Origin of the sequence: Bacillus sp. CH140a_4T (genome assembly GCF_008923725.1) — a bacterium.
In the GTDB taxonomy this organism is placed as follows: domain Bacteria; phylum Bacillota; class Bacilli; order Bacillales; family Bacillaceae_G; genus Bacillus_A.
The window spans coordinates 1-48,671 of sequence record NZ_WBPF01000009.1 but is presented as its reverse complement, the minus strand read 5'-3'; the positions used below and the strand labels follow the sequence as shown (position 1 = coordinate 48,671).

50 protein-coding genes, 2 tRNA genes and 1 rRNA gene are annotated in these 48,671 nt (G+C 36.4%); 1 reads left to right on the top strand and 52 read right to left on the bottom strand.

Annotated features, from left to right (window positions below):
• From F8162_RS08075 to metG, 43 genes are all read right to left on the bottom strand, one after another.
• Positions 1 to 234: ribosomal RNA gene (locus tag F8162_RS08075) — 16S ribosomal RNA — on the bottom strand; the annotation flags it as partial.
• A 373-nt stretch (positions 235 to 607) separates the two neighbouring features.
• Complete coding sequence (lysS, locus tag F8162_RS08070) at positions 608 to 2,107, bottom strand: lysine--tRNA ligase (protein ID WP_000369672.1); 1,500 nt, start codon at positions 2,105 to 2,107, stop codon at positions 608 to 610.
• A 159-nt stretch (positions 2,108 to 2,266) separates the two neighbouring features.
• The gene (dusB, locus tag F8162_RS08065; RefSeq protein WP_141555706.1) at positions 2,267 to 3,265 is read right to left on the bottom strand and encodes a tRNA dihydrouridine synthase DusB; all 999 of its coding nucleotides are present in this window, start codon (positions 3,263 to 3,265) and stop codon (positions 2,267 to 2,269) included.
• 23 nt (positions 3,266 to 3,288) lie between these two features.
• Positions 3,289 to 3,492: a helix-turn-helix domain-containing protein gene (locus F8162_RS08060; RefSeq protein ID WP_000387027.1), complete on the bottom strand. Its 204-nt coding sequence runs from the start codon at positions 3,490 to 3,492 to the stop codon at positions 3,289 to 3,291.
• Complete coding sequence (gene folK / locus F8162_RS08055) at positions 3,444 to 3,959, bottom strand: 2-amino-4-hydroxy-6-hydroxymethyldihydropteridine diphosphokinase (RefSeq protein ID WP_151631962.1); 516 nt, start codon at positions 3,957 to 3,959, stop codon at positions 3,444 to 3,446. The genes F8162_RS08060 and folK overlap by 49 nt, the downstream gene beginning before the upstream one ends.
• Positions 3,956 to 4,318 carry a dihydroneopterin aldolase gene (gene folB / locus F8162_RS08050; RefSeq protein ID WP_000358059.1) on the bottom strand — a complete coding sequence of 121 codons (363 nt, stop codon included), beginning with the start codon at positions 4,316 to 4,318 and terminating at the stop codon, positions 3,956 to 3,958. The genes folK and folB overlap by 4 nt, the downstream gene beginning before the upstream one ends.
• Positions 4,319 to 5,179, bottom strand: coding sequence for a dihydropteroate synthase (gene folP, locus F8162_RS08045; protein WP_140392304.1), 861 nt, complete (start codon positions 5,177 to 5,179; stop codon positions 4,319 to 4,321).
• Positions 5,169 to 6,026, bottom strand: coding sequence for an aminodeoxychorismate lyase (gene pabC / locus F8162_RS08040; protein WP_151631960.1), 858 nt, complete (start codon positions 6,024 to 6,026; stop codon positions 5,169 to 5,171). Before pabC ends, folP begins: the two co-directional genes overlap by 11 nt.
• A complete protein-coding gene (pabA, locus tag F8162_RS08035) occupies positions 6,020 to 6,607 on the bottom strand; it encodes an aminodeoxychorismate/anthranilate synthase component II (protein WP_151631958.1) in 588 nt (195 codons plus the stop codon). The genes pabC and pabA overlap by 7 nt, the downstream gene beginning before the upstream one ends.
• 5 nt (positions 6,608 to 6,612) lie before the next feature.
• Positions 6,613 to 8,010 (bottom strand): aminodeoxychorismate synthase component I, encoded by a 1,398-nt coding sequence (gene pabB / locus F8162_RS08030; RefSeq protein ID WP_151631956.1) that lies wholly within the window; start codon positions 8,008 to 8,010, stop codon positions 6,613 to 6,615.
• 220 nt (positions 8,011 to 8,230) lie between these two features.
• Complete coding sequence (cysK, locus tag F8162_RS08025) at positions 8,231 to 9,154, bottom strand: cysteine synthase A (RefSeq protein ID WP_001261726.1); 924 nt, start codon at positions 9,152 to 9,154, stop codon at positions 8,231 to 8,233.
• 113 nt (positions 9,155 to 9,267) lie between these two features.
• Complete coding sequence (gene hslO / locus F8162_RS08020) at positions 9,268 to 10,143, bottom strand: redox-regulated molecular chaperone HslO (protein ID WP_151631954.1); 876 nt, start codon at positions 10,141 to 10,143, stop codon at positions 9,268 to 9,270.
• A gap of 6 nt (positions 10,144 to 10,149) precedes the next feature.
• Positions 10,150 to 10,938 (bottom strand): type III pantothenate kinase, encoded by a 789-nt coding sequence (locus F8162_RS08015; RefSeq protein WP_000578367.1) that lies wholly within the window; start codon positions 10,936 to 10,938, stop codon positions 10,150 to 10,152.
• A 224-nt stretch (positions 10,939 to 11,162) separates the two neighbouring features.
• A complete protein-coding gene (gene ftsH / locus F8162_RS08010) occupies positions 11,163 to 13,064 on the bottom strand; it encodes an ATP-dependent zinc metalloprotease FtsH (protein ID WP_016085296.1) in 1,902 nt (633 codons plus the stop codon).
• 85 nt (positions 13,065 to 13,149) lie between these two features.
• Positions 13,150 to 13,692 (bottom strand): hypoxanthine phosphoribosyltransferase, encoded by a 543-nt coding sequence (hpt, locus tag F8162_RS08005; RefSeq protein WP_000981838.1) that lies wholly within the window; start codon positions 13,690 to 13,692, stop codon positions 13,150 to 13,152.
• Positions 13,689 to 15,119, bottom strand: coding sequence for a tRNA lysidine(34) synthetase TilS (tilS, locus tag F8162_RS08000; protein ID WP_151631952.1), 1,431 nt, complete (start codon positions 15,117 to 15,119; stop codon positions 13,689 to 13,691). The genes hpt and tilS overlap by 4 nt, the downstream gene beginning before the upstream one ends.
• A 233-nt stretch (positions 15,120 to 15,352) precedes the next feature.
• The gene (spoIIE, locus tag F8162_RS07995; protein WP_120341466.1) at positions 15,353 to 17,824 is read right to left on the bottom strand and encodes a stage II sporulation protein E; all 2,472 of its coding nucleotides are present in this window, start codon (positions 17,822 to 17,824) and stop codon (positions 15,353 to 15,355) included.
• 260 nt (positions 17,825 to 18,084) lie between these two features.
• A tRNA-Glu gene (locus F8162_RS07990) sits at positions 18,085 to 18,156 on the bottom strand.
• Positions 18,157 to 18,169: 13 nt separating this feature from the next.
• Positions 18,170 to 18,243: transfer RNA gene (locus tag F8162_RS07985), tRNA-Met, on the bottom strand.
• A 160-nt stretch (positions 18,244 to 18,403) separates the two neighbouring features.
• Entirely contained in the window at positions 18,404 to 18,892 is a 489-nt protein-coding gene (locus F8162_RS07980) for a S1 domain-containing RNA-binding protein (RefSeq protein ID WP_000021454.1), read from the bottom strand.
• Between the two features lie 87 nt (positions 18,893 to 18,979).
• Positions 18,980 to 19,339 carry a cell division protein DivIC gene (gene divIC, locus F8162_RS07975; RefSeq protein ID WP_001208737.1) on the bottom strand — a complete coding sequence of 120 codons (360 nt, stop codon included), beginning with the start codon at positions 19,337 to 19,339 and terminating at the stop codon, positions 18,980 to 18,982.
• Positions 19,336 to 19,989, bottom strand: coding sequence for a spore cortex biosynthesis protein YabQ (yabQ, locus tag F8162_RS07970; protein ID WP_076542792.1), 654 nt, complete (start codon positions 19,987 to 19,989; stop codon positions 19,336 to 19,338). The genes divIC and yabQ overlap by 4 nt, the downstream gene beginning before the upstream one ends.
• Positions 19,986 to 20,294, bottom strand: a complete 309-nt coding sequence (yabP, locus tag F8162_RS07965; RefSeq protein WP_001059101.1) for a sporulation protein YabP — start codon at positions 20,292 to 20,294, stop codon at positions 19,986 to 19,988. Before yabP ends, yabQ begins: the two co-directional genes overlap by 4 nt.
• 58 nt (positions 20,295 to 20,352) lie before the next feature.
• Complete coding sequence (locus tag F8162_RS07960) at positions 20,353 to 20,628, bottom strand: RNA-binding S4 domain-containing protein (RefSeq protein ID WP_001234876.1); 276 nt, start codon at positions 20,626 to 20,628, stop codon at positions 20,353 to 20,355.
• A gap of 14 nt (positions 20,629 to 20,642) precedes the next feature.
• A complete protein-coding gene (gene mazG, locus F8162_RS07955) occupies positions 20,643 to 22,103 on the bottom strand; it encodes a nucleoside triphosphate pyrophosphohydrolase (protein WP_151631950.1) in 1,461 nt (486 codons plus the stop codon).
• 12 nt (positions 22,104 to 22,115) lie between these two features.
• Entirely contained in the window at positions 22,116 to 23,717 is a 1,602-nt protein-coding gene (locus tag F8162_RS07950; protein ID WP_151631948.1) for an oligosaccharide flippase family protein, read from the bottom strand.
• Between the two features lie 232 nt (positions 23,718 to 23,949).
• Positions 23,950 to 24,486 carry a stage V sporulation protein T gene (gene spoVT, locus F8162_RS07945; protein WP_151631946.1) on the bottom strand — a complete coding sequence of 179 codons (537 nt, stop codon included), beginning with the start codon at positions 24,484 to 24,486 and terminating at the stop codon, positions 23,950 to 23,952.
• Between the two features lie 135 nt (positions 24,487 to 24,621).
• A complete protein-coding gene (gene mfd, locus F8162_RS07940) occupies positions 24,622 to 28,152 on the bottom strand; it encodes a transcription-repair coupling factor (protein ID WP_151631944.1) in 3,531 nt (1,176 codons plus the stop codon).
• Between the two features lie 105 nt (positions 28,153 to 28,257).
• Complete coding sequence (locus tag F8162_RS07935; RefSeq protein ID WP_151631942.1) at positions 28,258 to 28,482, bottom strand: anti-sigma-F factor Fin; 225 nt, start codon at positions 28,480 to 28,482, stop codon at positions 28,258 to 28,260.
• 70 nt (positions 28,483 to 28,552) lie between these two features.
• Positions 28,553 to 29,113 carry an aminoacyl-tRNA hydrolase gene (pth, locus tag F8162_RS07930; RefSeq protein ID WP_318826074.1) on the bottom strand — a complete coding sequence of 187 codons (561 nt, stop codon included), beginning with the start codon at positions 29,111 to 29,113 and terminating at the stop codon, positions 28,553 to 28,555.
• Between the two features lie 72 nt (positions 29,114 to 29,185).
• On the bottom strand, positions 29,186 to 30,139 hold the full coding sequence (locus F8162_RS07925; RefSeq protein WP_000107420.1) for a ribose-phosphate diphosphokinase: 954 nt from the start codon (positions 30,137 to 30,139) through the stop codon (positions 29,186 to 29,188).
• Between the two features lie 18 nt (positions 30,140 to 30,157).
• Positions 30,158 to 31,537 carry a bifunctional UDP-N-acetylglucosamine diphosphorylase/glucosamine-1-phosphate N-acetyltransferase GlmU gene (glmU, locus tag F8162_RS07920; protein WP_000071045.1) on the bottom strand — a complete coding sequence of 460 codons (1,380 nt, stop codon included), beginning with the start codon at positions 31,535 to 31,537 and terminating at the stop codon, positions 30,158 to 30,160.
• A gap of 324 nt (positions 31,538 to 31,861) precedes the next feature.
• Entirely contained in the window at positions 31,862 to 32,155 is a 294-nt protein-coding gene (gene spoVG / locus F8162_RS07915; protein ID WP_000454042.1) for a septation regulator SpoVG, read from the bottom strand.
• A gap of 152 nt (positions 32,156 to 32,307) precedes the next feature.
• Positions 32,308 to 32,682 carry a RidA family protein gene (locus tag F8162_RS07910; protein WP_097905083.1) on the bottom strand — a complete coding sequence of 125 codons (375 nt, stop codon included), beginning with the start codon at positions 32,680 to 32,682 and terminating at the stop codon, positions 32,308 to 32,310.
• A 123-nt stretch (positions 32,683 to 32,805) separates the two neighbouring features.
• A complete protein-coding gene (purR, locus tag F8162_RS07905) occupies positions 32,806 to 33,654 on the bottom strand; it encodes a pur operon repressor (RefSeq protein ID WP_151631938.1) in 849 nt (282 codons plus the stop codon).
• A 54-nt stretch (positions 33,655 to 33,708) separates the two neighbouring features.
• Positions 33,709 to 34,578, bottom strand: coding sequence for a 4-(cytidine 5'-diphospho)-2-C-methyl-D-erythritol kinase (gene ispE / locus F8162_RS07900; RefSeq protein ID WP_000772099.1), 870 nt, complete (start codon positions 34,576 to 34,578; stop codon positions 33,709 to 33,711).
• A gap of 196 nt (positions 34,579 to 34,774) precedes the next feature.
• The gene (gene sspF, locus F8162_RS07895; protein ID WP_001985066.1) at positions 34,775 to 34,954 is read right to left on the bottom strand and encodes an acid-soluble spore protein SspF; all 180 of its coding nucleotides are present in this window, start codon (positions 34,952 to 34,954) and stop codon (positions 34,775 to 34,777) included.
• Between the two features lie 91 nt (positions 34,955 to 35,045).
• The gene (gene veg, locus F8162_RS07890; protein ID WP_000044349.1) at positions 35,046 to 35,306 is read right to left on the bottom strand and encodes a biofilm formation stimulator Veg; all 261 of its coding nucleotides are present in this window, start codon (positions 35,304 to 35,306) and stop codon (positions 35,046 to 35,048) included.
• A gap of 238 nt (positions 35,307 to 35,544) precedes the next feature.
• Entirely contained in the window at positions 35,545 to 36,408 is an 864-nt protein-coding gene (gene yabG, locus F8162_RS07885) for a sporulation peptidase YabG (RefSeq protein ID WP_001173738.1), read from the bottom strand.
• Positions 36,409 to 36,518: 110 nt separating this feature from the next.
• Positions 36,519 to 37,397, bottom strand: coding sequence for a 16S rRNA (adenine(1518)-N(6)/adenine(1519)-N(6))-dimethyltransferase RsmA (gene rsmA / locus F8162_RS07880; protein WP_151631936.1), 879 nt, complete (start codon positions 37,395 to 37,397; stop codon positions 36,519 to 36,521).
• Positions 37,394 to 37,951, bottom strand: a complete 558-nt coding sequence (rnmV, locus tag F8162_RS07875; RefSeq protein ID WP_048562636.1) for a ribonuclease M5 — start codon at positions 37,949 to 37,951, stop codon at positions 37,394 to 37,396. Before rnmV ends, rsmA begins: the two co-directional genes overlap by 4 nt.
• A gap of 215 nt (positions 37,952 to 38,166) precedes the next feature.
• Positions 38,167 to 38,934 (bottom strand): TatD family hydrolase, encoded by a 768-nt coding sequence (locus F8162_RS07870; RefSeq protein WP_151631964.1) that lies wholly within the window; start codon positions 38,932 to 38,934, stop codon positions 38,167 to 38,169.
• Between the two features lie 165 nt (positions 38,935 to 39,099).
• Complete coding sequence (gene metG, locus F8162_RS07865) at positions 39,100 to 41,082, bottom strand: methionine--tRNA ligase (protein WP_151631934.1); 1,983 nt, start codon at positions 41,080 to 41,082, stop codon at positions 39,100 to 39,102.
• Between the two features lie 521 nt (positions 41,083 to 41,603).
• On the opposite strand from metG, the gene F8162_RS07860 reads away from it, so the two are divergent.
• The gene (locus tag F8162_RS07860) at positions 41,604 to 41,888 is read left to right on the top strand and encodes an AbrB/MazE/SpoVT family DNA-binding domain-containing protein (protein WP_000843036.1); all 285 of its coding nucleotides are present in this window, start codon (positions 41,604 to 41,606) and stop codon (positions 41,886 to 41,888) included.
• A 20-nt stretch (positions 41,889 to 41,908) separates the two neighbouring features.
• Here the strand turns inward: F8162_RS07860 and rsmI are convergent, their stop codons facing one another.
• From rsmI to F8162_RS07815, 9 genes are all read right to left on the bottom strand, one after another.
• Positions 41,909 to 42,784 (bottom strand): 16S rRNA (cytidine(1402)-2'-O)-methyltransferase, encoded by an 876-nt coding sequence (gene rsmI / locus F8162_RS07855; RefSeq protein WP_151631932.1) that lies wholly within the window; start codon positions 42,782 to 42,784, stop codon positions 41,909 to 41,911.
• Entirely contained in the window at positions 42,753 to 43,043 is a 291-nt protein-coding gene (locus F8162_RS07850; protein WP_000414343.1) for a GIY-YIG nuclease family protein, read from the bottom strand. The genes rsmI and F8162_RS07850 overlap by 32 nt, the downstream gene beginning before the upstream one ends.
• Positions 43,030 to 43,770 (bottom strand): tRNA1(Val) (adenine(37)-N6)-methyltransferase, encoded by a 741-nt coding sequence (locus F8162_RS07845; RefSeq protein ID WP_151631930.1) that lies wholly within the window; start codon positions 43,768 to 43,770, stop codon positions 43,030 to 43,032. Before F8162_RS07845 ends, F8162_RS07850 begins: the two co-directional genes overlap by 14 nt.
• 120 nt (positions 43,771 to 43,890) lie before the next feature.
• A complete protein-coding gene (yabA, locus tag F8162_RS07840; protein WP_151631928.1) occupies positions 43,891 to 44,244 on the bottom strand; it encodes a DNA replication initiation control protein YabA in 354 nt (117 codons plus the stop codon).
• 14 nt (positions 44,245 to 44,258) lie between these two features.
• Positions 44,259 to 45,086, bottom strand: a complete 828-nt coding sequence (locus F8162_RS07835; RefSeq protein WP_076542773.1) for a stage 0 sporulation family protein — start codon at positions 45,084 to 45,086, stop codon at positions 44,259 to 44,261.
• Between the two features lie 5 nt (positions 45,087 to 45,091).
• A complete protein-coding gene (gene holB / locus F8162_RS07830) occupies positions 45,092 to 46,075 on the bottom strand; it encodes a DNA polymerase III subunit delta' (protein ID WP_151631926.1) in 984 nt (327 codons plus the stop codon).
• Positions 46,076 to 46,110: 35 nt separating this feature from the next.
• Positions 46,111 to 46,737 (bottom strand): dTMP kinase, encoded by a 627-nt coding sequence (gene tmk, locus F8162_RS07825; RefSeq protein ID WP_151631924.1) that lies wholly within the window; start codon positions 46,735 to 46,737, stop codon positions 46,111 to 46,113.
• Position 46,738: 1 nt separating this feature from the next.
• The gene (locus F8162_RS07820) at positions 46,739 to 48,160 is read right to left on the bottom strand and encodes an aminotransferase class I/II-fold pyridoxal phosphate-dependent enzyme (RefSeq protein ID WP_151631922.1); all 1,422 of its coding nucleotides are present in this window, start codon (positions 48,158 to 48,160) and stop codon (positions 46,739 to 46,741) included.
• Positions 48,161 to 48,232: 72 nt separating this feature from the next.
• Positions 48,233 to 48,412, bottom strand: a complete 180-nt coding sequence (locus tag F8162_RS07815; RefSeq protein WP_151631920.1) for a sigma factor G inhibitor Gin — start codon at positions 48,410 to 48,412, stop codon at positions 48,233 to 48,235.
• Positions 48,413 to 48,671: the final 259 nt, after the last annotated feature.

Genomic DNA, 48,671 nt, shown 5'->3' with positions numbered 1-48,671 from the left:
CATAAGTGACAGCCGAAGCCGCCTTTCAATTTCGAACCATGCAGTTCAAAATATTATCCGGTATTAGCCCCGGTTTCCCGGAGTTATCCCAGTCTTATAGGTAGGTTACCCACGTGTTACTCACCCGTCCGCCGCTAACTTCTTGAGAGCAAGCTCTCAATCCATTCGCTCGACTTGCATGTATTAGGCACGCCGCCAGCGTTCATCCTGAGCCAGGATCAAACTCTCCAATAAAGTTAGTTTGTCTAGCATCTAAAAATAAAAATTGACGTTTCACGTTGTTTGTTTCGTTCAGTTTTCAAAGAACTTGTCTGCCGCTCAGAAGCGACTTTATCAATATAACATTTCGTTATATTTTCGTCAACAACTTTTTTCAATAAGTTGTTTTTCGTTTGTTTTGCTTGTTACCTTTCGTGGCAACGAATATAAATATACCAGTTTGATTATTAAAATGCAATAGTTTTTCTAATAAAATTTTTAACTTAGTAAAAAAGTATAAAAACAGCACATTTCTTCTATATAAATATAATTTCTCGCACCATCAAGAGCTACTATCCCCACGTAGCTCTTACTCAAATAAAAAAAGCTTTGGAGAAATCTCCAAAGCTTAGTCTTGTTTATGACGCATAGCAGGGAATAATAATACATCACGAATAGATGGTGCATTCGTTAATAACATAACAAGACGATCAATACCAATTCCTAGTCCACCTGTAGGAGGCATACCGTACTCAAGAGCTTCAATATAATCATCATCCATCATGTGAGCTTCATCATTACCTTGTTCGCGCTCTTTTAATTGCGCTTCAAAACGTTCTTTTTGATCAATCGGATCATTTAGCTCAGTGAATGCATTTGCATGTTCACGTGCAACGATAAATAATTCGAAACGATCTGTGAATCGTGGATCTTCGTCATTCTTTTTCGCAAGTGGCGAAATTTCTACCGGATGACCGTAAATAAATGTTGGTTGGATTAATTTATCTTCTACTTTTTGTTCGAAGAATTCATTTATAATATGACCAACTTCCATCGTATCCTTAATACCTACATTATGTTCTTTTGCAAGTTCACGCGCTTCTTCTACACTCATTGGATTCCAGAAATCTGCTCCAGAATGTTCCTTGATTGCATCTACCATATGAAGACGTGTCCATTCTGGTTCTAGATTAATTTCATAATCACCATATTGGATTGTTGTTGTGCCTAGTACTTGCTTCGCAATATGAGCAACCATATTTTCTGTTAGTTTCATAATATCTTTATAATCAGCATACGCTTCATATAATTCAATCATTGTAAACTCTGGATTATGACGAGTTGATACACCCTCATTACGGAATACACGACCGATTTCATAAACTTTTTCTAATCCACCCACAATAAGGCGTTTTAAATGAAGTTCAATTGCGATACGCATGTATAATTCCATATCTAACGCATTATGGTGCGTAATGAAAGGACGCGCAGAGGCTCCACCTGCAATTGCATGCATCATAGGTGTTTCCACTTCAAGATAACCATTGTCATCTAAGTATCTTCTCATTTCACGAATGATTTTACTGCGAGTAACGAATGTTTCACGGCTTTCCATACTTGTGATTAAGTCTAGGTAACGTTGACGGTAGCGTTGTTCAACATCTTTTAATCCATGATATTTATCCGGTAATGGACGAAGAGATTTCGTTAATAGTGTAAAGCCCGTTGCTTTCACTGAAAGTTCCCCAACGTTCGTTTTGAACACTTTACCTTCAATACCTACTAAGTCACCTAAGTCTGCTGTTTTAAATAATTCATACTCTTCATCTCCAACAGCATCTTTACGAACATAAATTTGAACTTGTCCATGTAAATCTTGAATATGTGCAAATCCAGCTTTTCCTTTACCGCGTTTCGTCATAATACGACCAGCGATAGAAACAGAGATTTCTTTCTCTTCTAATTCTTCTTTAGAGAACTCTCCATATAAGCTTAATAAGTCATTTGTTGCATTTGTACGTTCAAATCGTTTACCGAACGGATCGATCCCTTGCTCACGTAAGTTATGTAACTTTTCACGACGAACAAGCAATTGGTCGTTTAATTCTTCGTGGTTCATGTTATCCATGGTATTGATATCACTCCAGCTCTATTAATTTTTACAATATATACAGTATAGCATTTTCTACTCAACTAGAAAAACTGCCAGCAACTAGCTGGCAGTTCTTCTTTCTTTCACGTAATTATAGGAAGTGTATAGAAGAATGTCAATCTTCTATATCTATTATTAACCAACGTGAATTGTTTGTTGTTTCGCTTCTACTTCTTCTACAAACGCACCTAATACATTCGCAAGGTCCTCACGCGTATTACAAGCATTGATACCATTACGTACAGTTGCATTACCACGAACACCCTTTAAATACCAAGCTGCATGCTTCCTCATCTCTCTTACAGCGACATTTTCGTTCTTTAAATCGATAAGACGATCTAGGTGCAACATACATACGTCAATTTTCTCACGCACTGTCGGTTCCGGCATTAATTCACCTGTTTCCAAATACTTTACCGTACGATAAATCATCCACGGGTCCCCAAGGGCAGCGCGACCAATCATAACACCGTCTACACCAATTTCATCAAGCATACGCTTTGCATCTTGTGGCGTTTCGACATCACCATTTCCGATAACCGGGATATTTACAGCTTGCTTTACTTGTTTAATAACATCCCAATCCGCTTTCCCTTCATACATTTGTACTCGTGTACGCCCATGAACTGCTACCGCTTGTCCACCAGCACGCTCAACAGCTTTTGCATTCTCAATTGCAAAAATATGGTCTGCATCCCAACCAATACGCATCTTAACTGTAACTGGCTTTTCAACAGCATCTACAACTGCCGCTACCATTTCATATATTTTATTTGGGTCTAAAAGCCACTTTGCTCCCGCATCACACTTAATGATTTTCGGTACTGGGCAACCCATATTAATATCAATAATGTCTGCTGTCGTATATTTATCTACGTATTTCGCAGCATCTACAAGAGTTTCTTTCTCTCCACCAAAAATTTGTAAACTTAATGGCTTTTCTCTTTCATCAATATATAACATATCTAACGTTCTTTTGTTATTAAGTAATATTGCTTTATCACTTACCATCTCAGCACAAACTAAGCCTGCACCAAATTCTTTTACTGTCAAACGGAATGCAGAGTTACACACTCCTGCCATCGGTGCTAACACAACCGGGTTTTTCATCTCAATATTTGCGATTTTTAACACTCGACTTACTCCTTCCTTCATAGTTACTTTGGCATTAACTCATCTATGGAGACCTTTAATGCTTTAGCAACTTCTACTACAAAATCTTGGGAAGGCGATCGATTCCCTCTCTCAACTTCACCTAAAACAGATACAGATACCCCTAATTCTTTTGCAAAACCTTCTTGTGTATAACCTTTTAGCTTTCGAAAAGCACGAATGCGTCTTCCCCATTTTTCTGCTTCCATACCGTTACTCCCTCTCGCCTTTTCATTTCTTCTACTTGTGAACGTGAAATGTTTTGTTTTATATCTTGATTAATCTCTAACAACGGAACGATAACAAAAGCTCTTTCGAACATCCGCGGATGCGGAACAATAAGATTCTCTGCTTCAATATTTTCTTGATTATATAGTAAAATGTCAAGGTCGATGGTCCTCGGACCCCACCTAATTTCCCTTTTTCTTCCTAGATCATTTTCTACTCTTTGCGTTACTTTCAATAACTCTTGCGGTGAGAAATTGGTAGAAATTTTTATAACTAAATTTAAAAAGCAACTTTGGTCAGTATAGCCAACTGGTTCCGTTTCATATACAGACGAAACATCCTCAACTTGGATATAGGGATTTTTATTTAGAAACTGAATCGCTTCAGTTAAATACGTATAACGCTCTCCAATATTTGAACCTAATGCAATGTACGCTATATTATTCATGGACGTTCTCTCGTAATTTCCACTGCTACAGCACGATAGTGTCCCGGTATCGGCGGATCCGGTTTAATTACCTTTATTGTACATCTTGAAATACTCTCATATTGTTTCAATATATCTGTAGCGATATTTTCAGCAATGCTCTCTACAAGCTTATACGTTCTATCTTCAACAACTTTCCTACATAATTCGAAAAGCTCTCCATAATTGACGGAATGCTCTAAGTCATCACTTTCCCCTGCCTGTTTCAAATCCAATTCCACTGTTAAGTCTACTTTAAATCTCTGTCCCAATTTATTTTCCTCTGGGAATACACCATGATAACCGTAAAACTCCATATCATGAATATAAATTTTATCCAATTACTTTACCCCCTTACCAATCATCGCATCCATCATCTTAGCCATACGCGCCATTTCCTTCACATCATGAACACGAACAAACTCACAGCCCTTTTCAATGCCAAGACAAACGGTAGCTCCCGTTCCCTCAAGACGTTCCTCTACCGGTAAATCTAACACATGTCCAATAAAGGACTTTCTTGAAGTACCTAAGAGAACTGGATAACCTAGTACGTTTAACTGCTCTAAATTACGCATCGCTTCTAAATTTTGTTCGGGTGTTTTAGCAAAACCAATGCCTGGGTCTAAAATGATATTCTCATCTCGCACACCAGCATCTTTAGCAATTTTAATACTGTCATATAAATCAGCAATCATATCAGCCATTAAATTGCGGTAATTCATGTTATCGCGATTATGCATCAAGATAATAGGTACATCGTAATGAGCTGCAACTTCAGCGATTTTCGGTTCCGCCTTCGCTCCCCAAACATCATTAATAATATGAGCGCCCGCTTCGATTGCTTGTTTTGCAACTTCAGCTTTATACGTGTCGATAGAAATAGGCAATTTCACTTCTTTTGAAACAGCCTGAATCATCGGAACAACTCGCTTTATTTCTTCTTCCACTGATACTTTAGCAAAACCCGGGCGAGTAGATTCGCCGCCGATATCAATAATATGAGCACCTTCATCTCGCATTTCTTTTGCATGGCGCACCGCAGCCTCTACCTCGTTGTAACTCCCACCATCGGAAAACGAATCTGGTGTTACATTTAAAATTCCCATAATTAAAGTTTTTTCATTTAAGTTCAATGTATATTCGCCGCAGCGCAAATCATAATCCCACTTCAAACTACACATCTCCTCTTCACAATTCATTTCTGCTCCACAATCTCTCTCTCTGCATTACAAAAAGATTTATAAATCTTTTTGTAACCATACCTACTTTACCCGGGAAATCTCGTCCCTCTATATGATAAAGTGGAACAATTTCTTGAATCGAGTTTGTTACGAAAACTTCATCAGCTGAAAGTAATGTATCTTTTGTAAAGAAACCTTCCTTTACTTCTATACCCAGCTCTTCAGCAACCTTTATAATAAACGCACGAGTGATACCATTTAAAATCCCTGTTTTTAACGAAGGTGTATACAAAATATCACCTTTCACGAAAAAGAGATTCGAAACAATCCCCTCTGCAACATAACCTGCTTCAGTAAGGAAGATACCTTCCTTATTCACAACATTTCCAATTTCACGTTTTCCTAAAATGTTATTTAAATAATGATGAGACTTTAAGCGAGACGCACCCTCTGGTGTATTTCGCACTTGTTTTAAAACAACCCCTTCTTTTTCCACTACATCTCCCGGGGCTGCTAAAGGTTTTATAAAAACAATAACAGACGGCTCTTCATACATTTCCGTTTGCAATCCAATTTCATCTATACCCGCTGATACATTAAAACGTACATATGCATGCTCTAATTCATTCTTAACGAGTAAATTCTTCAAAATAAGCAGCACTTCATCTTTCGTCATTGTCCATTTAATTTGCAATATATCCAGCGCATCCATTAAACGGTCATAATGATCATCCAACAAGAAAGGATGACCATTATAAATACGAAATGTCTCAAAAACTCCAAGACCATATAAATAACCATGATCATAAGGAGAAATTCTCGCTTCACTTGCTTCTACATACTCACCATTTACGTAAATTAACACGATGTCACACTTCGACTGTATTTACGAATGAAATTCTGCAACAACTCTTTCCCGTGGGAAGTCATAATTGATTCCGGATGGAACTGTACACCTTCAATCGGTAATGTTGTATGACGGAGCGCCATAATTTCCCCTTCTTCTGTCCAAGATGTTACCTCTAAGCATTCAGGTAACGTCTCTTTCTTAACGATAAGGGAATGATAACGTGTCGCAGTAAACGGATTAGGAATATCCGAAAAAATCGTCTTTCCGTCATGATGCATAAGCGACGTTTTCCCATGCATTAAGCGCTCCGCACGAACAACCTCTCCACCAAACACTTGTGCAATGGATTGATGCCCAAGACAAACCCCAAAAATCGGAATCTTTCCAGCAAAGTATTGAATAACCTCCATACTAATACCCGCTTCATTAGGACTACAAGGACCTGGCGAAATCATTAAAAAGTCTGGTTTCATATTCTCAATATCTGAAATAGTCACTTCATCGTTACGTTTAACAACAAGCTCTTGTCCAAGTTCTCCAAGAAACTGCACTAAATTAAATGTAAAAGAATCATAATTATCAATCATTAATATCATTTCTCTCACCTAACCGTTTCTTCGCTACGTTCTTTTGCACGCCATAAAGCAATCGCCTTTTTTAACGACTCTTTATATTCATTTTCCGGATTCGAATCAATTACAATTCCCGCTCCTGCTTGTACATGCGCTTTTCCATCTTTAGCAAGAAGTGTTCTAATTACAATATTCAATTCTGTATCTCCAGAATAACCGATCCAACCGATTGAACCTGTATAAATCCCTCTGCGAACAGGTTCTAATTCTTCAATAATTTCCATCGTACGTATTTTCGGGGCACCAGTAATTGTTCCCCCAGGGAATACAGCCTTCACTAAATCAAAAGCATCTTTATCTTCATCCACCTCACCACGCACATTAGAAACAATATGCATAACATGTGAGTATTTCTCTATTACCATAAATTCATCTACTTCTACAGTGCCATACTTACAAACACGCCCTAAATCATTTCGTTCTAAATCCACAAGCATGACGTGCTCTGCTCTTTCTTTTTCGTTCTCAATTAATTCTTTTGCTAATTCTTCATCCTCTTGCTCATTCGCCCCTCTAGATCTCGTTCCAGCAATTGGTCTTGTACTTACCTCGGTTCCTTTTTTCTTAATTAGCAACTCTGGCGATCCACTAACAATTTGAAAATCCCCGAGCTCCAAGTAACCCATATATGGAGATGGATTAATTTCACGAAGACTTGTATAAATTTCTAGCGGGTGTGTTTGTAACGTTCTTTCTTGCCTTGTCGACAAGTTTACTTGGAACACATCACCAGCACCAATATATTCTTGAATACATTCAACCGCCTTCATAAAGCTTTCTTCTGTAAAAGCAACTGCTTCACTTTTCTCTTCACGGCATGCAAACGGTATGTTCACTTCTGGCGCTTCTGTCGCCCAAAGAATCTTCCATTCATTTAATCGCTCTTTTGCCTCTTCATGCTTATCTACATAATGTGTAATAAGCCATAATACTTTTTCTTTTTGATCGTACACAAACACATCATCAAATAACAAAAAGAATATATCAGGTATATTAATGTCATCCTCCGCATGGGAAGGGAGTTTTTCAATATAACGGATGCAATCATAACTAAAGTAACCAATTGCACCACCTTGAAATGGCGGGTATTCCGGATTATAGTCCATCTTCCATCGCTCCATATATTCCTGCATTAAATCTAATGGGTTTCCTTGTTTTATTGTTTCCTTACCACTTTCGCTTATATGTAACGTTTCACCCTTCCCTCGGATTACCGCTACTGGGTTCAACCCCACAATGTTATAACGACCGCCACGTCCACTCTCTAACAAAATATGTTGCGGTTTATCCTTAGAAAGAAATTTGTACTGCTTAAAGAAATCTAACTGATATGGAATAGAAAGCGCTAAAGATTTTCTTCGTTGCATATCAACACCCCGTCTTCTTTTATTCCACCCTCTTAGATTAACCACCTCAAACTACATTCGTTATGTATATAGAGTGGTTATACTCGAAGGCTAGTGAAAATAAATTAATTATACTACCTCTTATTTTACATGAAGTTTTCTAGTCATTCACTCTTTTCCTATTTCCAATCCAAAAAGAAAAAGCATCCTTTTTCAAGGATGCTTTTTCCATCACAAATAATTAAGACTCAAATTGATAAAGCGGTGTACTTAAATAACGTTCACCGTTACTTGGGATAATAACAAGCACCTTTTTCCCTTTACCTAACTTTTTCGCAATTTCTGTTGCTGCATAAATAACTGCTCCAGAAGAGATACCCACTAAAATACCTTCCTCTTTAGCCACTCTTCTTGCATATTCAAATGCTTGCTCTGCTTTTACTTGAACAATTTCATCATATACCTCTACATCCAATGTCTCTGGGATAAATCCCGCCCCAATTCCTTGGATTTTATGTGGACCCGGTTTCCCACCAGATAGTACTGGTGAATCCGCAGGTTCTACTGCATAAATTTTAATATCTTTATACGCTTCCTTCAGTACTTCACCGGCACCAGTAATCGTTCCACCTGTACCAATACCTGCAATAAACGCATCTAATTGGTCGCCCATTTGTTCAACAATTTCTGGCCCTGTTGTTAAACGATGAATTTCTGGATTCGATTGGTTTTTGAACTGTTGTGGTATAAAGTAGCCATGCTCTTTTGCTAATTCAGTCGCTTGACGAATCGCTCCACCCATTCCTTCAGGCCCTGGAGTCAATACTAATTCTGCACCGTAAGCACGTAATAAATTACGACGCTCAATACTCATTGTTTCTGGCATTACTAAAATTGCCTTATATCCTTTAGCGGCCGCTACCATCGCTAAACCAATTCCTGTGTTACCACTTGTCGGCTCAATAATTGTATCGCCTTCTTTTAATAATCCTTTTTTTTCAGCATCTTCAATCATAGCTAATGCAATACGATCTTTAACACTGCTCCCTGGATTCATAAATTCTAATTTTAAGTATATATCTGCGCTGTTTGATTCTACGATGCGGTTCAACTTAACGATCGGCGTTTTCCCGATTAATTCTGAAACTGATTGTGCCACTCGCATTCCTGTCACTCCTAACACCGAGTATTTTTATTGGTTTTATCTATATTTAGATTTTGTCAGAAAATTCCCTGTTTGTCAATCTATTTAGAGGATGGATTTCCTCACTTCCCTTATTACAAAGTCTCAATTAAATTTGTAATATCTTCTTTAGAGAACTTGTATCGCTCATTACAGAAATGACAATGAACTTCTGTCTCTTCTTCTTCTTCGCGAATTTGCTCTAACTCTGTTTCACCCAAACTAATTAACACACTCTCAATACGTTCGCGTGAGCATGTGCAATTAAATTGAACATCCATCACTTCTAATACTTTTACTTTATCTTCTCCAAGAACTGCATACAGTAACTCTTCTGGAGAAAGCCCTTGTTCGATTAATGTTGATACAGGAGGAATCTTCTGCAAACGATCTTCGATGAATGAAATTGTTTCTTCCTGTGCACCTGGCATAATTTGAAGGATAAATCCACCTGCCGCTAATACGCTGTCATCTCCATTTACAAGAACGCCGACTCCTACAGAAGAAGGTGTTTGCTCAGAAACTGCAAAATAATACGTGAAGTCTTCCCCTAATTCTCCTGAAACAATTGGAGATTGACCAATAAACGGCTCACGCATACCAATATCTTTAATTACTGTTACAAATCCTTCAGTACCCACCGCTTGATATACACGTAATTTCCCTTGTTCCGTTCCTTCAAAATCAACATGTGGATTCGTTACATAACCACGTACATCCCCATTCGCATGAGCATCTACTAAGATGGGACCAATCGGACCATTACCTTCTACCTTAATCGTTAACTTTTGGTCACCTTTTAACATCGCGCCCATCATTGTACCTGCAGTTAAAGAACGACCAAGTGCCGCTGAAGCTGTTCTCCATGTATCATGACGTCTTTGCGCCTCACTTACTGTGTTTGTAGTACGTACACTATATGCACGCACTTCTCCATCAAACGCTAACGCTTTTACTAAATAATCTTTCATACTCATTTATTCACCTTTCTCATGCTGTAAATTTGCATTACGCTCGTATAACATATATAAACCTTTTAATGTTAAAAATGGATCTACAACATCAATTACATTCGATTCTTCTGAAATTAATTTCGCCAATCCACCTGTTGCAATAACTTTCGGTTCTTGTTTAGCTTCCTCTTTCATACGCTTAACAATACCTTCCACTTGTCCAACATAACCATAAAGAATACCAGATTGCATCGCACTTACTGTATTCTTTCCAACAACACTGCTTGGTTTTGTAATTTCAATACGTGGAAGTTTTGCCGCTCTACTATATAAAGCCTCTGCTGAAATCATGATTCCCGGCGTAATAACTCCACCCATATAATGCTTTTCTTCGTTAATATAACAATATGTAGTAGCCGTACCGAAATCGACAATAATAAGCGGACTTCCATATAAGTGAATTCCTGCTACTGCATTTACAATTCGGTCCGCGCCTACTTCACGTGGATTTTCATATTTAATATTTAGCCCCGTTTTTATTCCAGGACCTACTACAAGCGGTTTAATTTTAAAATACTTTTCACACATGCGCTCTAATGCAAACATAATTGGTGGTACGACTGAAGACACGATAATACCTTTCACATCTTCAAACGAAAGACCCTCATGCTCAAGCAGCTGCTTTACAAGCATTCCATATTCATCTTCTGTCTTATGACGATCTGTTTCCATGCGCCAGTGTTGACGAAGTTCCCCCTCTTCAAACACGCCTAGTACAGCATTTGTGTTCCCTACATCCAATACAAAAATCATATTCTCACCACTTATCTTATTTAATCTATATTTGTGCAGTATGTATAAAACTTATAAAAACATCATATCACACATACTTATATAATCAGCTTTTCTACCCTCATCATTTTACAAAAAGATTACGCTCTATTTCAATTTTTAATACCAGATTTATTTAAATTCTTTTTCTACTTCATTTCGTTCCACAAATAAAAAAGGAGTGACCATCGTCACTCCTTCATCTCTTACTTATCTTCTGATTCTTCATCGTCCTTCTTCATATTGATGTTTACTTTTACATCATCTGAAGATGTTGGACGCTCTGGCAATCTGCCGTAATCATATAAATGATTGATTTGCTCTGCATCTAACGTTTCTACTTCAAGTAACGTTTTCGCAATAATATCTAGCTTATCACGTTTTTCAGTAAGAATTTGGTGCGCGCGAGCATAACATTCTTTTATAATAGTTTGCATTTCCACATCGATTTCATGTGCAATTGCATCACTGTAGTTTTGTTCTGAATGGAAGTCTCTTCCTAAGAACACTTGACCACCTTGCGAGCTACCGAATTGCATCGGTCCAAGCTTATCACTCATACCGAATTCCGTAACCATACGTCTTGCAATACCAGTCGCACGTTGGAAGTCGTTGTGAGCACCTGTACTTGCTTCACCGAACACAATCTCTTCAGCTACTCGACCACCAAGTAAACCAGTGATTTTATCAAGTAACTCTGGTTTTGTCATGAAGTAACGATCTTCTTTCGGAAGCATTACTGCATATCCACCAGCTTGACCACGAGGGACAATTGTTACTTTATGAACGATATCTGCTTCATCAAGGACAACACCAATTACAGTATGGCCAGCTTCATGGAATGCAACGATATTACGTTCTTTTTCAGAGATAACACGACTTTTCTTAGCTGGACCTGCAATAACACGATCCGTTGCTTCATCAATGTCACTCATATCAATTTTCTTCTTATCTTGACGCGCAGCTACTAAAGCAGCTTCGTTTAATAAGTTTTCAAGATCAGCACCAGAGAATCCTGGTGTACGAGTTGCAATTGCTCTTAAGTTGATATGATCATCAAGCGGTTTATTACGAGCATGTACTTTCAGTACAGCTTCACGGCCATTTACATCTGGACGATCTACTGTAATTTGACGGTCAAAACGACCTGGACGTAATAACGCTGGATCAAGAATATCAGGACGGTTTGTTGCAGCGATGATAATAATACCTTCGTTTGCACCGAATCCATCCATTTCAACAAGTAATTGGTTCAGCGTTTGCTCACGCTCATCATGGCCACCACCAAGACCTGCGCCACGTTGACGTCCTACTGCATCAATTTCATCAATGAAAATGATACAAGGAGCATTTTTCTTTGCATTTTCGAATAAATCACGTACACGTGATGCACCGACACCGACAAACATCTCTACGAAATCAGAACCACTGATAGAGAAGAACGGAACGCCAGCTTCACCTGCAACAGCACGTGCTAATAAAGTTTTACCTGTACCTGGAGGTCCCACTAACAGAACACCCTTAGGAATACGGGCACCAACTTCAGCAAACTTACGAGGATCTTTCAAGAATTCAACTACCTCAACAAGCTCTTGTTTCTCTTCATCCGCTCCAGCAACATCTCTGAAACGAACTTTTTTCTTTTCGTCATTATATAACTTCGCCTTACTTTTCCCGAAGTTCATAACACGGCTACCGCCGCCCTGAGCTTGGTTTAATAAGAAGAAGAATAAAATGAAGATAATGACAAACGGAATGATAGAAGTAAAGAAGGTTACCCAAGCACTTGTTTCTTCTGCTGGTTGATACTTAACTTCAGCACCTTGCGCTTTATCATTAATTTTCTTTTGTAATTCCTCAGTATTTGGTGCATAAGTAACAAATTGTTCTCCTTGGCTAGAGTTGTTAAATTGTCCTTTTACCTCAAATACACCATTTTTCGGTTGAAGTTGCACATTACGCACTTCACCTTTTTCTAGTTTAGTAATGAATTTATCGTAGCTAACTGATGTCGTTTTTTGTGTCGAACCATTAAAATAGCTCACGATTCCAATTACTACTAGGAATATCAGTAAATAAAAGATGGTATTACGGAAGATACGATTCATTCCTAACCTCCTCTCACGGCATAAACACTATTGTAAATCGTAACATAGAAAAACTTTCCTATACAATTGTAACGCCTGTATTTAATTAATTTGAGTAAACGCTTGGTTTTAATACTCCTACATAAGGAAGATTACGGTACTGCTCTTTATAATCTAATCCATATCCTACAACAAATTCATGCGGAACAGTAAATCCAACATAATCCGCTTTCAAATCTACCTTGCGGCCTGTCGGCTTATCTAATAACGTAACAATTTTTACAGACTTCGCTTTACGATATTTAAATAGGTCTACTAAGTAACTTAGCGTAAGACCGCTATCAATAATATCTTCAACGATTAAAATATCGCGACCTTCTACAGAAGTATCAAGGTCTTTTAAAATTTTCACTTCGCCTGTTGAAACGGTAGAGTGACCATAACTAGATACAGCCATAAAATCCATTTCAAGATATGTATCTGTTCTCTTTAATAAATCTGCCATAAATGGCATTGCGCCCTTTAATACGCCAATCGCAAGAGGTACTGTATTTTTATAATCCTCTGCAATAATTGCGCCTAATTCGAGCACCTTTTCTTGTATTTGTTCTTCAGAAATTAATACTTTTTCGATATCTTGATTCATCATTTCATTATCCTCCCGGAAGACTCCTTGCTTTTGTAGTGAATAATCATATATTTATCCTTCTTTGCCGTCTCTTTCGAGATAGCAAATGCAGATCGCTTCAACAAGGGTACCCAAATAATATTCCCACTTGCATCACAAACGACCGGCCATTCTTCTCTTTTTTCTCTTGGTACTTTCGCTTCGATAAAGATAGCTTTTATCTTTTTTGTGCCATTCATACCTTGTATTGACATGCGATCTCCATTTTCTCTAGAACGAATACGAAGTGGATAGGATATATCATTATACTTAGCAACAAATACTGTTTCATTCATGTTACTTGGTATATCTTCGCTCACCTCTGTTACAAGCCTATCCCCGTTCGATAGCGTAATTGTCCCGGGAACTGATAAATCTTGTAAAAAAGGAGAAACAATTCCTTGTTTAAATCCAAAGCTGCACTCCTCGTATGCGCGAACAATTTTTAAATCACCTGGAAAATCAAGTGAACCTGAAGGTTGTGTCCGCTTAAAAAACTCAATCACTTTGTCAATATGTATAGAGGAAAGAGAAGATGGAATCTTATATTCATAAAGATAGTTTAATATTAGTTGAATCCCTCTTCTTTGTAAAGACATAGACATGGATTCAAAGGCAGGAATTGATAAGCTAATTTGTTTATCAATTTTTTTTGTAATTACTTTATTCATTTTCTCAAAAGCTAATTCCTGCAAATACGCCTCATCCTCTTGCATTTGCATGCTAAATTTTTGGAATTTCTCATGCACTTGTGAATTTTCTTCTTTCAAATGAGGAAGAACATATTTACGTAATCGATTCCTTGTATATACTTCCTTTTTATTACTTGGATCTATACGTGGAATTATTTTTAGCTTATTACAGTAATCAACAATTTCTTCCTTCGTTACTCCAAGTAACGGCCTAATTAAATACCCATTATGAAAAGGACGCTTCACCGCAATTCCTGCATACCCTTTCGGAGTACTCCCTCGTACAAGGCGCATTAAAATCGTCTCTACTTGATCATCACCATGATGTCCAAGCGCTACATATCTCGCATCATATTTCTTCATTATTGTTTCCAAAAATGCATATCTGCATTCTCTAGCAGCAACCTGTGCATTCATTCCGTATTGCTGTTGATATTGCGACACATTAATCCTTATCGTTTCGCAAATAACTCCCAGCCCTTTACAAAGGTCCTGCACAAACTGTAGGTCCTCATGAGATTCATCACCTCTAAACATATGATCTACATGTGCCACTACAATTTCAAACTGTTTTGCTGCTCTTTTTTCTAACAAATAATATAGAAGAGCCAAAGAGTCAGGACCACCAGAAACCCCTACAACAATTGTTGAACGTTCCTTTAATACATCATGCTGCTTTACAAAGTCATCTACCTTTTCAACAAATGTATCTTTCAACTTCGTAATCACCTTTCATTAAACAAGAACAGCAACGTTAGTTACCTTGTTTATAATGGTACAACTTTTACAAACATTGTGCAAAAAAAAGATATACAAAAATTACATTTTTATCTTACATCATCCGTACATATTCACAAAAATAATAACATTATCTTTTAAAGTAAAAAAACCTAGGCATCCACCTAGGTTTTTAGAAAGAAACAGCGATAGAGAAACATCCAACTTAAAATTTATTGCGCCTGCATTCCTACAATTGGAATCGTAGCCCATTTCGGCATATTTTTCTTCACTTTCGCCACAACAATAGTCATATCGTCATTTATATAACCGTCACAGGAACGAATCACCTCTTCCATAATGATATCAGCAATTTCTTGTGGATCTTCGGTTTGTAATTCTTTAATTTTTCGTTTCATCCATAGTTCATGATTCTCCACATGTTGCGCTCCCTCGAAAATCCCATCGCTCATCATAATAAGGATATCACCCGTTTTTAATTGTTCACCTACTACATCAACTTCAACATCCTCGATAATCCCCATCGGCAAATTACTTGCCTCAATTTTCAAAATATTATTTGCGCGTTTAACAAAACTCGGCGTCGATCCAATCTTTAAAAATTTCGCACTCGCATCCCGCAAATCTACCATAGCTAAATCTAACGTCGTAAACATCTCTTCTGTTGTTCTTAAAGAAAGAATAGAATTGATAGATTTAATCGCTATTTCCTCATCAATGCCTGATTGAAGTATTTTTTGTAATAATTTTACCGTTTCTTTACTCTCCATATGAGCTCTTTGCCCATTTCCCATACCATCACTAATTGCAAGCGCATATTTACCAACGCTTAAATCCATCATCGCATAAGAGTCACCAGAAACAAATCCACCGCCTTTTGCAGCTGTAGCCAGCCCAGTATCAAGAGAATACGTTTTTGCTGAACCAAACGATATTAAACTGTGGCCATTCGGATAAGAAGATTTTTCTTCGTGTTTAACAACAATATTTTCCTTTAGAATATCAGAAAGCATCGGCGCAACTAACTTTTCACATTCTCCATGTTCATTAGATGCAACTGGAATTAACATTTCAATATCAATACTTCCTCTATCTAAACAATATATATCAACATGCTCTACTTCTACGCCAAAATCACGAAACGCTTGCATAATCTGTTCTTCCTGCACTTGATGATTTTCTCGTTCCCTTTGGATCTCCTTAGCAAAATCCTCCATAACTTTTGATACACCTAATAGTTGCTCCGCTACTATTCTACGGTTTTCTTTCATTTGTTTTCTTAATTTTTGTCCTTCATAGAAGTGATCTAATTCACCCGCTACTAAATCCGTCACTTTCTTCCCTCTCACACAATGCTTGTCCCATTCACGAACTAATTTCCGATTATGCTGCAACGTCCCCTCTTCCGTTTCACTCATTATTTGTTTCATATAATCGTACGTTTTGTCGAAATTAACTACCCAGCATTGGTCCTTTTTAAAGCATGTTTGACATGTTTTTGCAGTAATTGTACTTAAAAACAAATCTGCTTCTGTCTCTTTATCTTCCTCCTCCACATATCCATATACAGAAAAGCTATTTGATAAAGCAGCAAATACATTGGCAAATTGATTAATTTTATTCGCTGTAACATCACGCATCCTTCTTAAATACTGCTGTTGATCTTGCGAATGTTCCTGTGTGCCTGGCATGAATTTAGCAATACGATCCATAACAAGTTTCGGTGTTAATAAAAAGAACGCAATCGCCACACCGGATTCAATTAAAGTTGTCACAATGTTTGTTTGCTTGTCTACATATAACGTAATCAAGCTCGTCCCAATTAATAAACCTAAACTAACACCTAAACGCTTTCCTTCTTTTAACAAACCACCAAGCAACCCAGAAAAAGCAAGTAAACTAAGTTGAGACAAACTGGAGACATTCGCTAAACTTAATATTAATCCAGTGACGACCCCCACTGTAGATCCTGTAGCAGCCCCCGCGATAAATGCAAACACGAGCACTAAATACCTAGTAAAAATATGTTGAATAGAAGCGTCATATACAAACCAATCTGTTGTACCTGTTAAAACAGATGCTAGTAATATAATTAAACAAACAATTTCTTCTGTCTCTAGTGCTTGTTGTTTACCTTTTCGTTCTACTAAAAGCGGAACACTTTGTAAAAATATCATAGTTAATACAAAGCTAAGCCCTGCCTCAATTGTACTAACAAGTAAATCGTACATGGTGACTGTTTGTTGTGCGAAATATACGACAACTAAATGTGCGGTTAATGCGGAGATAAATACTTGGAATGGAACAAGTCCAACAGTTTTACGTGTAAACCGACTAAAGAAGATATTATAAATGAAGAACGTAAAAATAGATGCAAAGGTAAAGAATAAATTATCTATCGAAACTGAAAGCGCGCCCCCCATTAGAGCCAAGAACGCGAGCGGCATTTTATCCCGCTTCATAACATAAACAGCAGCAAAAAACGGTAGTGCAAACGGTAAAATGTTTGTTAATATATATGCTCGTCCCAAAAGAAAACCAATAACAACAATAATAAATCCCCATCTAAAGAAAACTTGTTCAAACTTCATTCGCAACTTACTCGTCCACTTTACTGCTCCAAGCTGACTCTCATTCATTGCCAATGCACTTGTATTCATAGTATTCCTTCCTGCTTTAGGCATATTTTTAACACCACCTGCATAGTTTAATTACTGTCATTATAAAAGATGATTATTGGGATTTTTGTCAAAACAACAGTTTTCACTTTTATAATCGTTCGACTTTTTATTCGAAATAACTCTACATATATACACGGTATGTAATTTATTCTCAATATTTTAATTGAACATTCAGAAAATATAGGGTGATTTTGTAGAAGTGTTGTATGTCTTAATTTATTTAACAAAAAAAGATCATGCAAATTTGCATGATCTTTTTAGGATGACCCGTACGGGATTCGAACCCGTGTTACCGCCGTGAAAGGGCGGTGTCTTAACCACTTGACCAACGGGCCGTTAAATTAAATATAGCGGCGGAGGGGATCGAACCCCCGACCTCACGGGTATGAACCGTACGCTCTAGCCAGCTGAGCTACACCGCCATGTCGTCTTATTTAACGGACAATTAGTATCTTACCTCAGATATAATTTAAAGTCAACACATCTTGAAAACTTTTTTAAAAATATATTTTCACATATAAAAAAGCACCCCGAGCAATCGCCCTGGGTACCTCTCTATATGCTAAGAATTAAAAGTTCTTATTATCCGCGACGTGCGCCACGGCCACCACGTTTAGATTCTGTGTTACGCTTTAAAGAAGTTAAACGATCTTCGCTATCCTTTAAGAAACGTGCCATCTTTTGCTCGAATGTTTCTTTTGGAGCTCGTTCGTTACCGCCGCCACGGTTATCTCTGTTGAAAGAACGATTACGTTGTGGACGTCCAGAACGTTGTTGATCGCCACCGCCACCGCGTTGGTATTCACCACGTGGACGATCTCCTTCTGTTTTTTCACGCTCTTTCGCTTTTTTAATAGATAAACCGATCTTACCATCTTTTTCAACGTTAATAACTTTTACTTCTACTTGGTCGCCCACTTTTAAGTGATCGTTAATATCTTTCACATAATTATCAGCAACTTCACTAATATGAACAAGACCCGTTAAGCCTTCTGGCAGCTCCACAAAAGCCCCAAAATTTGTAATACCTGTTACTTTACCCTGTAACTTGCTGCCTACCTCGATTGACATAAAAAAAATGCTCCTCCTTAGTGGTTAAAAAGTCAAATTTTACTTTATTATATATAATCCTAAAATATAGTGTCAATAAGACATACTCTACTTAGAAACAGGAAAAATTATCTCCCCTTTTCCAGAGAAGAAATAATCCCTTCTAGCAATCTTTAATACGTACTCTTCATCATTTAACTTTTGAACTTCGTCTTTTAGACTCTTTTCTTTATTCGTTAATGAATCCAGTTCTTTTTTCATGTCCTTAACTTTTGCTTCTTTTGCTCTAATGGAACTGTTTTGTTGATAAAACGTTACACTAATACTCGCAATAATTGTAAAAGCAAAGACAAGAAAAACCGCTAAACGGCGATAAAGTCGCTTCCTGTTCTCATCCGTTTGTATTATATGCTCTTTAACAGGATTTGGACTCTGTTTTTCGATTGTTCTTTGTCTCAGTTCCCTCATTTCCGAGGTCCCCCTAACTTCTTTTTTATACGCTCCCATAATTGGAAGATGTGTCCCTTCAATTTTGCTATATATTGCAGGAACCCTACATGTTTCATTATAAAAAGTTTAACACGATTAGGGAGAAGTTTCCATATGAGCGAAGCAATAAATCGAACAGGCCAGAAAAAAACTTTCCATATGAAAAGTAATATCCAAATCACCATTTTCCATAACACATGTCCAATTGAAAGCAGTATACGAAATAAGAATAATATAAATGCAATAAATAGCTGCGCTATAATAATAACAGGTTTTATCATGAGTAGCTTTATAATTTGAACAAAAAAATGTGTTGTTTGCATAAAAATATAGATGAGAAAATTTAACAGTTTCATGTATAGTGCTTTCAATAAGCTTTGATACGCCGCAAAACCACATAATAATGCCAAAAATACATATATACGTAGTTCGGCTTCATTTACAAGAAGCAATACGTAAAAAACGAATAATGCTTGGACAATCCAAAATAGTATATCATGTATAAATACAAGCCAACGTTTACGTTCCTGACGATTTAAAAATCGTTGGTATGTATCTAAAGATGCCCCAATCCAAGCACCCATTCCAATCATTGAGAGCATCGTATACAACTGAATTGTTAGACTCATTTAAACAACTTACTAAAGAAACCTTTAGTTTTCTCCCCTTGATTCTCATCAATATACAGCATCTCATGAACTTTCCCTTTAATCGATACAACACCTTTTTCTACATCTAAATTTTTCATTTGCAAATTTTGACCACGAATTGTTAAAAAGCCCATTACGGTCTCAAGTAAAAACTCCTCGCTATCAAAACTCTCTACCTGCTTTACACCAGTAATATCAATCACACGCCTGCCACGCATAATAATATCATGCTCTACCGAAACATTTTGTTGATTAGAAGACATAGGTGAGTAACCATTATTCACGTAAATCCCCCCATAGATTTATACTAGCTAATAGTAATGTATGAAGGGATAATTGATTTTAGAACAAGCCTTCTTCAGCCTTTACTTTTTCTTCGCGAACTAAACTATACATATTTGCTGCATCTTCTTTTTTAGTCGTTTCTTTCAATTCGTTTATTTTTACAGTTACTATTTTTTGACCAAAACGAATTGTTAATTCATCAGCTACTTTTACATCTGAACTCGCTTTTGCCACTTGACCATTAATTGATATTCTTCCTTGATCAGCTACTTCTTTCGCTAATGTTCTTCTTTTAATTAAACGTGATACTTTTAAAAACTTATCTAGACGCATATCAAATCCCCCTATTAACGCTCTGTTTGTTTTGCCTCTTCCCATAAAACATCTAACTGCTCTAATGATAAATCTTGCATCTCTTTATTCATTTCAGCTACCTTTGCTTCCATGTATAAGAAACGACCGACGAATTTTTCATTCGTTGAACGTAACGCCTCTTCGGGATCTATTTTATAATGACGAGCTATATTCACAAATGCAAATAGTAAATCGCCAAATTCACCTAACATCTTCGCCTCATCCATATTTGTAACTTCTTGTTGGAACTCTTGCCATTCTTCTAAGGCTTTCTCTATCATCGGTTGTACATCAACCCAATCGAAACCAACTTTGCCAGCTTTTTTCTGGATTTCATAGGCGCGTAGTAACTGTGGCAAACTTTTTGGAACACCATTTAAAACAGATTCTTTCACGAATCCTTTTTCTTGTTTTTTAATTTCTTCCCAATTGGCAATTACTTCATCGGCATTATTTACATCTGTATTCCCAAATACATGCGGATGGCGGCGAACCATTTTCTCAGATAAAGTTCGAATAATATCATCTATAGAGAACCAACCTTCGTCCTCTCCGATTTGGGCATGCAACATAACTTGTAATAATATATCACCTAGTTCTTCTACTAAGTGATCATCATCCTCTTCATCAATTGCTTCCAACACTTCATAAGCTTCCTCGATTAAATACTTCTTTAAAGATTGATGTGTTTGCTTTTTATCCCACGGACAACCATTCGGTCCACGAAGTTCTGCAATAACTTCTCTAAGCACATCAAACTGTTGATACAAGGACGCACGTTCTTTCACTGGTGGTACATATACACTCGTTAAATTATTCAACTCTGTTTCATGATCTAACATGTACAACGGCACCTTTTTAACTTGTTCAAATGAAGTCCCTGCAGCTGTTACGATATACACTTCATAATCGTCTGGTAGCATCTCCATTAATGTTAATTTCACATCAGATGCAACGAATGCGTCATATACTTGGCAAAAGATTAAATGTTGACGTAATTCTAATTGTCCTCTTTCAAATGATGTGGCGTCAATTAATTGGAATCCTTCAATCGGATCAATCTTTAAACTTGCAAACATAGGATCAAGGAAACTTTGTCCACCTTCAATTCGCACCTCAACATTCGCTATTTCACCTTTTTCCAACAGTAGCTGAACCGTTCTTTCCGCTACAAGCGGATGCCCTGGTACGGCATAGATGATTTCTGTGCCTTCAGCTTGTTCTAACAATGTATTCGCAATTGTTTCATATACAATTTCAAATGTATCATGTGCTTCATATACACTGTCAAAGGCTGTATAGTGTATACCTTCTTTCTCCAACTCTTCTATAACGGGATGTTCCTTCGTTCTAACAAACATGTGATCTGCTTCTTTTATTTTTCGATATACACCCATCGTTAACTGATCTAACTCACCAGCACCTAATCCTAAAATAGTAATGATTCCACTCACAACCTGCCACCTCTATCCACTCTTCTTCAATGAACCTTCTTTTTTCTCTTTTTTCATAACGGTTCCTATTTCCTCTTTTGTAAATACACGTAATTTTAAAATTAAAAACACATATGTTAATCCACCGATAACTACACCTAACAATGCCTCCAGTGTTGCAATTCCTCTATGCCTTGTATCAATTACTAATCCAGACATTTGCATCACACGTATAAACATTATTAATACAAACCCCATACCGATACCACTAATAACTACACCTAACATATTACGCTTATCAATAAGCGATTCGGATACAGCTTGCATAAGTAATGCACTATTTAGCACAGAAATTACAATTAATGCAACTAGTGTTGCAATTGCAGCTCCTTTCACACCAAAATACGGCATTAATGTATAATTTAAAGCTAACTTTAAACAACCCCCAAATATAACGAATATTGCTGGTTTTAATGTTTGTCCTAACCCTTGCAAAATAGAAGCAGTTGTAATTGACAATGAACTAAATAAAATAGATAAAGATAAAATGGATAAAACATCTGACCCATCGCTATTTTCAAACAACATAATATTCGTAGGCTGAATAATACAAGATAACCCAATCGCCGCTGCAAATCCAATAACAAATGTTATTTTCATTGCTAACTTTACCTTTTCTTGAATAAAGGTAAGATCTCCTCTTTCCTTCGCCGCTGTAATAATTGGAATAAGCGACAACGAGAAAGAAGTTGTCACGACAGTACCTAATTGCATAAGCGGGATACTTCTATCGTAAACACCTTTTAATACCTTTGCACTTTCAGCTTGCTCTCCTGCCCCAATAAGTAAGGAATAGAAGGAAATAGAATCAGCCATTTGTATAAAAATAAGTACTAAGTTACTAATACAAATCGCCAATCCTTGCCAAAACAGAATTTTAACGACCCTCTTCTTCCCCTTAATTCTCTTTACACTCTTGAAAAATATAGAACGAAAGTCATGACGCATATAAAGTACAAGTACGATAATCCCAATCAGTCCGCCTGCGATCGAACCTAACATAGCACCTGCACCGACGGTATATAAATCAAATCCGCGAGCAATTAGAAATAGAGATAAAAATACAATAATAGAAACACGAATCGTTTGTTCTATCACTTGCGAAACAGCTGTTGGCATCATATTATTGAACCCCTGAAAATATCCTCTTGCTACAGATAAAAACGGCATCAATATGAATGAAAATGAAATAACACGTAATAACTTATCTAAGTGTATATCGCCCATGGCTATTGCAATTGCTTCGGCACCAAAAAACAATGTAAAAAAGCCTATGAAACCAATCCCCAATAAAAACCAAAAAGATACACAAATAATTTCTTCTGCTTCTTGTTGTTTCCCTCGCTCTAATCGTTCCGCAACCATTTTTGAAATTATAATGGGGAACCCATAAGTAGCTAAAATTAAACAAAATCCATAAAACGGATAAATTTGTTGGTAAATATAAAAACCAATATCACCCGCTATATTTTGATATGGAATACGGTAAAAAGCGCTTAATACCTTTGTAACAAAACTTGCGATTGTTAATATAATAGCCCCACGCCAAAAGGCTTGATACTTCTTCGATTCCATACAAGAAAACTCCTTTTTCTATTCTCACCCCTCGTATTATATCATAAAGAAAAGGACAAGCTTCCTTGCCTACACGAGTACTAATACGTTCGTGCAACGCTAGAAATGTTCAACGAAAAAAGGTAGCAAAGCGCTACCTTCATTCAATATACATATATCTCCAAATATTTGATTTCTCAAGAAGAAATATCATAATTAGGAAAGATTGCTACTTCTAAAATTCAATATGGCCTTACTGCTCCATTTGTTTCGCTAAAAAGCTTGCAGCTGTATTTACTGACTTATGCTCTACTTCACTTATAATAGCCTCTTTAGAGAAGATAATAACAGCTCCAATTGGATCCCCATTCGCAACAATCGGGCCAATTGTATAAGAACTAACTTTTTCTGTTACGCCATCAATAATTGAAATTTCGCTTTCATCTGTCATAATTACAGACTTACGCTCTTCCATTGTCTTCTCAATTAAATCGCCAACGCTTTTATTTAAGTATTCTTTTTTAGATACGCCCGCTACTGCGATAATAGAATCACGATCGCATACAAGCACATTATGTCCTAAGCTATCGTATAAAGCTTCCGTATATTCTTTTGCAAAATCACCTAGTTCACTAATTGGAGAATATTTCTTCAAAATTACTTCTCCATCGCGATCAACAAATATTTCTAGTGGGTCTCCTTCCCGAATACGTAAAGTTCTACGAATTTCCTTCGGGATTACTACCCTACCTAAATCATCAATTCGACGTACGATTCCAGTTGCTTTCATTCTAATGCTGCCTCACTTTCTACTGATGATCAAAGTGGTGAATTTACCTGTTCATGTAAAAATCACCAACTGTTAGACATAGTATTTTACACATTAGTTCTTCTATGCACGCCGAATTGTATTTTTTATCTTATATTAGGCATTTATGACTTCTTTTTTTACATCTGGTAGGCCTTTTAATAAATTTTCAGCAATTGTTAACCACTTCGATGTCTCTAAACCATTTGTTTTCATAACGATTTTCAATTGTGACCCTTCCATTCCTAGACCGATCATACGTCCAAAACTATTTCCAAGCATGAATAATTTTCCGCCATCAATATTTTGACTTGCTTGTTCTGAAAACAGAATTGTTACTTCAAATTTATTTTGCTTAATTAACTCAATTTGTTCTTTCATTGCCAATACTTTAATATTTGCAATTTGCAATAAGTAACCAACTTCTTGCGGGTAATCACCAAATCTATCTATCATCTCTTCCTGCAACTCTTCAATATCCTCAATTGCAGAAACACCTCTAAACTGTTTATACATCATAATTTTTTGTTTACTATCTGAAATATAAGCATCTGGTAAATATGCATCTACTTCTAAATCAATTTCAACATTAACTGTATTTTCAACCCCATCTGTTCCTCTACGCTGTTCAATTGCATCTTTTAACATTTGAGAATATAGATCAAATCCGACAGAATCAATAAACCCATGCTGTTCGGCTCCTAACAGGTTACCTGCACCACGAATGGATAAGTCTCTCATCGCAATTTTGAAACCTGATCCAAGCTCTGTGAACTCTTTAATGGCTTGCAGACGCTTCTCTGCAACTTCTGATAACACTTTATCTCGTTTGTATGCAAAGTATGCATATGCCACACGATTAGAACGTCCAACACGACCACGAAGCTGGTACAGCTGCGATAATCCCATACGATCTGCATCAAATACAATTAACGTATTTACATTCGGAATATCTACACCCGTCTCAATAATTGTTGTACTTACAAGAACATCATGCTGCCCTTCTAAAAACGATAGCATAACAGATTCTAATTCACCTTCGTTCATTTTCCCATGTGCATACGTTACACGTGCGTCTGGAACTAACATCGAAATTTCATCTGCTTTTCTTTCGATATCCTCCACCCGATTATATAAGAAGTAAATTTGCCCACCTCTCGCAAGCTCTCGTTCTATCGCTTCTCGCATTAACGCTGGATTATACTCTACTACATACGTTTGGACCGGGAAACGATTTTCTGGTGGTGTCTCAATAACAGATAAGTCACGCACACCCAGCATAGACATATGAAGTGTACGCGGAATCGGAGTTGCCGTTAATGTTAATACATCAACATTTGCTTTTAATTGTTTAATTTTTTCTTTATGCGTTACACCAAATCTTTGTTCTTCATCAATAATAAGAAGACCTAAATCTTTATAAGTAACATCTTTAGATAAAATACGATGCGTTCCGATGACGATATCTACCGTGCCATCCTTTAAGCCTTTAATTGTTTCATTTTGCTGTTTTCTCGTACGGAATCTACTTAATAATCCTATGTTGATTGGATAATCTTGAAAACGCTCTCGAATTGTTTCATAGTGTTGTTGTGCAAGAATTGTTGTCGGCACTAAAATCGCAACCTGTTTTTCATCCATAATTGCTTTAAATGCCGCACGAATAGCTACTTCAGTCTTTCCGTACCCTACGTCACCACAAAGAAGTCTATCCATCGGACGTCCACGTTCCATATCTTTCTTAATCTCTTCAATAGAACGTAATTGATCCTCTGTCTCTTGATATGGGAAAGAAGATTCAAATTCTTGTTGTTCTGCCGTATCTGGTGTATATGCATAACCCTTTGAGGCTTCGCGCTCAGCATATAGTTTAATTAGGTCATCCGCAATGTCTTGTACAGATTTTTCAACTTTCGTCTTAACCTTTTTCCAATCATTTCCGCCCAATTTATAAACTTTTGGATCCTTACCTTCAGATCCTACATATTTCTGCACTTGGTCAATTTGTTCAATTGGAACGTATAACTTATCATTGCCTTGATATTTAATATTCAAGTAATCTTTATGAACACCATTAATCTCTAGTGTCTCGATACCTAAGAATTTACCTATACCATGATTTACATGAACTACATAATCTCCAACTTTTAATTCCGAATAACTTTTAATGCGTTCAGCATTAGATAACTTTTGCTTACGTTGTGATTTTTTAACTTTCTTATGAAAAAGCTCTTTTTCAGTAATTACAACAAGCTTTTGCATCGGCATTTCAAACCCTGCATGTAAATCACCTACAGCAATTTGTAACCTTCCAGGCAATAGTATATCCGTGCCCTCTACGATATCTGCCTCAATATCATAATCACTTAAAATATGTTGTAGTTTTTTTACACGTTCATCATCTGTGCCGAGCACAACAGTCGTAAAATGCCCTTCGTTCCATCTATCAATTTCAGTTTTCAACAACTGCATCTGCCCATGGAAATCTTGCATTGTTTTACATGTCACATTCACAATGTTTTGCGGATGTGTATGTGCTATATGACGTAAGAATAACGTTAAATATACAAAACTTCTTTTTTTATGATGAAGAAATTCCTCAAACGAGTGTGAGAAAGATAAATCTTGAATAATTGTTCCCTCACCAAGAAGTGATATATACCACTCTGCCTCTTCCGTTTCAAGATTTGATGCTGTTTCTTGAATACGTGAAATCTCATCTAAAACCACAATACCATCTTCTGGTAAATAATCTATCAGACTAGCAGGTTCGTTATAGAAAATAGATAAATATTTAAACATCTGTTCTATACTTTGCCCGTTTTTTAACATCTCAATTTCATGGCTTACCGTCTCAAGCACTGTAGTCTTCAATTTATCATCAGAAAGTTTTTGCATCGTCTTAGTCAAGCCTTCCTCAAGATGCTTAATTCCCGACTTCAATTCTTCCTGTGAAAATAAAAACTCTGTTGCTGGACCAAATCTAACACTTTCTTTTTTATCTTGAGAGCGCTGTTCATCCACATCAAATAATCGAATAGAATCAACTTCTGTGTCGAAAAATTCAATACGAAATGGTAACTCTTCAGTTAATGGATAAATATCTAATATTCCCCCGCGCAAACTGAATTCCCCAGGAGCTTCTACCATCGACTTACGCTCATAACCAATATGATGTAAAGTATGCAAGAATGTATCTAAATCAATCTCTTGCCCTAGATTGATTTCGATTTGCCTTTGCTTCCACAATTCTTTCATTGGTAAAAATCTGCGTAGTCCTGCAACTGGCGCTACAATAATCCCATTCTCTCCTGCAGCTAAACGATTCAATACTTCAATACGTTGTGCCTTCAATTCTGGGCTTGCAACACCAATTTCTGATGCTATCAATTCATTTACTGGGTATAACCACACATCTTTTTCACCAAGTAACGCCACTAAATCTTCATGCACTTTTTGTGCTTGATATAAATTATGCGTCACAATAAGTTGTGATTTTTTTGTTTTTTTATATAAGGCCGCCATTAATAACGAACGAGAAGAGGTTGCCATACCTGATACAAGTTGTTCTTTTAACCCATCTTCTAGTCCATTAATAACCGATTGGATCTCTTCATTTTTATAAAATTGCTCTAATAAACCTATCATTTTCAAAACCCCTCTCAACATAAAGAGCAAGCCACTATATTTTATGCAAATATTTTGGAAAAAGAAAACAGAAAAATGCTTTGGACATGCCAAAGCGACAACATTTTATTGCAGAAATTTTTCATATTCATAATACTCAGGATAAGATGCGAGCGTTTCTTGACACGATTCACAAATCGTTTTTATATATATATTTCCATTCTCATGAAAATGAATCATCTCTACTACTTCTTGCTCTGTTAGTTGAAGTAAAACGTCGCTATACACTTTTTCTGCAGTAACGGAGCCTACATTACTCCCGCAATGTCTGCAATAATAATACCCTTCCATACTAGCCTCCTAAAAATCCAATTACTACTAGTATGGGTAAAAACAAGACAAAATATTCCCAATCATACCTTTAACTATTGAAGGTATTCATGATTTGAAGAAAAGGTTTATTTAACCATTCTTCACATGCATCCGCTGCTTTTTCAATAGAATGACTCACATCAGGAATTTCTTCCGATGTAAAACGTCCTAATACATAATCTACTACCTTCATGCCATTTTTCGGACGATCAATTCCCATGCGGATACGTTGAAACTCTTGTGTTCCTAAATGTGAAATTGTTGATTTCACACCATTATGTCCACCAGCACTACCTTTCATACGAAGGCGTAATTTACCTACAGGGATGTCTAAATCATCATACAGAACAACAAAGTCATCGACATCAATTTTATAGTAATCCATGAGTGGTCGAATACTTTCCCCAGATAAATTCATATATGTAAGTGGCTTTAATAAGATTACTTTTTCTCCATTAACAAATCCTGCACCAAATACTCCTTTAAATTTTTGTTCATTCAAAGAAATGTTCCAACGCTTTGCAAGTTCATCAATCGCCATAAATCCAATATTATGCCTTGTTAATTCATATTCTCTACCTGGGTTCCCAAGTCCTACTATCAATTTCATTCTTGTACCACTACTTTCTTTTTTCGATACGAAAAGACGTAACCAATCTTGGTTACGTCTCATTCTATCCAATTAATTGAATAATACACTTACAGATTCTTCTTCGTATACACGAATGATTGCTTCTCCGATTAGTGGAGCAACTGAAAGTTCATGTACTTTGTCGATTTTCTTCTCTTCTGGTAATACGATAGAGTTCGTTACAACTAACTCTTTAATATTTGAGTTTTGGATACGCTCAATTGCTGGACCAGATAATACTGGGTGTGTACAGCAAGCATATACTTCAGAAGCACCGTTCTCAACAAGAGCGTTTGCTGCTAATGTAATTGTACCAGCTGTATCAATGATGTCATCAATTAAAATTGCTGTTTTACCTTCAATATTACCGATAATGTTCATTACCTCTGATACGTTCGGACGAGGACGACGCTTATCAATAATAGCGATTGGTGCTTTTAGACGGTCTGCCATTTTTCTAGCACGAGTTACCCCACCGTGGTCAGGTGACACGATTACGATATCTTTAAGACCCTTTGTTTCAAAGTAATCTGAAAGAATCGGTACACCCATTAGGTGGTCGATTGGGATATCAAAGAACCCTTGAATTTGTGGAGCATGTAAATCTAGAGTGATTACACGAGTTGCACCTGCTGTTTCAAGCAAGTTTGCTACAAGTTTCGATGTAATTGGTTCACGAGAACGCGCTTTACGGTCTTGACGCGCATAACCATAATAAGGAATAACAATATTAATTGTTTTTGCAGATGCACGCTTTAATGCATCGATCATAATAAGTAATTCCATGATATGTTCGTTTACTGGGAAGCTTGTAGATTGAATAATGAATACATCGCAACCACGGATACTTTCTTCAATGTTAATTTGAACTTCTCCATCACTAAAACGATCAACAGAACATTTTCCTAGTCCTACTCCAATGTGCTTTGCAATTTGCTCAGCAAGTTCCTTATTAGAGTTTAAAGAGAATACTTTCAAATTAGAATTTAGATATTGAGTCGACATCTAGATTAACCCTCCACATTATGATTTTTTCTTATTCAGCAATTGATCAACATAGTCTTCTTTGTTAACTTGACGTGCACGTGCTACAGATAATGCTTTTGATGGAACATTCTCTGTAATTGTAGAGCCTGCTGCCACATAAGCACCATCTTCAACTGTTACAGGAGCAACAAGGTTTGAATTACATCCAATAAATACCCCGTTACCAATCACAGTTTTGAATTTATTCTTACCGTCATAGTTCACCGTAATTGAACCACAACCAAGATTCACGTCTTCTCCAACTTGCGCATCCCCGATATAACTTAAGTGTGAAGCTTTACTTCTATTACCAAAAACAGTTTTTTTGATTTCCACGAAGTTTCCAACGCGTACTTCATCTCCAATAACTGAATCTGGGCGAATATGTGCAAATGGACCAACCGATACTTCTGTACCAAGTTTACTATCATGTACAGTAGATTGACGAATTGTCGTACGATCTCCAATTTCACTATCGCGAATTACTGTATGCGGTCCAATTTCACAATCAGAACCAATTACAGTATTCCCCTCAATAATTGTTCCCGGATGAAGAACTGTATCACTACCGATAATTGCATCAGCAGAAATATACGTGTTACTTGGATCGATAATTGTAACACCATTTACCATGTTCTTTCGGTTGATACGGTTTTTCATAATAATTTCCGCTTGCGATAGAGCGACTCTGTCGTTAACACCTAACGTTTCATCGAAGTGCTCTGTTTGATAAGCTGATACGATATGACCTTCATTTTTTAAAATCTCAATAACATCTGGCAGGTAATATTCACCTTGTACGTTATCATTTGAAACTTTAGAAAGTGAGGCGAATAAAGCTTTATTATCAAAACAATACGTACCTGTATTGATTTCCTTAATAGCTAATTCTTTCTCATTTGCATCCTTATGCTCAACAATCTTTTCAACATGACCATTCTCATTACGAACGATACGACCATATCCAGCAGGCTCTTCTATGTAAGCTGTTAGCACCGTTGCCATTGCCCCTGCCTCTTTATGTTGCTGAAGCAATGCTTCCATCGTTTCAGCAGTTATTAGCGGCGTATCTCCACAAATAACTAAAGTTGTTCCTTCTTCGTTTGCAAGTACACTTGCAGCTTGATCTACAGCATGTGCTGTACCAAGTTGTTCTGCTTGTAATGCAAACTCACTTACGTTTCCTAGCTGTTCTTGTACCATTTCAGCACCATGTCCTACGACTGTTACAAGTTTCTGCAATCCTAATTGAGTTACTTGATCGACAACATGTTGTACCATAGGTTTTCCACATACAGGATGAAGCACTTTGTATAGCTTAGACTTCATACGTGTGCCTTTGCCTGCAGCTAGAATCACTGCAAATCTGTTTGACATATAGACCCTCCATCGCAACCTATTTATCCATTAACGATATTATCCTAAATCATCATATATTTCAAGAAACACATTTTAACTATTAAATTTTACCATAATTCTTATACGATGTTTTACTCTTTAGTATCTTTTTTAAGAAATAAGCTATACTATTTAAAATGATTTTGAAAAAATTAGAAGTTTTTCTCTTCACTTTAATAAATTCTGAATTTTCCGTTCGTAAAATATATAAAACCACAAAAAAAAACAAACCCCTGTAAATGCTTACAGGAGTTTGTTGCAAAATTATAGGGCTTTCTTTAAAAAGCCCTTTTCATTCGAATTTTACGAAGCACCCGCTTCTTCAAACTCAACCTCTTCTAACTCGCCTAAACGATGATACTCTGTTAAAACCGCATCTTGAATTTTAGAGCGTGTATTAGAATTAATTGGATGTGCAATGTCACGGAATTCTCCATCTGGAGTACGTTTACTTGGCATTGCTACAAATAATCCATTATTACCATCAATTACACGAATATCATGAACAACAAATTCATGGTCTAGAGTAATAGAGGCAATTGCTCTCATGCGGCCTTCTGTGTTTACGCGGCGTAATCTTACGTCAGTCACTTCCATCTTGTGTTCACCACCCTTTTCTAAATAAGCGATATATTTGTATAAATTCCACAAAATTTCTATTTTCCCTTTAATTTTTTAAAAATTTTTAAGATAAAAATTTTTAATGTAATTGAATATAGAGATTAGTGGAGGTTATCGCTTACAAAGAATTACTTAACTAGGGCAATTACTTCGATTTCAACTGAAACATCTTTCGGTAATTTTGCTACTTGTACACAAGAACGAGCTGGCTTATGAGTAGAGAAATAAGAGCCGTATACTTCATTAACAGCATTAAAATCATCCATATCTTTTAAGAATACTGTTGTTTTTACTACTGTATCAAATGAAGCACCCGCTTCTTCTAATACTGCTTGTAAATTTTGAAATACTTGCTCTGTTTGTACTGTCACGTCTCCCGCTACAAGCTCTCCACTTGCAGTTAACGGAATTTGTCCTGAACTGTAAAACATATTATTTACAATAATCCCTTGTGAATAGGGTCCAATTGCTTGTGGCGCATTGCTTGTTTGAACAACTTTCATATTTTTCACCCTTTTATTATTTATTTTTACTCTTTAAAAATAGTGCACGGAAAGCAGTTTGTCCATCTATTTTATAATTTATAAATAGAATAAAAAAAAGATAAAGCGATCTGCTTTACCTTTTTACTCAGCCTCTACAAGCCCTTCATCAAATGGTGCCAGTGAATAATTTCCCTTTTCCACTTGAATCGCTTTTTCTTTCACATCAACTTCTGATAAACGAATTAATGATACAAAATTATTAATTAGTCGTTCTTCAATATCCGTGGATTCTACTAGTACACCAATACCAACAACATTAGCCTTAAACTCTTCTAACATACTCATCATACCTTGAATTGTCCCGCCAGCTTTCATGAAGTCATCAATAATTAAAACATTTGATCCTTCTGGAAGGCTACGCTTTGCTAACGTCATTGTTTGAATTCGCTTAGAAGAACCTGATACATAGTTAATACTAACAGTTGGGCCTTCTGTTACCTTATTATCTTTCCTTGCAATTACTACCGGTACATCTAAGTAATTTGCCACTGCATAAGCAAGTGGAATACCCTTCGTTGCCACCGTCATAACCGCATCAATTGGTTGCCTAGCAAAAACAGAAGCAAACAAACGACCTGCGCCATTAATATGACGAGGATTACTTAAAAGATCTGTCATATATAAGTAACCACCAGGTAAAATACGACCTGGATTTTCAAATAGGCTACAAAGCTCTCCAATAATTAGCTCTGCCTCTTCCGCACTTATATATGGTATATATTTCACTCCTCCTGCTGCTCCTGGTATCGTTTGCAATGTGCCGACCCCTTGTTGTTCAAACGTTTGCTTAATAATAACTAAATCTTCACTAATGGAAGACTTAGCTGATTGATACCTTTCAGCAAAAAAAGTGAGAGAAACTAGCTGACGAGGATTTTGTAACAAGTAATACGTCATATCGACTAATCTTGTACTTCGTCTAATTTTCATACTCTCACCTCAAATCACGAATATTCTAAACAAATCATACCGTATTATACGTCTTTATTCAAGCGTTTCTCGCTCTCCCAATAAACGTACTGCGTATACTTGTTCACAAAATCCTTTCAATCCGTTATATATACGATGCATTCGTGAATCATGATGTACAAGACCAAATACAGTTGGGCCACTTCCGCTCATTAATACGGCATCCGCCCCAAACCGCTTCATCTGTGCCTTAATACGTGCAACTTCAGGATGCATCGCAAACGTTACATCTTCTAAAACGTTACCAACAGTATCACAAATCCCTTTGTAGTCCCCAGCATTTATGACATCAACCATTTTATCTACATTTGGATGTGTAACTCGATTTAACTTTAAATTTCCATACACATCAGCAGTAGATACACCAATATGCGGTTTTGCTAAAATAACCCAACAAGAAGGCGGAGTTTTTATATGCTCAATTTGCTCTCCTCTTCCAGTGGCAATTGCTGTCCCACCATATACGCAAAACGATACATCTGACCCAATTTCTGCGCCAAGCTCTGCTAACTGGTCAATTGTAAGCCCTAAATTCCATAATTTATTAAGGCCACGTAATGTCGCTGCTGCATCACTACTTCCACCTGCTAATCCAGCTGCTACTGGAATCGTTTTTTCAATAGTAATAGATACGCCTTTTTTCACATTAAACTTCTCTTTTAATAATCTCGCTGCTTGATAAGCTAAATTTCTTTGGTCGTCTGGGACATACCGATTATGGGATAAAATTTCAATACGGTCTTCTGCTAATTCCATTAGTTCTAAACGATCCGCTAAATCAATTGTTGTCATAATCATTTTCACTTCATGATATCCGTCTTGTCTTTTTCCCAGTACATCTAACGACAGATTAATCTTTGCTGGTGCTTTCACTAGTAGCTTCAATCTATTCACCCACTCTATGTACTCAATCTTTTATCGTTTATTTTACCATAAATTTATAGTAAGACGATGACACTTCCCTAATTATAACGAAAAGCATTCAGAATGAAACTACTTATGTAAAATGATGGCACCTTTTAGAGTACAAAAAGCCGAGGAATCACTCCTCGGCTACCGTAGCATAGAAAGTATCTTACAACTACTGGTTTTGTTTCATTAATTGCTGTTCTGCAATTTCTATAGCACGTTTCACCATGTTACCAGCATCTTTCGCACGAATTCCGCCCCATCCTTCTTTCTGAACAACATCATAAAAGCCTAGCTCTTTCGCAAGCTCTTCTTTAAATTGATTTGACATGACACCTCTTCGTCTACTCAATGCAGAGTCCCTCCTTATTTTGCTACGGTATAATTAGTATGCAAAATAATATAGCTTTTCATTTGTGGGAATATATGTAACTATACATCAATTATAAAATTACTTCATTATGAGGTTCACCATAAAATGTTAACTCTACTGTCTCTGTTAAAACATCCGCATAGCTATACGATACACGTTGCAACGCATCTTCTTGCTGGTCCAATTGTACAACAAAAACAGAACGGTACGTTTCTGCAAGTACACCTGATTGTTCTACTGTTTTTCTTCTCCCACTATTTGCCTTTAACATCAGTCTCTGTCCAAGATGGTGATCTAATTCGCTTTTAATTTCATCTAAACGTTTTGACATATACTTCGTTACACCTCGCTGTAATTTAGATTGAACACTTAAAACACGATATATCTATCCCAATTATTAACCGCAACTCACAGACAATATCATTATAAAAGCATCCTGCGTTCGAATAGATAGAAGAAATACTATATTGTAAAAGTATCATTACATAGTCTGTTCGTTCTTGTCTCTTTTTATCCAAGCTGATTTAAATCCTTTCCAGACAAAAAAGCAAGATACATATGTACCTTGCTTATTCTTCATAATGTTGAAAGGGTAATCCAGTTCGTAAAATTCCCCTCGTCTCAATCCCGCCAAGTCCCTTTTCGCCGGTAATCGTATTACGTACAACATCCCATACATTTACTCTCTCCATAAATGACGTAAAACTAATTTTACCAACCACATATACAGGATCTAGTGCGTGAATATTAATTCTAGATGGTGAACTAGCAAAATTAGCACCTGCTCGAATTAATGCTTCAAAGTGTGATTGGCATGCCCCAGCAAAAATAACGAGTTGATCCAATGATGGATATTTTTTTCTCACTTCTCGAACAGCCTGTACAAAATGCCTTGAATGCCTATATGCTGCTAAATCTCCCTTTACCCCTTTTGATTTTGTATATGCATCGTGCCCTGTAATAACTAAAATGTCCGGACGAAAATGATCTATTAAATCTACTACCTTTTCATGCATCTCTGTTTCTTTACAATGAATACCTTGTACAGGAACACCAATTTTATTATATAAGTCTAAGCACTTGCGCAAATATAACGGGTCTCCATCTATATGCAATACACGTCCTGGCATTTGAAAATAATTCACCTCACTTGTATATCCACCAGTTGAAGTGTGTTCATGCCTTTGTTTCATTAATACATAATCTTGTTGAAACAAACGATACGTACGCTCCATCGTTTCTTTCTCACGCTTCGCTCTTTTTTTATGTTCTCGTTGATCTATACTAATTAAATCTTCAAGTGGCGCATCCGCCACCAGTCTAATTTCCTCTCCAAATAATATAGCTATCTCGCCTTTTATTTCTATAATACGAAAAAGGATATCCCTATTATGAGAATATCGTTCCACTAATTCTCCAACATGTAAAGCCATTCTCCTACCTCCAAACTCGTTAGGCCATCTTACCTGTTTTTAAAGTATGAATGTAGGAAAGGAAAGGTGACAAAAGGGACAATTCAAATTGAACTGTCCCTTTTCTATTCTTATGACAATTTATGAAGAACTAATGCATTACTTAATGTTGCAAACTCCTCGATAGATAGCGTTTCGCCTCTTCGTTTTGGATCAATTCCTACTTCTGTTAAAATTCGATCCAACAGCTCTTTATCTTTCGGGAAACCATTTAAATTATTTGATAAATTATTCATTAAAGTTTTACGACGTTGTGCAAAACTTGCTCGTACTACTTCAAAGAAGAATGTCTCATCTGTTACTTCTACAACTGGTTTCGGGCGCTTTAGGAGACGAATAATCGCAGAATCAACATTTGGTTGTGGCACAAACACTGTACGCGGTACAGTCATAACTGTTTCTACCTCTGTATAATACTGAATGGCAATGGATAAAGAACCATACTCTTTCGTTCCAGGTTTAGCAGCTAAACGATCTCCAACTTCTTTTTGCATCATAACAACAAATCCACGAACCGGTAATTTCTCTTCCAGCAATTTAAATAAAATTGGCGTTGTAATATAGTACGGTAAGTTCGCTACTACCATTACATCTTGCTCTTCCTCAAATTGCTCACTAAACACCTCATGTACATCTGCCTTTAGTACATCTTTATTTATAACTGTAACGTTGCTATATGGAGCTAGCGTCTCATCTAAAATTGGTAATAACCTCTGATCAATTTCAAAAGCCACTACTTTTTTAGCACGCTTCGCTAATTGTTCTGTTAACGCACCGATACCTGGCCCAATTTCAATTGCACCACTTTCTGAACCAATTTCAGCGTGATCAACGATACGATTTAATACATTCGTATCAATTAAAAAATTTTGTCCTAAACTTTTTTTGAATGAAAATCCGTACTTTTCAACAATGTCTTTCGTACGATTTGGCGTTGCGATATCCTTCATTTTCTTTCCTCCTGTATGACTTGCTTATAAGCTTCTGCAAATGCTTCTTTTGAAACTTGAAACATTTGTAATCGTTTATGTAACTGTTTTGCGTTTGTATAACCAATCTTTAATAGCTTACCCATTCTTTCTCTGCGACTCTTTGCCATTTCTCCGCCCACTAAGCCTGCATCGACTAGATCGCTCCAACTAATTTCACTTGTGTAAGCTTCCATTTCTTCATGTATATTCTCTAAAGCACGGCGAATTGATTCATTAGAAGCATGTTCAATTCCGACACCCTTTTTCCTTTTAGCAAGTGCTTCTTCCTTCGGTAAAAAAGCATGTTTACATCCCGGCACCTTATCAGAAATAATTTTTCTAATACGCTCTCCAGGATAATCCGGATCTGTAAAAATAATAACGCCTCTTTTTTGCAGCGCTAATTTAACTTGCTCAATAACATGATCACCGATTGCTGAGCCGTTCGTTTCAATTGTATCCGCATCAACAGCACGCTTTATCGCAACTGTATCATCTTTACCTTCTACAACGATAATCTCTTTAATTTTCATGCTTGCCTCCACACTCGTTTCGTCTCTACTTAGTAAAACAAAAAAATGACGACTTTTCCATTATTATTTTCCCCATTCTTACATTTTAAAAAATAGAATGTCCAAAAATTTGTTCTCTCTCCTTATTGTAACACTTCCTTATTTGCCCGTATTTTCTCTATCACTCCTGCTACTTTTTATAAAAATAAAAAAAGAATGGGTTCTCCCACTCCTTTTTATTCAACACCAAATAAAGCTTTTGCATTTTTTGTTGTTACTGCTGCTACTTCCTCATAAGAAATCCCTTTTAAGTTCGCAATTTCTTCTGCTACGAGTTTTACATAACTCGGTTCATTTCGTTTCCCTCGAAATGGATGCGGTGTTAAATACGGACAATCCGTCTCTATTAACAATTTCTCTAATGGAATCTCCGTAGCAACTTCTTTCGGTTTCTTAGCGTTTTTAAATGTAACTGGTCCGCCTAACGAAATTAAAAAGTTCATATCAACACATCGCTCTGCCACTTCTACGCTGCCGCTAAAGCAATGCATAATACCTCCTACTTCAGCTGCATTCTCTTCTTCTAGAATATCAACAATATCTTGAGTTGCATCACGATTATGTATAATAATCGGCAATTTCACCTTTTTCGCTAATGCAATTTGTTTACGGAATACTTCTTTCTGTATTTCTTTTGGGGACTTATCCCAGTGATAATCTAGGCCCATTTCTCCAAGTGCAACGACTTTAGGATGAGAAGCAAGTTCTTCTAACCATGCTAAATGTTCTTCTGTCATGTCGATTGCATCAACTGGATGCCATCCAACCGCAGCGTAAATAAAATCATAAGTTTCAGCTAATTCAATTGCCTTTTTGATCGTTACTTCATCAAAACCAACAACAACTGTATAAGTAACTCCCGCTTCTTTCATTCGGGCAATAACTTCTTGCAAATCTTCTTCAAATTGCTCTGCATTCAAATGTGAATGTGTATCAAACAACATCATACATAACTCCTTTTATATTGAAATCAAGTTTATTCTAAATAATAAGCTCTTTACTAACTTAACGATAACAATACTATAATTTAAATGCAAAAATAGAGAGTGTAAAAAGAAAAAAGACGCTTCACACATGTTACACGTGAAACATCTCTTTTCTTGTCTTAATTACTTGATTTTTGTACCGTTTGGTAGATTTTGATCGATTGATGCTAATGACAATACGCCATTCTCTTCACCCGCTAAAATCATACCTTGTGATAATTCACCGCGTAATTTTACAGGTTTTAAGTTTGTTACACAAATAACTTTTTTACCTTTTAGGTCTTCCGGCGAATAGAATTTTGCAATTCCCGAAACAACTTGACGCTTTTCTGTACCTAAATCTAGCTGAATTTTTAACAACTTATCTGCTTTTTTCACAGGTTCAGCTGATAGTACTTCAGCTACGCGTAATTCTACTTTAAAGAAATCATCAATTGTAATTTCTTCTGCTTTCGGTTCTTCTTCTTTTTTCTCTTCTACTTTAGGAGCAGAGCTTTTCATTTGTTCTTTAATGTACCCTACTTCTACTTCCATTTCTAAACGAGGGAAAATCGGGTTTCCTTTTTCTACTTTTGTTCCAGCTGGAATACAGCCAATTGTAGATAGGCTTTCCCAAGATTTATGCGCCTCTTCAGTAAGTCCAAGTTGAGCAAACATCTTACTTGGTGCCACTGTTAAGAACGGCATAAGCATAATACCTGTTTGACGAAGCACCTCTGCTAAGTGAGCCATTACAGAAGCTAACTTTTCACGATCATTCTCATCTTTCGCTAATACCCATGGTTGTGTTTCATCAATATATTTATTTGCACGGCTAACCAATTGCCAAATTGAGCTTAGCGCTACAGAGAATTCCATATTCTCCATTGCCTCTTCTACTTTTTTCAACGTATCTTTTGCAAACGTTACTAACGTTTCATCGAATTCCGTTACATTTGCTTTAAATGCAGGGATTTCTCCGTTAAAGTACTTATCAATCATAGCTACTGTACGGTTTAATAAGTTACCTAAGTCATTTGCTAAATCGAAATTAATACGCTCTACAAATCCTTCTGGTGTGAATACGCCGTCAGATCCGAATGGAACCTCACGAAGTAAGTAATAACGTAATGCATCTAATCCGTAACGATCGATTAATGTAACTGGATCTACTACGTTCCCTTTTGACTTACTCATCTTTCCATCCTTCATTAAAATCCAACCATGAGCAAAGATTTTTTTCGGAAGAGGTAAATCTAATGCCATTAAAATGATTGGCCAATAAATTGTATGGAAACGAACGATTTCTTTTCCAACTAAATGTACATCTGCCGGCCAGAACTTCTTATACATCTCTTCATTTTCTGTTCCATAACCTAATGCTGTAATGTAATTAGATAATGCGTCAACCCATACGTAAATAACGTGTTTCGGATTACCTGGAACACGAACTCCCCAGTCAAATGAAGTACGAGACACAGCTAAATCTTCTAAGCCTGGTTTAATAAAGTTATTAATCATCTCATTCTTACGAGACTCTGGCTGAATGAAATGTGGGTTATCTTCATAGAATTTTAATAGTCTATCGACATATTTACCCATTCTAAAGAAATAAGATTCTTCACGAACAAGTTCTACCTCATGACCACTATCTGGGCTTTTTCCTCCAACTACTTTGTCACCTTCCATAATTGGATCTACTAATTGATGCTCTGTATAGAATGTCTCATCTTGTACAGAATACCAACCTTCATATTCATCAAGATAAATATCACCTTGATCTACTAGTTGCTTGAAGATTTTTTCAACAACATCTTTATGACGATCTTCAGTTGTACGAATAAAATCATCATAAGAGATATCCATCTTCTCCCAAAGTTCTTTAATTCCTGCAACGATGTTATCCACATATGCTTGTGGTGTAACATTTAATTCTTCTGCTTTCTTTTGGATCTTCTGTCCATGCTCATCAGTTCCTGTTAAATAATGAACATTATATCCTTGCATACGCTTATATCGTGCCATCGCATCTCCTGCTACGGTTGTATAAGCATGTCCAATGTGTAATTTTCCACTTGGATAATAAATTGGGGTAGTAATATAAAAGGACTTATTTTCCTCTGTCATTGTTTTGGACCTCCCGGATAACCTCATATGTATTTATAAACAGTATATCAAAAACTTATATATAAAGTGAAACTTTAATCTGTGGGGGGGTTTGTTCACTCCCGCGGATTATTAACCAGCACCAATCGGGCTTTTACGAGTAGCCAAGCGCAAACTTAACTTCTTTGCTCCAGCCAAATTTTGAAGCGGAAATCTTCCTGCTTGTTAATGCAGGATAAAAAACGAATTAATGCCTGGTATCTTTATCATCTATTACTCATATTTCAAGAAAATATACAATCCTCTTTTATAATTTATAAATTTTTCAGAAAATAAAGTGAAATAATGGTAGAAATTACTCCCATTCTATTATATATAAGAAGTAAGAAATCTATAAATCTTTTTAAAAAATATAGAATTAAAGAATTGACGGAAATGTAAATGATTGGTATCATATGTCCATAGGGTATTTTGTCGAAAAATGACGAATCTAGAAAATAGACTCGAAACTTATAAACTATTTCTTTAGGAGGAAAAGAATTATGAAATCTACTGGTATCGTTCGTAAAGTTGATGAATTAGGTCGTGTAGTAATTCCAATCGAATTACGCCGTACTTTAGGTATTGCAGAAAAGGATGCTCTTGAAATCTACGTTGATGACGAGAAAATCATCTTAAAAAAATATAAGCCAAACATGACTTGCCAAGTAACTGGTGAAGTATCTGATGGTAATCTATCTTTAGCTGAAGGTAAAATTATCTTAAGCAAAGAGGGCGCTGAGCAAATCTTAAACGAACTTCAAGATTATATCGAAACAGCAAAATAAGCTTCTCAATTATGAGAAGCTTATTTTTTATCGACATGATAGATTTGATATACATCGCGTTTCGACAAATCTCGATCTTTAGCGACTGTTTTTATCGCCTCTTTTGAATTCATACCTTTTTCGTTTATATAATGTTCAATATGATCATATACCGAAATAGATTCCCACCATTGTTCTTCTGGAGCAGGTTCTTCAGTTGAACCAGCTACTAAAATACAAAACTCGCCACGAACTTCATTTTGTTTCGTCCACTCAATTGCTTCTTCGACTGTTCCTCGAATAAATTCCTCGAATTTTTTCGTTAACTCTCGACATAATACAATTTCTCTATTTCCCAACACTTCTTGCATCGAGATTAAAGTATCATCTAAACGATGAGGCGCTTCATAAAACATCATTGTAGTTTGTACATAGCGAAGCTTCTCTAACTCCAGTTTTCTTTCTTTTTTATTTCTTTGTAAAAATCCATAGAAATAAAACTGTTTTGTTTCAAGGCCTGATGCAATTAATGCTGTAAGCGCCGCATTTGCCCCAGGAAGCGGAATAACATGATACTGTTCTGCTACAGCCTCTACAACAATATCGTAACCTGGATCGGAAATACAAGGCATACCAGCATCACTAACAAGTGCTACAGTCTTTCCTTCGTCTAACTTCCCTAATATTTTCTTCCCACTTACTTCCTTATTATGCTCATGGTAACTCATAACAGGGGTTTCAATTTCGAAATAATTACAAAGTTTTTTCGTTTGTCTCGTATCTTCAGCAGCAATTAAATCAGCTTCTTTTAAAATTCGGATTGCACGAAATGTCATATCTTCTAAATTTCCAATAGGAGTTGGTACTAAATATAAAACTCCCTTTTCATTTTGTTGAAAGCTTTTTTGTTGCCACATAACGTTCTCCTTTTTGCATATATTCTTCTTTTTGTTTTCTATTTAACTGCTTAAAATAATACTCTGCTTGCATAGCTGTACGCTTATCTTCATGAAATTCTATGTATTTTAAAACAACAGGAAGTCTAGCACGCGTATACCTAGCCCCTTTTCCACTATTATGGGTCTGAATCCGCTTCTCTATATGATTTGTATATCCAGCATAATAACTTCCGTCAGAGCACTCTACTACATAAAAACAATGCTTATTCTTCTCCATATAAAATTGAACGAATCTCCTTTGTATATTCATTATTTTCTTCATATACAAAAAGGGGGGGCAATATTTTCAAATCTGCGTTTCCGTCCTTAATTCCTTCAATTAACAATGTATTCGCTTCTTTCCCTGCCTTAGGATAAACAAATCGTACACGCTTTGGTTCAATTTTGTATTTACGCATTAATGTAACAATATCTAGTAAACGACCTGGACGATGTACAAATGCTACTTTCCCGCCTTGCTTTACTAACTGACTACTTGCAGATACAACATCCTCTAATGTACACATAATTTCATGACGGGCTATCGCTAAATGTTCATTCATATTTTTCTCAGAAGTTGCAGGTGTTTGAAAATAAGGCGGATTACATGTGACAACATCATATTGATGACGTCCAAGTTTCCCTGGCATATCTTTCAGATCCCCATGTATTAAGTGAATTCTTTCTTCTAACTTATTGTATTGAACGCTTCTGATTCCCATATCATATAAACGTTCTTGAATTTCCACACCTGTGATGTTTCCCTTTGTTCTTGTACTTAATAAAAGGGGGACAACTGCGTTACCTGTACACAGATCAAGTACATTACCTTTTTGAATTGGCACCCAAGCAAAGTCTGCAAGTAAAACAGCATCTAACGAGAAATTAAATACCGATGGGCTTTGTACAATCTTCATATCTTGCGCTAATAAGTAATCTAAACGTTCATCTTCATATAAATTCATATGTTACTCCTTTTCTTACACTTAACCTACCCTATTTCATCTTCTACTAATAAAAAACATATTTCATTCTACTCTCATGTATAAAAAATTACCTTTCCAATTATCATTGGAAAGGTAATTTCACTTTTTATTTAAAAATGACAGGCAGAATAAACAATCTCCCTCTTTACGCACACTTCCATAATGCAGATTACAAATATGAAAACCTTCTTGATATAGTCTAGCTAAATTATCGTAACCTTCGCCAATATCAGTTGTCTTCGGCTTCACTTCTTTACGTTTTTGAGTTTTTTGTTTTTCCTTACTCTGCACTTCTTCAAAGCGGTGTCGCAAATTTTCATTTTCCATTTTTATATGTTGGTTCTCTTCTAACAACTCTGCAAGATGTTGTTTTAATTCTCCCAACTGTTTGTATAAATGTCCAATTTGCTCTTCCATACTAGAAACCGATGCAAAAATATCTTTTTTCTCCACAAGCACCCACCTCATTAATCTGTGGTTTGACTCGAAACGACCCCTTTATTCACTAACTCATCTAACGTATATTCTACAATCCGTTCCTTGTCTACTAGTTCCACTTGAATTAATCTTTCTAAAATATTTAATCCGATAACACGGCCAGTACCATGCGGGGTTTGTATACGTTGATCTAAATCAGGAAGTTGTTCCTTTGCTGCCTCATATTCATCATTCTCATATTTTAAGCAACACATTAAGCGACCACATAAACCAGAGATTTTTGCAGGATTTAATGATAAATTTTGATCCTTTGCCATCTTAATGGACACAGGTTCAAAATCTCCTAAAAAAGTAGAACAACAAAGCATACGACCACACGGACCAATACCACCAAGCATCTTCGCTTCATCACGAACACCAATTTGTCTTAGTTCAATTCTTGTCCTAAAAATTGCCGCTAAGTCCTTCACTAGTTCGCGGAAATCAATCCGACCATCCGCAGTAAAGTAGAAAATAATCTTATTGCGATCGAACGTATACTCTACATCTACAAGTTTCATATCAAGATTATGCTCTACTACCTTTTGCTGACAAACTTGATATGCTTCTTTCGCAGCATGTTTGTTCTCTTCAACAAGGGTACGATCATTTTCATTTGCAATACGAATAACCTTTTTTAGCGGTAATACAACGTCGTTTTCATCAACTTGCTTTTTGGTAATAACTACTTTTCCGTACTCAATACCTCTTACTGTTTCTACAATTACAAACTCATTTTCAGAGATATCGAACTGATTCGGATCGAAGTAATACACCTTTCCGGCCTTCTTAAAGCGAACACCTACTACATCATACAAAACGGTCATCCCTCCTGCAACCGCAACACTAACTGTTCGAACACAAGCTGCGCATTTACATTAGCGTTGATTCTATTTTTTGCCTCTAATATATTAAAGAGAGCTGATACAATGCGCTTCTGAGCATAGGAGAAAGATTCAAACATCTCTTTCTGCTCATGAAAAACAAGACGATCTTCTTCTCCAAGTTGAACATATAATAAATCCTTATAAATAAGGAGCAACATATCTAAACCTTGCTGTAATTGTTCTTTCTCTCCAAAGTGTTTTCCCCATTTTTCTTGTACAAAAAAAATAGAGGCTTTATCCTTTTCGAGCGCTTCACATAATTTTATCACTAAAGCTCGTGCTTGTGCAAACCATTCATCACTACATAAAGCTAAAGCTTCATCAAAACTATTCGTGAGTTGCGCAGCAAGTGTCGATAAAGACGCCGTAATCCCTTCATCCTGTAATCTTCTAATTAAAGATTCCGTAGGTAACGGTCTAAATGTAACAACTTGACAGCGGGATAAAATCGTATTTAAAATTTGATGACTTTGTTCAGTAAGTAAAATAGCTGTTGTATCACTACTTGGTTCTTCTAAAAATTTCAAAAGTGTATTCGCTGCATTTGCTGTCATACGATCTGCGTGCTCAATAATATATACTTTTTTATTTGCTTCTAATCCTGTTTTTGAAAACTCTTCTTGTAAATCGTGAATTTGCTGCTTCTTAATAGATAATCCGTCTGGTTTTACAATATGTAAGTTAGGGTGGTTACCTGAATCAATTCGCTTACAATTTGTACATATATGACAAGGCTCTACCCCATTCCGCCCAGAACAGAGGAAACTCTTTGCCATTTGAATTGCCGTTGCAAACTTTCCAGTCCCTTTCCCTCCCTCTAACAAGTAAGCGTGGGATATACGCTCTTTTGCAATGCTATTCATCAACATTTTTACACCGATGGGTTGTATAGCAGAAAGCTGCTCCCACGTCTTCGTCATAATGCATACCTCACTTATTTCATTCTTTCCTTCTATTATAACAATTTATCTTCTATAATCTGAACAACTTCTTCTATAAGTTTTTCCATTGGTTGATCAGCATTTACCAATACAATGCGATCTGAGAAGCGTTCTACAACTTGTAAATATCCTTCACGCACAAGTTTATGGAAAGAGATATCTTCCATATCTAATCGATTCACTTCACGTCCTGCATCTTTTTCAATGCGAGCTAAACCAATCTCTGGTTCAATGTCTAAGTAAATCGTTAAACTGGGCATACAGTCCTCTGTTGCGAAACGATTGATTTCAAATACTTTATCCATACCTAATCCTCTTGCATATCCTTGATACGCTAAAGAGCTATCTATAAAACGATCACATAATACAAGATAGTCCTCGTTAAGTGCCGGCATAACCTTTTCCACCAAATGTTGTCTACGTGCAGCAGCATACAGAAGCGCCTCTGTACGTGCTTCCATCATCGTATATTCTTGTTTATGTAAAATTGTTCTAATATCCTCAGAAATTGCAATACCACCTGGCTCTCTCGTCGCCATTACCTTTTGTTCTTTTTGTTCAAAGTACGGCAATAAACTTTTAATTAACGTCGTTTTACCCGAACCTTCTGGACCTTCAATTGTTACAAATAATCCCTTCATTCTAAAACCTACTTTCTATATCATACACTTTCATATATTTCGTGCTACCTTGAAAACGAGCGCCTGCTTTCTCTAAATACATAATTTGCTCTGTATGTTCTGAAGTAATTCTTTCCCCATACATAATCAATGGAATCCCGGGTGGGTACGGAATTACCATTTCCGCCGCTATCATCCCAACTGCTTCGTCTACGGATACTACTTTTGTTTCATATCCTTCCAGTTGTTTATATGTATACGGCAAAGGAGAAAATTCTCCCTTATAAGTATAACGAATAGATTCCTTCTTGTCTTTCACCTCATAATATTGCAATGCCCCTCGGATCATCTCTATAGCCTTCATATACTCCTTATTTACTTGCAAGGGCAAAATAAATAGGACATTATATGGATCCGCCATTTCCGTATATATACCGACCTTTTCAAATACAGACTGTAATTCGTATCCTGATAACTGACAACGTGTCTGTACAGTAACCTTTAACTCGTCTTGTAATGGATATTGTAAAATAGCTATTTGTGGAATAGAACACAATTCGTCTTTAAATCCCCGTAAAAACTCGATAATTTCATCATGTCCCTTTTCTTTTATACGTGCCATTGTAAAGCGTGCAATATCAAGAGAAGTCATAATTGGATATGATGGACTACTAGATTGTAGCATACTTAAATAAGTAGAAACTTTTTCTTCTTTCACTAAGCGACTATTTATATGTAAATAGGATCCCATTGTCATTGCGGGTAATGTTTTATGTGCAGAATGAACTACAATATCTGCACCATATGCTAATGCTGACTTGGGAAATGCCCCTCCTAAACAAAAATGGGCTCCATGTGCTTCGTCTACTAAAACAGGGATTTTATGTGCATGTGCATAAGCGATGCTTGCCTCTAGATCCATCCCCATACCATAATAATTAGGATGCGTTAAAATGAGTGCTTTAGCATTTGGATATTTTTTAATTGCTTCCTTAATAATTTCATCATGAATTCCCACTGGTACATTATAAGCTTCATCAATCCACGGATCTAAAAAAATTGGATTTGCTCCCGCTAATTTCAAACCATTAATAATTGATTTATGACAATTTCTTTGTACAAGAACAATATCATGTTCCCCGCAACAAGACAAAATCATTGCTAGGTTCCCTACCGTTGAACCATTAATTAAAAAATAACTTTTTTTCACTCCATATACATCAGCTAATAATTGTTGTGCCTCATCTATACATTCAAACGGACTATGTAAATCATCTAACCCTGACAACTCAGTTACATCGATAGATAGTATATCTTTAAACTCCCCTAGAGCTTCCTGAGGGAAGTTTAAACCATTTTTATGTCCTGGGACATGAAAGGACAACGGCCCTCTTTCTTTAAACTCTATTAATGCCTCATATAAAGGTATGCGATTTTGATTCATCTATATCTCTTCCTTATCATTTCATTCTTTATCTATTATACAGAACAAAAAAAATAATAGGCATATGCCTATTTAAAAATATGATACTTCTAATTTCCGAAGTTGTTTTAAATAATATATATACTTCGGATCATTTGTATCCGTATTCACCATATCCTTTTCACATTCATAACATATCAAATTATTATAAACATATATCCCTTCTTTTCTTTCTGTCTCACAAACAATACAAACTTCATTTTGTGATTTCATAACCTTCCCTCCCTATTTAAATGGACATATTTTATACTTCTATTCCTTAACAATTTACAGAAAAATATACATCCATCTCTTATATAATATGATTAATCCTTGGGCAACGTGTTTGTATTACCATGACTTCTTTTTACGTACTGTTTGAAAACACGAAAAAGCACGAGTCAAATGACTCGTGCTTAGTTGCTTGGCGACGTCCTACTCTCACAGGGACAAGGTCCCAACTACCATCGGCGCTAGAGAGCTTAACTTCCGT

Coding starts and splice junctions, on each gene's coding strand:
- lysS (WP_000369672.1), bottom strand. CDS start 2,107: ATGGATAACATGAACCACGAAGAATTAAACGACCAATTGCTTGTTCGT.
- F8162_RS08060 (WP_000387027.1), bottom strand. CDS start 3,492: ATGGAAGCAGAAAAATGGGGAAGACGCATTCGTGCTTTTCGAAAGCTA.
- folK (WP_151631962.1), bottom strand. CDS start 3,959: ATGAATAATATAGCGTACATTGCATTAGGTTCAAATATTGGAGAGCGT.
- folP (WP_140392304.1), bottom strand. CDS start 5,179: ATGAATTGTGAAGAGGAGATGTGTAGTTTGAAGTGGGATTATGATTTG.
- pabA (WP_151631958.1), bottom strand. CDS start 6,607: ATGATATTAATGATTGATAATTATGATTCTTTTACATTTAATTTAGTG.
- pabB (WP_151631956.1), bottom strand. CDS start 8,010: ATGCAACGAAGAAAATCTTTAGCGCTTTCTATTCCATATCAGTTAGAT.
- cysK (WP_001261726.1), bottom strand. CDS start 9,154: ATGCGAGTGGCACAATCAGTTTCAGAATTAATCGGGAAAACGCCGATC.
- hslO (WP_151631954.1), bottom strand. CDS start 10,143: ATGAAAGATTATTTAGTAAAAGCGTTAGCGTTTGATGGAGAAGTGCGT.
- F8162_RS08015 (WP_000578367.1), bottom strand. CDS start 10,938: ATGATTTTTGTATTGGATGTAGGGAACACAAATGCTGTACTAGGCGTG.
- ftsH (WP_016085296.1), bottom strand. CDS start 13,064: ATGAATCGTATCTTCCGTAATACCATCTTTTATTTACTGATATTCCTA.
- hpt (WP_000981838.1), bottom strand. CDS start 13,692: ATGATGAATCAAGATATCGAAAAAGTATTAATTTCTGAAGAACAAATA.
- spoIIE (WP_120341466.1), bottom strand. CDS start 17,824: ATGCCTAAAGCAGGAAGGAATACTATGAATACAAGTGCATTGGCAATG.
- F8162_RS07980 (WP_000021454.1), bottom strand. CDS start 18,892: ATGTCAATCGAGGTAGGCAGCAAGTTACAGGGTAAAGTAACAGGTATT.
- divIC (WP_001208737.1), bottom strand. CDS start 19,339: ATGAGGGAACTGAGACAAAGAACAATCGAAAAACAGAGTCCAAATCCT.
- yabQ (WP_076542792.1), bottom strand. CDS start 19,989: ATGAGTCTAACAATTCAGTTGTATACGATGCTCTCAATGATTGGAATG.
- F8162_RS07960 (WP_001234876.1), bottom strand. CDS start 20,628: ATGCGTCTAGATAAGTTTTTAAAAGTATCACGTTTAATTAAAAGAAGA.
- F8162_RS07950 (WP_151631948.1), bottom strand. CDS start 23,717: ATGGAATCGAAGAAGTATCAAGCCTTTTGGCGTGGGGCTATTATATTA.
- spoVT (WP_151631946.1), bottom strand. CDS start 24,486: ATGAAAGCAACTGGAATCGTACGTCGAATTGATGATTTAGGTAGGGTA.
- mfd (WP_151631944.1), bottom strand. CDS start 28,152: ATGATAGGTTTATTAGAGCAATTTTATAAAAATGAAGAGATCCAATCG.
- F8162_RS07935 (WP_151631942.1), bottom strand. CDS start 28,482: ATGGAAGGGTATTATTATTGCAGACATTGCGGGAGTAATGTAGGCTCC.
- pth (WP_318826074.1), bottom strand. CDS start 29,113: ATGAAATTGATAGTAGGACTTGGGAACCCAGGTAGAGAATATGAATTA.
- F8162_RS07925 (WP_000107420.1), bottom strand. CDS start 30,139: ATGTCGACTCAATATCTAAATTCTAATTTGAAAGTATTCTCTTTAAAC.
- glmU (WP_000071045.1), bottom strand. CDS start 31,537: ATGTCAAACAGATTTGCAGTGATTCTAGCTGCAGGCAAAGGCACACGT.
- spoVG (WP_000454042.1), bottom strand. CDS start 32,155: ATGGAAGTGACTGACGTAAGATTACGCCGCGTAAACACAGAAGGCCGC.
- F8162_RS07910 (WP_097905083.1), bottom strand. CDS start 32,682: ATGAAAGTTGTTCAAACAAGCAATGCGCCACAAGCAATTGGACCCTAT.
- purR (WP_151631938.1), bottom strand. CDS start 33,654: ATGAAAATTAGACGAAGTACAAGATTAGTCGATATGACGTATTACTTG.
- veg (WP_000044349.1), bottom strand. CDS start 35,306: ATGTCAAAACGTTTAGATGAAATTAAAAGCGAATTAGATCACCATCTT.
- yabG (WP_001173738.1), bottom strand. CDS start 36,408: ATGGCTTTACATGTTGGAGAATTAGTGGAACGATATTCTCATAATAGG.
- rsmA (WP_151631936.1), bottom strand. CDS start 37,397: ATGAAGGATATCGCAACGCCAAATCGTACGAAAGACATTGTTGAAAAG.
- rnmV (WP_048562636.1), bottom strand. CDS start 37,951: ATGAAAATTAAAGAGATTATCGTTGTAGAAGGTAAAGATGATACAGTT.
- F8162_RS07870 (WP_151631964.1), bottom strand. CDS start 38,934: ATGTTGTTTGATACACATTCACATTTGAATGCAGAGCAATTTGAAGAA.
- metG (WP_151631934.1), bottom strand. CDS start 41,082: ATGACAGAGGAAAATAAGTCCTTTTATATTACTACCCCAATTTATTAT.
- F8162_RS07860 (WP_000843036.1), top strand. CDS start 41,604: ATGAAATCTACTGGTATCGTTCGTAAAGTTGATGAATTAGGTCGTGTA.
- rsmI (WP_151631932.1), bottom strand. CDS start 42,784: ATGTGGCAACAAAAAAGCTTTCAACAAAATGAAAAGGGAGTTTTATAT.
- F8162_RS07850 (WP_000414343.1), bottom strand. CDS start 43,043: ATGGAGAAGAATAAGCATTGTTTTTATGTAGTAGAGTGCTCTGACGGA.
- F8162_RS07845 (WP_151631930.1), bottom strand. CDS start 43,770: ATGAATTTATATGAAGATGAACGTTTAGATTACTTATTAGCGCAAGAT.
- holB (WP_151631926.1), bottom strand. CDS start 46,075: ATGACGAAGACGTGGGAGCAGCTTTCTGCTATACAACCCATCGGTGTA.
- tmk (WP_151631924.1), bottom strand. CDS start 46,737: ATGAAGGGATTATTTGTAACAATTGAAGGTCCAGAAGGTTCGGGTAAA.
- F8162_RS07820 (WP_151631922.1), bottom strand. CDS start 48,160: ATGAATCAAAATCGCATACCTTTATATGAGGCATTAATAGAGTTTAAA.
- F8162_RS07815 (WP_151631920.1), bottom strand. CDS start 48,412: ATGAAATCACAAAATGAAGTTTGTATTGTTTGTGAGACAGAAAGAAAA.